48 protein-coding genes and 1 tRNA gene (1 of these 49 running past the window's edge) are annotated in these 57,671 nt (G+C 48.5%); 15 read left to right on the top strand and 34 right to left on the bottom strand.

The annotated features are described in order from the left end of the window. Window positions 1-2,417, bottom strand: partial view of a DUF1553 domain-containing protein gene (locus ACN0YN_RS08625; RefSeq protein WP_417384596.1) — the 5' portion only. 793 nt of this gene lie to the left of the window's left edge; 2,417 of the gene's 3,210 nt are visible here — the first part of the coding sequence; it begins with the start codon at window positions 2,415-2,417; the stop codon falls past the left edge of the window. A gap of 596 nt (window positions 2,418-3,013) precedes the next feature. On the opposite strand from ACN0YN_RS08625, the gene ACN0YN_RS08620 reads away from it, so the two are divergent. Together ACN0YN_RS08620 and smpB are read left to right on the top strand one after the other, a co-directional pair. Next, window positions 3,014-3,685 (top strand): hypothetical protein, encoded by a 672-nt coding sequence (locus ACN0YN_RS08620; protein ID WP_417384595.1) that lies wholly within the window; start codon window positions 3,014-3,016, stop codon window positions 3,683-3,685. 131 nt (window positions 3,686-3,816) lie between these two features. After that, on the top strand, window positions 3,817-4,311 hold the full coding sequence (smpB, locus tag ACN0YN_RS08615) for an SsrA-binding protein SmpB (RefSeq protein ID WP_417384594.1): 495 nt from the start codon (window positions 3,817-3,819) through the stop codon (window positions 4,309-4,311). 54 nt (window positions 4,312-4,365) lie between these two features. Here smpB and ACN0YN_RS08610 read toward each other — a convergent pair whose 3' ends face one another. From ACN0YN_RS08610 to ACN0YN_RS08565, 10 genes are all read right to left on the bottom strand, one after another. Beyond that, a complete protein-coding gene (locus ACN0YN_RS08610) occupies window positions 4,366-5,493 on the bottom strand; it encodes a hypothetical protein (RefSeq protein ID WP_417384593.1) in 1,128 nt (375 codons plus the stop codon). Between the two features lie 233 nt (window positions 5,494-5,726). Then, the gene (lptE, locus tag ACN0YN_RS08605) at window positions 5,727-6,248 is read right to left on the bottom strand and encodes an LPS assembly lipoprotein LptE (RefSeq protein WP_417384592.1); all 522 of its coding nucleotides are present in this window, start codon (window positions 6,246-6,248) and stop codon (window positions 5,727-5,729) included. A 139-nt stretch (window positions 6,249-6,387) separates the two neighbouring features. Then, on the bottom strand, window positions 6,388-7,638 hold the full coding sequence (gene bamD / locus ACN0YN_RS08600; RefSeq protein WP_417384591.1) for an outer membrane protein assembly factor BamD: 1,251 nt from the start codon (window positions 7,636-7,638) through the stop codon (window positions 6,388-6,390). A gap of 235 nt (window positions 7,639-7,873) precedes the next feature. Further along, window positions 7,874-8,620, bottom strand: a complete 747-nt coding sequence (gene recO / locus ACN0YN_RS08595) for a DNA repair protein RecO (RefSeq protein WP_417384590.1) — start codon at window positions 8,618-8,620, stop codon at window positions 7,874-7,876. A 336-nt stretch (window positions 8,621-8,956) separates the two neighbouring features. After that, window positions 8,957-9,262 (bottom strand): hypothetical protein, encoded by a 306-nt coding sequence (locus tag ACN0YN_RS08590; RefSeq protein WP_417384996.1) that lies wholly within the window; start codon window positions 9,260-9,262, stop codon window positions 8,957-8,959. A gap of 218 nt (window positions 9,263-9,480) precedes the next feature. Then, window positions 9,481-10,257 carry an alpha/beta hydrolase gene (locus ACN0YN_RS08585; protein WP_417384589.1) on the bottom strand — a complete coding sequence of 259 codons (777 nt, stop codon included), beginning with the start codon at window positions 10,255-10,257 and terminating at the stop codon, window positions 9,481-9,483. Window positions 10,258-10,319: 62 nt separating this feature from the next. Next, a complete protein-coding gene (locus ACN0YN_RS08580) occupies window positions 10,320-11,069 on the bottom strand; it encodes a peptidoglycan recognition family protein (protein ID WP_417384588.1) in 750 nt (249 codons plus the stop codon). 408 nt (window positions 11,070-11,477) lie between these two features. After that, window positions 11,478-12,368: a DNA-binding domain-containing protein gene (locus ACN0YN_RS08575; protein ID WP_417384587.1), complete on the bottom strand. Its 891-nt coding sequence runs from the start codon at window positions 12,366-12,368 to the stop codon at window positions 11,478-11,480. After that, on the bottom strand, window positions 12,365-13,294 hold the full coding sequence (locus ACN0YN_RS08570; protein ID WP_417384586.1) for a DUF692 domain-containing protein: 930 nt from the start codon (window positions 13,292-13,294) through the stop codon (window positions 12,365-12,367). The genes ACN0YN_RS08575 and ACN0YN_RS08570 overlap by 4 nt, the downstream gene beginning before the upstream one ends. Window positions 13,295-13,419: 125 nt before the next feature. Beyond that, window positions 13,420-13,944, bottom strand: a complete 525-nt coding sequence (locus ACN0YN_RS08565) for a hypothetical protein (protein WP_417384585.1) — start codon at window positions 13,942-13,944, stop codon at window positions 13,420-13,422. Window positions 13,945-14,904: 960 nt separating this feature from the next. On the opposite strand from ACN0YN_RS08565, the gene ACN0YN_RS08560 reads away from it, so the two are divergent. After that, window positions 14,905-15,717: a DUF255 domain-containing protein gene (locus ACN0YN_RS08560; protein WP_417384584.1), complete on the top strand. Its 813-nt coding sequence runs from the start codon at window positions 14,905-14,907 to the stop codon at window positions 15,715-15,717. A gap of 133 nt (window positions 15,718-15,850) precedes the next feature. On the opposite strand, the gene ACN0YN_RS08555 is transcribed toward ACN0YN_RS08560, so the two are convergent. After that, on the bottom strand, window positions 15,851-16,747 hold the full coding sequence (locus ACN0YN_RS08555; RefSeq protein ID WP_417384583.1) for a YHS domain-containing protein: 897 nt from the start codon (window positions 16,745-16,747) through the stop codon (window positions 15,851-15,853). Window positions 16,748-17,102: 355 nt separating this feature from the next. Here ACN0YN_RS08555 and ACN0YN_RS08550 point away from each other — a divergent pair, with 355 nt between their 5' ends. Next, complete coding sequence (locus ACN0YN_RS08550; protein ID WP_417384582.1) at window positions 17,103-17,939, top strand: hypothetical protein; 837 nt, start codon at window positions 17,103-17,105, stop codon at window positions 17,937-17,939. 31 nt (window positions 17,940-17,970) lie between these two features. On the opposite strand, the gene ACN0YN_RS08545 is transcribed toward ACN0YN_RS08550, so the two are convergent. Then, entirely contained in the window at window positions 17,971-18,576 is a 606-nt protein-coding gene (locus ACN0YN_RS08545; protein WP_417384581.1) for a methylated-DNA--[protein]-cysteine S-methyltransferase, read from the bottom strand. 186 nt (window positions 18,577-18,762) lie between these two features. Here ACN0YN_RS08545 and ACN0YN_RS08540 point away from each other — a divergent pair, with 186 nt between their 5' ends. From ACN0YN_RS08540 to ACN0YN_RS08530, 3 genes are all read left to right on the top strand, one after another. After that, entirely contained in the window at window positions 18,763-19,419 is a 657-nt protein-coding gene (locus ACN0YN_RS08540; RefSeq protein WP_417384580.1) for a hypothetical protein, read from the top strand. A gap of 149 nt (window positions 19,420-19,568) precedes the next feature. Beyond that, window positions 19,569-20,837 (top strand): pyridoxal phosphate-dependent aminotransferase, encoded by a 1,269-nt coding sequence (locus ACN0YN_RS08535; protein ID WP_417384579.1) that lies wholly within the window; start codon window positions 19,569-19,571, stop codon window positions 20,835-20,837. A gap of 53 nt (window positions 20,838-20,890) precedes the next feature. Further along, the gene (locus tag ACN0YN_RS08530) at window positions 20,891-21,301 is read left to right on the top strand and encodes a VanZ family protein (RefSeq protein WP_417384578.1); all 411 of its coding nucleotides are present in this window, start codon (window positions 20,891-20,893) and stop codon (window positions 21,299-21,301) included. Window positions 21,302-21,330: 29 nt separating this feature from the next. On the opposite strand, the gene zwf is transcribed toward ACN0YN_RS08530, so the two are convergent. After that, window positions 21,331-22,890 (bottom strand): glucose-6-phosphate dehydrogenase, encoded by a 1,560-nt coding sequence (zwf, locus tag ACN0YN_RS08525; protein ID WP_417384577.1) that lies wholly within the window; start codon window positions 22,888-22,890, stop codon window positions 21,331-21,333. Between the two features lie 68 nt (window positions 22,891-22,958). Then, window positions 22,959-24,104 carry a (E)-4-hydroxy-3-methylbut-2-enyl-diphosphate synthase gene (gene ispG, locus ACN0YN_RS08520; RefSeq protein ID WP_417384576.1) on the bottom strand — a complete coding sequence of 382 codons (1,146 nt, stop codon included), beginning with the start codon at window positions 24,102-24,104 and terminating at the stop codon, window positions 22,959-22,961. Between the two features lie 207 nt (window positions 24,105-24,311). Between ispG and ACN0YN_RS08515 the strand changes: the two genes are divergently transcribed. Continuing rightward, complete coding sequence (locus tag ACN0YN_RS08515) at window positions 24,312-25,769, top strand: tetratricopeptide repeat protein (protein WP_417384575.1); 1,458 nt, start codon at window positions 24,312-24,314, stop codon at window positions 25,767-25,769. A 167-nt stretch (window positions 25,770-25,936) separates the two neighbouring features. After that, on the top strand, window positions 25,937-26,332 hold the full coding sequence (locus ACN0YN_RS08510; protein ID WP_417384574.1) for a PQQ-binding-like beta-propeller repeat protein: 396 nt from the start codon (window positions 25,937-25,939) through the stop codon (window positions 26,330-26,332). A gap of 32 nt (window positions 26,333-26,364) precedes the next feature. Here ACN0YN_RS08510 and ACN0YN_RS08505 read toward each other — a convergent pair whose 3' ends face one another. The 8 genes from ACN0YN_RS08505 to ACN0YN_RS08470 all read right to left on the bottom strand — a co-directional run bounded on the left by ACN0YN_RS08505 (window position 26,365) and on the right by ACN0YN_RS08470 (window position 36,754). Then, on the bottom strand, window positions 26,365-27,426 hold the full coding sequence (locus ACN0YN_RS08505; protein ID WP_417384573.1) for a hypothetical protein: 1,062 nt from the start codon (window positions 27,424-27,426) through the stop codon (window positions 26,365-26,367). Between the two features lie 175 nt (window positions 27,427-27,601). Beyond that, window positions 27,602-28,015: a (deoxy)nucleoside triphosphate pyrophosphohydrolase gene (locus ACN0YN_RS08500; protein ID WP_417384572.1), complete on the bottom strand. Its 414-nt coding sequence runs from the start codon at window positions 28,013-28,015 to the stop codon at window positions 27,602-27,604. Between the two features lie 39 nt (window positions 28,016-28,054). Further along, complete coding sequence (locus tag ACN0YN_RS08495; protein ID WP_417384571.1) at window positions 28,055-29,068, bottom strand: PIN/TRAM domain-containing protein; 1,014 nt, start codon at window positions 29,066-29,068, stop codon at window positions 28,055-28,057. 732 nt (window positions 29,069-29,800) lie between these two features. Further along, entirely contained in the window at window positions 29,801-30,313 is a 513-nt protein-coding gene (locus ACN0YN_RS08490; protein ID WP_417384570.1) for an ExbD/TolR family protein, read from the bottom strand. A 58-nt stretch (window positions 30,314-30,371) separates the two neighbouring features. Further along, window positions 30,372-30,842, bottom strand: a complete 471-nt coding sequence (locus tag ACN0YN_RS08485; protein ID WP_417384569.1) for an ExbD/TolR family protein — start codon at window positions 30,840-30,842, stop codon at window positions 30,372-30,374. 72 nt (window positions 30,843-30,914) lie between these two features. Next, window positions 30,915-31,811 carry a MotA/TolQ/ExbB proton channel family protein gene (locus ACN0YN_RS08480; RefSeq protein WP_417384568.1) on the bottom strand — a complete coding sequence of 299 codons (897 nt, stop codon included), beginning with the start codon at window positions 31,809-31,811 and terminating at the stop codon, window positions 30,915-30,917. Between the two features lie 164 nt (window positions 31,812-31,975). Continuing rightward, window positions 31,976-33,022 (bottom strand): tetratricopeptide repeat protein, encoded by a 1,047-nt coding sequence (locus ACN0YN_RS08475; protein WP_417384567.1) that lies wholly within the window; start codon window positions 33,020-33,022, stop codon window positions 31,976-31,978. A 78-nt stretch (window positions 33,023-33,100) separates the two neighbouring features. Then, complete coding sequence (locus ACN0YN_RS08470; RefSeq protein ID WP_417384566.1) at window positions 33,101-36,754, bottom strand: hypothetical protein; 3,654 nt, start codon at window positions 36,752-36,754, stop codon at window positions 33,101-33,103. A 509-nt stretch (window positions 36,755-37,263) separates the two neighbouring features. On the opposite strand from ACN0YN_RS08470, the gene ACN0YN_RS08465 reads away from it, so the two are divergent. Both ACN0YN_RS08465 and ACN0YN_RS08460 read left to right on the top strand, forming a co-directional pair. Further along, window positions 37,264-37,348, top strand: a tRNA-Ser gene (locus ACN0YN_RS08465). A 287-nt stretch (window positions 37,349-37,635) separates the two neighbouring features. Then, window positions 37,636-38,922 (top strand): tyrosine-type recombinase/integrase, encoded by a 1,287-nt coding sequence (locus ACN0YN_RS08460; RefSeq protein ID WP_417384565.1) that lies wholly within the window; start codon window positions 37,636-37,638, stop codon window positions 38,920-38,922. Window positions 38,923-39,021: 99 nt separating this feature from the next. Here the strand turns inward: ACN0YN_RS08460 and ACN0YN_RS08455 are convergent, their stop codons facing one another. From ACN0YN_RS08455 to ACN0YN_RS08425, 7 genes are all read right to left on the bottom strand, one after another. Then, window positions 39,022-39,264, bottom strand: coding sequence for a hypothetical protein (locus ACN0YN_RS08455; protein ID WP_417384564.1), 243 nt, complete (start codon window positions 39,262-39,264; stop codon window positions 39,022-39,024). Next, window positions 39,261-40,088, bottom strand: coding sequence for a transposase (locus ACN0YN_RS08450; RefSeq protein WP_417384563.1), 828 nt, complete (start codon window positions 40,086-40,088; stop codon window positions 39,261-39,263). The genes ACN0YN_RS08455 and ACN0YN_RS08450 overlap by 4 nt, the downstream gene beginning before the upstream one ends. Window positions 40,089-40,133: 45 nt before the next feature. Continuing rightward, window positions 40,134-40,694, bottom strand: a complete 561-nt coding sequence (locus ACN0YN_RS08445) for a tyrosine-type recombinase/integrase (RefSeq protein ID WP_417384995.1) — start codon at window positions 40,692-40,694, stop codon at window positions 40,134-40,136. Window positions 40,695-41,151: 457 nt separating this feature from the next. Continuing rightward, the gene (locus tag ACN0YN_RS08440; RefSeq protein WP_417384562.1) at window positions 41,152-43,923 is read right to left on the bottom strand and encodes a class I SAM-dependent methyltransferase; all 2,772 of its coding nucleotides are present in this window, start codon (window positions 43,921-43,923) and stop codon (window positions 41,152-41,154) included. A 53-nt stretch (window positions 43,924-43,976) separates the two neighbouring features. Further along, entirely contained in the window at window positions 43,977-45,122 is a 1,146-nt protein-coding gene (locus ACN0YN_RS08435; RefSeq protein ID WP_194242519.1) for a class I SAM-dependent methyltransferase, read from the bottom strand. Between the two features lie 14 nt (window positions 45,123-45,136). Then, entirely contained in the window at window positions 45,137-46,186 is a 1,050-nt protein-coding gene (locus ACN0YN_RS08430) for a hypothetical protein (RefSeq protein WP_417384561.1), read from the bottom strand. A gap of 1,631 nt (window positions 46,187-47,817) precedes the next feature. After that, entirely contained in the window at window positions 47,818-48,087 is a 270-nt protein-coding gene (locus ACN0YN_RS08425) for a hypothetical protein (RefSeq protein WP_417384560.1), read from the bottom strand. A gap of 596 nt (window positions 48,088-48,683) precedes the next feature. Here ACN0YN_RS08425 and ACN0YN_RS08420 point away from each other — a divergent pair. From ACN0YN_RS08420 to ACN0YN_RS08405, 4 genes are all read left to right on the top strand, one after another. Beyond that, window positions 48,684-49,838: a hypothetical protein gene (locus ACN0YN_RS08420; protein ID WP_339688222.1), complete on the top strand. Its 1,155-nt coding sequence runs from the start codon at window positions 48,684-48,686 to the stop codon at window positions 49,836-49,838. Window positions 49,839-50,499: 661 nt separating this feature from the next. Further along, window positions 50,500-50,847 carry an IS66 family insertion sequence element accessory protein TnpA gene (gene tnpA / locus ACN0YN_RS08415; RefSeq protein WP_155366350.1) on the top strand — a complete coding sequence of 116 codons (348 nt, stop codon included), beginning with the start codon at window positions 50,500-50,502 and terminating at the stop codon, window positions 50,845-50,847. After that, window positions 50,841-51,431 (top strand): IS4 family transposase, encoded by a 591-nt coding sequence (locus tag ACN0YN_RS08410; protein ID WP_155366349.1) that lies wholly within the window; start codon window positions 50,841-50,843, stop codon window positions 51,429-51,431. Before tnpA ends, ACN0YN_RS08410 begins: the two co-directional genes overlap by 7 nt. Before the next feature lie 323 nt (window positions 51,432-51,754). Next, on the top strand, window positions 51,755-52,726 hold the full coding sequence (locus ACN0YN_RS08405) for a hypothetical protein (protein ID WP_339688221.1): 972 nt from the start codon (window positions 51,755-51,757) through the stop codon (window positions 52,724-52,726). Window positions 52,727-53,460: 734 nt separating this feature from the next. Here ACN0YN_RS08405 and ACN0YN_RS08400 read toward each other — a convergent pair. The 4 genes from ACN0YN_RS08400 to cas1c all read right to left on the bottom strand — a co-directional run bounded on the left by ACN0YN_RS08400 (window position 53,461) and on the right by cas1c (window position 57,498). After that, window positions 53,461-54,168: a group II intron maturase-specific domain-containing protein gene (locus ACN0YN_RS08400; protein ID WP_339688220.1), complete on the bottom strand. Its 708-nt coding sequence runs from the start codon at window positions 54,166-54,168 to the stop codon at window positions 53,461-53,463. Window positions 54,169-54,249: 81 nt separating this feature from the next. Next, window positions 54,250-54,891 carry a reverse transcriptase domain-containing protein gene (locus ACN0YN_RS08395; RefSeq protein ID WP_417384559.1) on the bottom strand — a complete coding sequence of 214 codons (642 nt, stop codon included), beginning with the start codon at window positions 54,889-54,891 and terminating at the stop codon, window positions 54,250-54,252. Between the two features lie 1,267 nt (window positions 54,892-56,158). Further along, window positions 56,159-56,449 carry a CRISPR-associated endonuclease Cas2 gene (cas2, locus tag ACN0YN_RS08390; RefSeq protein WP_155366345.1) on the bottom strand — a complete coding sequence of 97 codons (291 nt, stop codon included), beginning with the start codon at window positions 56,447-56,449 and terminating at the stop codon, window positions 56,159-56,161. 14 nt (window positions 56,450-56,463) lie between these two features. Then, complete coding sequence (gene cas1c, locus ACN0YN_RS08385; RefSeq protein WP_339688218.1) at window positions 56,464-57,498, bottom strand: type I-C CRISPR-associated endonuclease Cas1c; 1,035 nt, start codon at window positions 57,496-57,498, stop codon at window positions 56,464-56,466. Between the last annotated feature and the right edge of the window lie 173 nt (window positions 57,499-57,671).

Genomic DNA, 57,671 nt, shown 5'->3' with positions numbered 1-57,671 from the left:
GTTAACGGATTTTTCTGATTCGTGATCCAATGGGCCAGTGCCGATCGACGGCCGGTACTGGTCTGGGGATAGGGTTGCAGCCGAGTATCATCTTTTTCAGCGGGGCCTTCCAGAGCCTTAAGTGAAGCGCGAATCCGCGTGTATTTTTCACCCGGTTTACTGACAGCTTCTTTTGCAGCATCTACTTTTTTCTCAGCGGCTGCGATCTCATTGCTGAGTTTCTGTTTCGCATCTCCGCTGGCGGTTTCCAGTTTTTCTCTGGCTTGAGCCAGTTTCTCTTCCGCTACTGCCAGCTCATATTTTCGAGCCGCCAATGCTGCGGCCTGCGTTAATACGGTCAATTCATTTTCGGGTAAATTGTCCAGGCGGGCTTTTTCAGCGGCATAAGCTGTTCGCAAAGTTTCAGGGTACAGGTTTGCGACGTTCAATTTTGCCTGAGCAAGTCCCGTCTTCGCCTGCGCCAGTTCCAGTGACAGCTTTGCGGGCTGCTTACCTTCAATCATAGTCTCATCGGTCGCCAGAGTCTGAACAGTGATCTGCTCAAACTCTGCTGCCGCATCAAACGTCAGGAGTTCCAGCTTGCCGGTTTCACGCGGAATAGGGAGACGATACGAAAGGGTATGCTCTCCATTGATGGCGATATTCACCAGTTGATCGCGAACTTTCAGTTCCAGTTCGTAAGGCTGGTTCAGTTTGACGTCGCAGGCGTGACGCCCCTCAGCGGGATAAATGGATTTTCCGTTCTCTTTATAAGAGACCTGCAGTTTTGAGCCCGGCTGAACCGCACTCAGGTAGATCATCTTTTCCCGATCACCGGTCACATCAAATGCCAGGCCGACAGAACGCCACTTGTCCCCCCCTGTGGTTTTAAATTTGAAGCGGGCTTTGAAATTGTGGGGATGGTCCTGTTTCGAACGCAGGAAAGCGCGACCATAGCCGGTTTTGGTCTGAAGCAGACTGCCATCCAGATAAGACCATTCACCGGTTCCCGGCACCCAGATCGCGGGATTCTCTTTCTGAAAATCATCTTCTAGAAAAGTGACTGCCTGATCTGAGATATCGGCGGCCACTCTGTTCTGAGCCGCCTGCTCCAGCTGCGCCAGTTGTTTTGTCGCCTGATCTGAAGCTTTCCTCGCAGCCACAATTTTTTCATTGGCGGCTTTTAACTGATCTTTCAGCACAAACTCCTGCAAGGCCGGGTAGTGAGCTTTTGCCGGGAGATTCACTGGTGTGACTTTGAATTCGTCGAACGTGAAAAGTTCCGGAGTAGCCGGCTGTATCTCCTGACTCTTATCCGGATTTTTTTCATCGCCGCGAATATGTAGATAAGTTTTAGCGTCCGCATGCGCGTCAAAGATCCGTGGTAAGCCATCCTGCTCCAGATCAGTTTCTCCCGGCAGCGGATCCAGGCGAACCTGATACGGCTCGAAGATGGCCCGCATCGAATAGTAGTCTACATGGGTCAGCGGATCGTATTTATGATCATGACACTTGGCACAATTCATCGTCAGCCCGAGGAATGCTTTCGAGGTATGCTCCAGGGTGCTGTCCAGCCAGGTGGTACGGTTAAACAGATAATAGTGCCGCGCCAGAAAACCGGTGGCACGCAGGGCATCGTGGTCGGTTGGCTTCAGCTCATCCGCCGCGAGCATATCCTGAACCATTTCCGCATAGCTGCTGTCTTGATTCAGCGATTCAATGATCCAGTCGCGCCAGTGCCAGATATGCTTCTGACTGTAACGCAGTTGTTTTCCCAGGCCGTACCAGTCGGTGTACCGCCAGATATCCATCCAGTGGCGGCCCCAGCGTTCGCCGTATTGCGGGCTCGCCAGTAATTTTTGTACGACTTTCGTGTAGGCATCTTCATCAGGATCGTTTACAAACTGCTCGATCTCCTCCTGCGTCGGAGGCAGACCGATCAGATCCAGATAAACCCGTCGGATCAAAACGCGCCTTGAAGCGGGTGGAACCGTCACCAGCCCCTGCTGTTTACGTTTGACTTCCAGAAAGGCGTCGATCGGATTTTTGAACCCGACTGCGGGGATCTTCGCTTTCACTGGCGTCTGAAAGGCCCAGTGATCTTTGGGGCTGCCTGGTATTTCTTCTTTGGGTGTGACCGCCCCCTGTTTGAGCCAGGTTCTGATGAGGGCAATATCATGTTCAGAAAGGCGAGATCCTTCCTCAGGAGGCGGCATCTGCTCATCTCCTTTCGCCAGGATCCGCTCCAGTAAAATGCTCTCGTCAGGCTTTCCCGGATGGATGACGGCTCCCGAGTAACTTCCCTTCAGCATCAGCTCCCGCGTCTCAAGACGTAACTCAGCCTCCTCTTTCAGGGCGCTGTGGCAGGCGAAACATTTCTCTGCCAGGAGAGGCTTGATCTCTTTCAGGTAGTCTACCTTTTCAGCAGACTGGACCATCCCCGCAGATCCTGTCAGCAGGAACAGCAGTATGCAGAAAGAGGTGGAATAGATTTGGGGAGAATATCGTATGCTCATACATTAATATGTACCAAGGAACTCAAACCGTGATAAGAGCTTACTTTTGATTTTTATATATTATATATATTTTTCTTTGTATATTTTATACAAAGTAGAGCTGATTTCACACATAATCAGGATGATGCGAGGTTTGACTGGGCTTCCATGAGCACTTTGAGCCCCTGTCTCAAGAAATGCGACTTGACGCTTCTGATTTGATCAGCCTTGAAGTCGGAACATTTCGCGTCTACTATTGCTCCACGGAAAACAGGAAGTTCAAACGCGGTAAACTGAATTCACGTCCGTATTTCTGATGCAGGAAGTCGATTACTCATTTCCTGGAAAAGCAGAAAGTTGTCGTGGGTTTCATGATCCGAACCGGGCATCGAAACGTTTACTGCTACGAGAGATAACACAGAATCACATCCGCGTCATTCAACCAGCGATTACAGATAAGGGATTTGACAATGACTGACGATACTAATTTGAGCAAAGAGCCAGGGTCACACAACGAGTTTTCTCAGGATAGTATCTACTTGATTTCTTATCCCAAAATTGTGTTTCTGTACCCGACACTGCTGGTTTCGATAGCCGCAGCAATTTACATGACTTTTGCAGGAGAGTCTGCCCATATTGGCGGTAAAAGCGAGCATATGGCAGAGGTCATGGCATTGATCTTTCTCGGAGTCTTCGGTTTTAATCTGACTGTACTGGCATTTGATTTCCCGCGTACGACCTCGCTGACACTCTTCTTCCTGGGTGCCGCATTATTCATGGGGGCCTGGATGATCCTGCGATTTAATCCAGATATCATCCCCCCTCTGACCAACATGCTGAAGGGTTTACGTCCGTGGGCAAACTCGCAGATGTACTGGCTGTTTTCCGCGATATTGGGAATGATCTTTATCTGCGTGGCGATCTATGTCCGCTTTGATTATTGGGAAGTCAAAGGGAACGAACTCCTGCATCACCACGGATTCCTGAGCGATCTGGAACGTTTTTCCGCACCTAACCTGAAGATCGATAAAGAAATCAGCGATATCTTTGAGTATATCCTGCTGCGTTCCGGTCGCCTGGTACTGCATCCGCGTAATGAACCCCGGGCAATTGTACTGGACAATGTCCCCTTCATTTCCAGTAAGGAAAAACAGATCACACGTATGCTGGGGGCTCTACAGGTTCAGGTACGGACAGACAATAACTCCTGATCATACTGAACCTCTATCAACGGGCGCGTGTCGATCAGGAACGGGTTGAGCCCGATTCAAAGTAAGATTTAACATCAAGTAGTATTCTGTCGCTTCACCAGTCTGGTTGACGGCAGTCGGAGATTCTGGCAATGGGTAAACAAGGGAAAAAGAAAGCTTCGAAAGAAGACCCGAATTCACGTACCGTCTGCCAGAACCGTAAAGCCCGACACAACTACGAAATTCTGGATACGCTGGACTGTGGAATCGTGCTGGCAGGCAGTGAAGTGAAAAGTATTCGTGCGAACAAGGTCTCGATCGAAGAAGGCTTTGCGCGGATGCAGAACGGTGAAGTCTGGCTGTTCAATGTTGATATCGCTTTGTACCCACAAGCCAATACTATGAACCACCAGACCCGCAGGCCACGTAAACTGCTGATGAAGAAAGCCGAGATCCGTAAATTCGCCGAGCGATCGGAAAACTCCAGTCTGACGTTGATCCCGCTTACCATGTACTTCACTCGCGGACTGGTGAAGGTCAAGCTGGGAATCGCCAAAGGCCGCAAACTGCACGACAAGCGCGAAAAGCTCAAGAAAGACTCCGCCCGCATGGACATCCAGCGGGCGATGCGGTCCCGCAATAATTAAGGCCCTCTGAAAACTTCAAAGGGCCTTAACGATTCCGCGTACTCTGGTGTCTATTTAGTTCTTTGGTTTGCTGGGATCAGTATAGAGCTTCAAATGGATGATCCCTCCCTGCTGTATTACCTCGCCCGGAACTGGTTTCTGCAGATACACGTGATAGATCTGCTGTCCTGGTTCCTGAGCAGGATCACCCGGATAAATTTTTGATTCCAGTCCCATCTGCTTCAGCAGTTTCTGAGCTGTCTGGTAATCTCTGCCCACCATATTGGGAACTTTGAAAGTTGCCTGCTGGACAGGGGCGGCAGCTTGTTGAACAGGACGCTTTACGTTTTCTTCTCCAGCGACTGCGACTACTTTTCCTTCCAGGCGATAATCGTCCAGGTCGGGAGTGAAGGGATCCTTTCCAAAGATTCCTCCGAGGATTCCTCGGCTCTTATTAGCAACCACATTTTCAAAAATATAAACCGTTGACTGATTTCCACTGGGATGAATCAGCTGCACGGCTGCTGGTAAATAGGTCTTCGGATCGAGTTTAATTTTGGCTTCGCGGTAATTCTGTGAATCCAACCTACGACGCGGTTTAGCGGCAATGATGATCTGATCGGGAGTATTCACCAGCAGTTTCAGAAAGTAACGCTGCTTGGCGACATTGGCAGGCATACCAAACAGGAATGGCAGAGGGCCTTCCATGATGTTGGTACCACGACGCTCCAGGGGAATTGGATAGACTTCGTATTTCTTTTCGTTTTCATCGATCGAAAAGATTCGCTTGCCGTCGCAGATCCAACGTTCATCGTTGCCCGGCTTCAAGGCATAAAAACCACCCTTGTTGTTGGGTTTGTCACTTTTCGCACCCTCTGGAATTTTCTTTCCAGCGATGTCGATTCGCCCTTTATCAGGATGCTCGTAATAGAACTTTCCTTCTGACTGCTTTTCGACCTGAAAGACATCGTCGTACTCGCGGCGAATGTGGTTGCCTTCCAGCTTTTGGATTTTCGCAGACTCCCGTTCCCAGTTTTCCAGGATCTGTTCCAATGCAGCGGGCAGTTGCTGGACCTCGGGTGCCTGATTGGCGGCAGGTTGTTGACCCAGCGCTTGAGAAAGCTGATTACACAGCAGCAGGCCTGCGGAGGCACAACAGGTGACAACGAGAGCACTTTGAAGTAAGACGGGTTTCAATTTCATTGTTTATCCAAATCCTTCCCTGAATTGCAGGTCTGGCAGTTCTCTGTGCCAGTAAAACTGGCTGTAGTGGCCCGATATGATAATGCAATCCGTGCTTTTGAAGAAGACAGGTTCATCGAGTGAGGTGGGGAGTGAATTTCAGCTGTTTTGACGTGAGATATGGTTATCGGAGACAAGTGTTCGAATTTTAGCAGGTTCCGAAAATTGTGACTATCCAGATTTTGAGATCAAATTTACCAGGGTGTTTCCATTAATTGCACAATCTGGTTCGCCAGACTGTCCGTTGCGGTTTGAGTGGCCGTCGCCAGAGACTGCCCGACTTCAGGTGCAAATGCAGCCTGCGAAACCAGTTGAACGACATCCGCAGAGATCGGCACTTCCTGTTGTGACAGAATCTGCCCCGTCCGCATATCTTCCCAGGTCACCTCAACCACAAATTTCAAGTTCAGATTTCTCGGGTCGTTATTTTGTGTTGTTCCTAAAACGCTTTTATCGATTTGCTTGATCGTTCCCGTTAAACGAGTGTCCGCTTCGCCCCCTTTGGCCAGCCGGAAGGGAGTACGTGACTGAATTTTTCGCTGGACTGCTTCGGTCAGCTGATATTCATAACCGCGCCGAAACGTATTGTTTTCGAAGATCGGTACATAAACGGTCTGCACATCTGTCTGATAGGAATTACCGACGGTGTACCCGCAGCCTGTCATATCAAAAGACATTAGAACCAGTAACAACATTTTAACCACAAAACGTTCCATATATTTATTCAACAGATCACTTAGACTGTGTCCAGTTTTACTGTAGCGTCTCCAGGTCGATTGGGACCCGGTATATTAGATAAACAGACGCTATGGTTAAATGTGATGTGCTTTAAAATCTGACCTGCAGAGACAGCTGTTACAGTTTGACTCGAGCTGGCTCTGGCTCGTCTTCCAGGGGAATCTTTCTGATCGGTTCACCAAAACCATCCAGTTGCAAACGTGCCGGCGGATTCAGTTCGCGAGGTGCCGGAGCCGCGTTGGCAGGTGCCTTCACAGGAGCCGGTTCCGATTTTCCAAATCCAGGCAGACTCGGCAAAATTGATTTTGGTGGTTCAGCCTGTTCGGCAACCTGCTTTTTCGGTGTCGCATAATTCGCCCACAGATGGCTTGTATTCTCTTTCCCCAGTTCGGCCAGTAAATCACGAGCCTGATTCGCAAACGGCGAAGTGGGATAATGTTCAATCAGCAGATTACAATAAATGGCTGCCGACTTGGGCTTACCTCGACGCATCCAGTATTGCACCGTTTCCCATTCACGTTTGGCTTTCGCCTGTTCGATTTTTTTCAGTTCTTCCTTTAACCGGGCCTGCTGGGCATCCGGAAACAGCCTGAGTGTCGTCTCTTTTAATTCTCCCGCATCCTTCAGCACAGTAGCATCGTAGGCAGGTCCCTGATACGACATCAGTTTCACATGCGTCCCGAGCATGAAGGCATCTTTCAGATGCGGACTTTTAGGATATTCTTCTCGCAGCAGGCTGAAGGTCCGGTCGGCATCCATGTAACGACCTTTTCTCAGGTAGTGACTGGCAGTCAGCATCAGAGCATCATCTGCCAGCGGGCCGGTCGGATCGTGAAGCCAGATTGACTTGAGTGCTTCCAGTGCCCTGTTTTCGGTATCAAATACCGGACGGCTGCGGTCGAAGAGGTTCGGTACTAAAGCCCAGCGTGATTTTCGATCTTTACCGTCAGTGGGAATCTCAGGCGTTTCAGAACCAGGTTTTTCCAGGTTGACCTGCTCAATGTCATTGCCTTTGACCACGGATGGTTCCTGCAGCCAGTAACGAGCGATGGTAAACAGTCTTTTGGTTGTCTGATCAAGATGACGCGTCGAAGGGAAATCGATCAGCAACTGGTCATAACTGTCTTGCGCCCAGGAATATTTCTTTTGAGCAAATTGCGATTCTGCCACCATGAACTGGGCATCTTCTTTGATGGGATCGTTTTTAAACTTCTTGACGATCGCCTTGAACTCTTTTTCAGCCGTTTTGTACTCCTGCGCTTTGAACGTGGCATTGGCCTTCTGATATTCGGCGGCACCGACAGAAGGCTCTATGAAGTTGGCATCTTTCTTCTTTTCCCAGAGCGCAGTCTGCATGATGCGTTGCATCGGACCACGTATTCCATCGATTGAGGGGTCATCTGTTTCGCTCTTTTTGGACCATGGAGGTTTCATCGCAGAAAAGTCAGAAGTGCGATCACCAAACATGGCGCAACCCGAAACCAGACCGCATACTAACAGCGATAAACTGAGTAGCATGCATCGAAACAGGCTAGAAGATTGATATTGTAAGTCTGAAGTGGACATGGTCATCCCTGACTTCCACCTGGCGGAAATGATTTGTTTATAGTTGAAGGTAGGGCGCCATTTTGGGGCGGCGACCCAGGATATGAGACATGGTCGTTGACAGTAGCTGTCGAATTTCTCGTTGTTGCTGAAGGGACAGGTTTAATCGTTGGGAAAGTAATGTATTCTCGTCAGACAGCTTCTGCAAGATCGTTATCGTGCCACGGGAAACGCGTACGTTACCGTGTCGCTGCTGTTCACAATCCTGACAGTACAGCCCGCCATTACCGGCATCATACAGATACGATTCTGACGGCCCCAGTTCTTGACTGCATCCTGCACAGTATTCGAACTGAGGTAACTGACCAATTTCTTCTAAAATGGTTAACTCAAATTTTATCAACGATTTCTGGAAGTCATCATGTTCCTGCAGGTGTTGTAAGACTTCACAAGCCGCATCATAGAGCTCCGGATGAGGATCATACTCCTCAGTCAAAGCGTCCAGTAATTCGGCAATGTAATAGCCCACATACAGGTTGGATAAGCTTCCAGGATAAGGGCGAAAACGATTTACCAGTTGAGCTTCGGTTAAAATATCGAGCCCGCCGGAAGATTTTCGGATGAAGACTATCCGACATGTGGCTAACAAGTCAATAGCAGCCTCAAACGAGCTTTTCAGCCTTTTTGCACCCTTTGCCAATGCCGCAGTCTTCCCAAAATCCCGGGTAAACCAGGTGATCACTTTACTGGATTCGCTGAAATCAGCCAGTCGGATCACAATACCTTCGGTTTTTTCATTCGACATGGATTAAGCCGGAATACGCTGTAAGAGTACAAGCAGGTTCACCTGTCCCGGTAAGCAGAAACAGAAACCAGTAATTCTCAGGGAGTACGGATGAATGGATTTTAGGAAGTGACCTGTCGTTCTGAAAAGCAGAAATCAGAGTATTTCAGGATCCTGGCGGGGAAATAAAAAAAGCCTGCGAAAGATTTCGCAGGCTGAATTGTTGCACACTGGCAACCAGCACTCAATTGGAGACACACTTTTAAACCAAAAGCGTGTATTCATTCAGGAGGCCCGAAAGGATCCTATGCGAGATCCTTTATTTCAGGCAGGCCAGTACAAGCCTGCTGGTGATTCTTAAAAGACGTCCAGATAAAAGTGATTGCCTTTATGGTAGGGACGATCACTGGGATAGAAATTATGCCAGTCTTTGTTGTAGACAGGAATTCTCATGTTTTCGGGATAGCGGTAGTAAAGGTTATCGTAACTACCCTGTGGTCTCTGGAAGTTCTGGGGATAATACACATAGGGGTAGTGGTAGAAACGATTCCAGTCAGTTGGTTGTCCACGACCAGCCGCCATAGCATCGGAAGGCGAAAATGTAGACGTGGCCAACCCAACCACAAACAGGAACAACCCTGCGAGCATGAGACGCCGCACCATCATAGTTCTCTCCTTGCCAGTCAGTAGAATAAAGCGATCAGTCCAGCCTGGACTGTCTTTGGAATATCAACAGAGGGAATTCCTGAACCACAGGACTCCACTGTATTCATCGGCCTGGAGAGCGGCGTCACAACAGGAAACTTCTGCATAAACGGATTAATCGTCGTAATTCAACCTGATCACGTGTATCAGAACACGAATTCTCGTTGATTCAGTCGTTAAACCAGCCAGGCTGTGGAAATACCTTCCATAATCCAGCGGTCCAGAATTCGGAACAACTCAATATCCTGAGTGGCTTCCGGTTTCAGAGAGTTGACTGTTTGAATGTCTGCCCCCGTGGTTTCCCACATACGGCTCAACCACTGTGCAGAGTGCTTGCTGTCGGCATGATTTGAAGAACGACGGTCGAGCAAGACCCGATTTCCCTTCAGACTGGTGCCGGATGTTTTCTGGAAATCTTTGTCACTGAAACTCCCATTTAACAATGCAGCGCCCGCAAAAAGGCGAGGTGCTTTCAGTAACAGCTTTGTGGCAATCGAACAACCACTGCCCGTCCCTGCCAGATAGATCCGGTCCTCATGAATATTCAGCACTTTTCTCAGTTCGAGAATCGTTTTCTGAATACTTTCCATGAACTGAGCGGTAAACAGATGACTGTCGGGCCAGTGATACCCGTTTTCCGGTACTGCAGGATCGATCGCAGGCGCACGGAAGGAGAGCCCGAGATAATTTCGCAGGCTGATTTGTGGCATGATCTGATGCAGGTCGTGTTCGGAACCCCCATCCGCATGCAGCCAGATCACCAGGGGATAGGCATACCCCGGTTCATAATGCTCAGGTCGAAACAGTGAAATATGTTTGAGGGGCAGGTTTACCTGTAGTTCGGCATTCTCCTGCATTCCCAGGAACCGATTTTCAGCTGGTGAATGCAGATTCTCGGTTTGCTCTGCATTTAATACCTGTTCAATCCATTTAAGACGCTGCGTAAAATCCATTGTCAGTCTGCTTTCGAAGAGTAAATCAGGGGGTAGTCTTAAATGTGGGGGAAGTTATGGTTTTATTTCCGGGTGGCCAGTTCCATTTTTGAGGCAGGAGTCTTTCCGGCAGGTTCAGTTGCACCATAAACGGGAAGATCAATGGCTGAAGCCACTTCGTTCATCGGGAAGTATTTACCCGGACAGGCAGTCGCTTTGACATCGCGGTGTCCCTGTACGTGATCACTGTTAATGTTGTATTCCGCTTTGAGAACTCCCACCAGTTTCTTCACAGCTGCCAGCTGTGCGTCGGTAGGGGGTTCATTCTCGAAGTTCCCAACCAGACAGATTCCGATCCCGTGCTGATTATACTTGGTATTCCCGGCATGAGCACCATGCATCTGCTCGCGCCAGCGGAACGTGGATTCGATTGCGCCGTCGGGCATGCCGTTCCCGTTACCAATCACAAAATGATACCCAATTCCCAGCCAGGAGTTACCCGATTTGTCTTTTTTCTTACTGTGCAGCTCATGGATACTTTCCACACTTCCCGTTGAAGAGGCAGTATGGTGAATCACAATGTATTCCCAGTCGCGCACTTCCGCCTCGGGTTTCCAGGGATTCTGCGGTTCGATCTCCAGTGGTTGAACCGCAATCGTTGGAGGCGTCGTAAATAACGGGGCACCAGGCGCTGGTTTGGCGACCTGAGGTGAATACTGGGGAGCCGGTGTTGGAGAATTAATCGCCACGGGAGGTAAGGAGTTCCGTTGAGTGCATCCTGAGATTTCAAAGGCCGGCAACATCGCGACGCAACACATTATGATGCCCTTCATATTGCTGCCCTCCCTGACAGCCAACCTGCAGATCAACTCATATGAATAATAGAAACAGAATTATTTGATTCTGGATGATAGAAACTTTAAGTCGGGACTGTAATTCCGAGCCCTTTTTGTGTCAATGCGGGGAGTACTGGTGCTTTGAGTGGTGCTCAAACAGTGACCGGAAAACTTGAATTCAAGTAGTCAGAAATGAGAAAATACTCCTTATTTCTCCTAAACCCGGGACGCAGCCTCAACCCTGTTAATCCAGTTTATCTATTTTGCGCAACAGACACGATTTTGACCAAAAAATGAAGATCCGGGATTTCAACCTCAAACAGACCGCTTTCTCAGCCGACATGCAATGTGGTCGAAAGCAATTACCGCTGTAACTAACAGAGTAGCCTGACGTTACCGCTGCTTTCAGCGTTTGCTACGTATGACACCGATGAAATAGGCAGACTCGGTCCAGTGCTTGAACCAGACATGCAGTTGTCCTGCCAGTTGTTCCGGCTGCATGAGTCCTGCTTCCGCGAATTCGTTGATCGCATCCCCAACTTTTTGCCCCTGTTGCAGTCGGGAAAGCAGAAAATGCTCTGCCTCTGAAATCGAAGCACGACGCACGATATAATTGCGACGGGTGATTGCCAGGCGGGTAGTTTGGGCTGCGGGGATGTCTGGAATCTCTCCACGTTTTGTGCTGGAGATATATTCCTGTACTGGGAACTGAAATTCCATCAGCCGAAAACAGGGAGCCATCTGTAAGGCCAGATCGGGCCATTCTTCCGGAGAGATCGTGTTCAGAGTCTCCGTTATCAGTAGTTCCTGCTTTTCGATTCCTGGCCCATCGAATACTTCACTGTAGACGCGTTCCAGTGTCGCCAGTTCGATCAGAAAATCGGTCCAGTCAGGTGTGTCTGCATTCGTTTCCGGTTCGGGTCGACTCTCCTGCAGGAATCGGGGAAACCGGGCCCCCAGTTCCCCGAGTGTATAACTGGCAGGAGGATATTTTTGCAGATATTGCAGACTGAATGCGCCGAAGGCAGCGGTCCCCATCGCTGTCACCAGGGCCGCATATTCTTCACTGAGGCATTCCAGCAGACGCGCGTAGTAGGCGTTGGCATAAATGCCGATGCGCTCGTGACTCGTTTGCTGACTGGATCGGGTAATCACCGATTCCAGTTGATCGTTGCCCAGCGGGATCTCGCGTTGTGCCTCATCTGAAGCAATTCCCGCTTCGACGCCACCAGGATCGCTGATCACGGTCTGCATCCAGCGCTGAATCTGATCCAGTTTACGTTGCTTCGGGTTCATTCGAAGTCCGCCACGATGAACGAAGCGGGATGTGGAATGGCTCGCGAATCGACGTGAACAGTCTCTGCTTCTGTATCCACTTCGTTTGGCACAGGGAGATTTTCATCCATGTACTGACGGGCTTTCAACACTTCCTGATGCACGACAGGGAACGGTGGGATCTCTGCATCCCATTCCAGCAAAGTCGCGACTCCGCCAGTGCGCTGGTGCAGTAACCGGAACAGATTCCAGACCGGGTCAACCACATGCCCGTCATGCGTATCGATCAGATGCGTACCACAGTTGGTGTGCCCGGCCAGATGACATTGCACAACGCGTTCGGCTGGAATCGCCTCCACATAAGCGACGGGATCAAATTCATGATTCACACTGGAAACATAGACATTATTGACGTCCAGCAGTAGTCCACAGTCTGCTTCTTCCGCCATCCGACAGACGAATTCAGATTCACTCATTGTGGAATCTTGAAATTCGAGGTAGCTGCTGGGGTTCTCCAGGACCAGTGGTCGTTCGAGGATGTCTTGTACGATCCCGATCCGTTCGACCAGATGCGAAAGCGTCGCTTCATTATAAGGAATAGGCAGCAGATCGTGTGAATTACGGCCGGCCACACCGGTCCAGCAGACGTGGTCGGAAATCCAGCGTGCGTTAATCCCTTCTGCCAGCCGTTTCAGTTTTTGCAGATAGTCACGGTTCAGTGGGTCCGTACTGCCTATCGACAGTGAGACGCCATGCATGACGATCGGATAGCGTTCCGCAATCTGTTCGAGTACGGCACGCGGGCGACCGTTTGAATCCATGAAGTTTTCTGAAATGATCTCGAACCAGTCGACATCCGGCTGATGTTCCAGAATGTGAGAGAAGTGAACCGTTCGCAGCCCGACTCCCAAACCCAGATTCTCATGTCCCAGACGCGGTTTCCGCATTTGTCTCTACTTTCGTGCCTCGAGAGAAATTACAAAGCAGTGCATTTACCTCAGGTCATGATACGAAGCGGGCTCCTTGACAATCAATTGAAAAGGAGCCCGACTTCCATGTCTGAGAAATGACCCTAATTTTTCTTGGGTTCCGGGGCAGGTCCGACTTTCTTACCCGCTTTCTCCATTGCTTTTTCAAATTCTGCTCGTGCGAGCTTCCAGGCATCCGGCATCAGAGGAATGTGGCATCCCCCTTTACCTTTACATGAATTCATGCCAGGATTGCTGCCGCAACCTCCCTGGCCTTTGCATTCGTTTTCGCCAGAACAACTGTGTTCTGCTACAGAAGCACAGGCCCCCAGACCGGCACATTCATTTTCAATTCCCGCATGTTTCCCTTTGCAGGTATTCAATCCACGACAGACATGAGGTTCCGTCATCAACAGGCTGACATCTTTATCGCCAGTTTCAGCTCCTCCTTCAGCAGCATGATCATGACCGTCATGACCATCGGCAGTTGTGCTGCCCGCTTCAGGATCAGTGGCCGGAGCAGGCGGAGTCGCAGGCTGACAGCCTGTCATGGAACCAGCAACCACTCCACCAAATGCAGCAATGGTCAGTCGATTAAAATCGCGTCGATTCATTTCTGGACGTTTCATGTATTACCTCGAAGTTTCTATATGGCAAAAAGATGTGATATCAAACCGAATGCTCAGACTAAACCGAGTTCTACACCCGTTCTGTGAGTTATCTCACATTTGAACTCAGAATTAAACTGAGGAACCTGGTTTTCAATCATTTTTTGAACTTCTTTTACACAACGGAATCATGGATTTTTGACTATATTTCCGCTGCGTTTCCTGAATGAGGTCAGATTAATTCAAGACTCTTTCAGGCTCATGTAATCCATCTCACAATTTCAATTTCCGAAACGTTCGATACCTGTTTCAGGTAAACAGAACTTCTGATTCTCACTAAGAACAACGAGATCTTCGTATTTCTGATTTCACGTTTCAGAAGTAATGGTATCAAATGGAAACTGCAATTTTTTGAACGATGTGGAGACAGTGTGCCTTCATGAAAACTCTTTGAACCGGTCCTGTTTCCGAATGAAAAAAGACATAAAAAGCCAATTAAATCAGAATAATTGACGTATAAAGTATAAGCCCTGAGTCTGGCGTTTTATCTGAGCCAGACTGGTTCTAATAAACTCAAACAATATAAGCACTTACACCAACCCATAATCGAACTGGTCTGCTCTCAAATACAAGTTCAGACTATTCACGAATTCATTCCCTGTTAATCCCGCATCGTGTTTCTCCACCAGAGAAAGCGACAAATTTTGCTTAAGTTTCGGGGCTCTTATGGAGCATCCTTTTCAACTCTGACTGTAGGTCAAGACAGTGTTTGACAGCAATCGACTCCCCTTCTCTGTCAACTCAGAGAAGTTAGACAGACTGCAAAACATCCAAGCTCTAACGGAAATCAGAAATCGTCATAAACCCTAAATCAATTACAAAAATCTGAACCAGAATAATCCTGCAAACTGATTAGACCATCAAATATTACCGATATGTAAAGCGTGTAGGACTTCTGGATATTTATCATAAGGAACCATTATGCGTGCCGGGCACTTAATTTTATTTTCGCTTAGTTTAGTCACTCTTCCTTTATTTTCTGTCACCACACATGCAGAAGAGATCAAATGGCAAACCAATCTGAAGCAGGCCGCACAACAGGCCCGTGCTGAAGACAAAGCCATGTTGATCCAAATTGGTGCTTCATGGTGTGGATTCTGCCATAAAATGGATCGGGAAACATACAAAGACCCGAAAGTCATCAAACACGTAAACTCCTGCTTTGTTCCCATTCGTGTGGATGCAGACGAAAACTCTGAGCTGGTTGAAGCGATTGGCGTTGCCGGGCTGCCTACGACAGTCATCATTACTCCAGAACTGAAAATTGTGAAAAAGATTTCCGGTTATGTCGCTGCTCCGGAAATGCAGGGACATCTCAGCAAAATTTGCCTGGTAAATCACGAACAGGCAGCGCCTGCCCGGAAACAGCAGGCGATTCAGAAAATGAGTCAGAAACAGGTCGCCCCTGAATTCGCCTTCAAGGGTATCTGTCTGGTAAGCATGCTGGATGATCAGGAACTGTCTGAAGGAAAACCCGAATTTACATCGAACTATCGAAACCAGACAGTCTGCTTCGCTTCGCAAGAGCACAAGCAGAAATTTGATGCAGCTCCTGAGCACTACTGGCCTGCCTTCGAAGGCAAGTGTCGCGTCTCACAACTGGAACGCAATCAGTCTGTAGAAGGAGATCCCTACGCGGGAGGCGTGTATCGTGAACGGCTGGTATTCTTCACCTCAGAATCAGAACGCGATAAATTTACTGCCAATCCAGGTTACTACCTGATCAAGAAATAAAGAAAACCACCTGACAGCCATCCTCAACTCTGGTTGGAAGGGAGAGGAACAGAATCGCTGCCAGGTGTCGTATCAAATTTCATCAACAGCCTGTTATCGCTTGCGGTAACAGGCTGTTTTACTTCAATTCTGGTTACTTCACGTTTTCAATCGACTGGGGTTCCAGCCAGACAAACTTTCCTTTGTGAGCAATCTGTTTGCCTTTCACGCTGACCTTTAAGCTCTGAAACCGGGATTTGTATAAATCCGGATGGGAAGCATGTGCTCCTTCAATGACATAAATTTTTCCGTCATCGCTTTTGACAGCCAGACCTAATTCATCCGGATTCTGTTTGGGATGCACGCCAAATTCACAGGCGGCACAACCGGTGGTCCCGCTGATGGAAACCAGCTCAGATGCAGCAGGCGAACTGCTGACAGCAGCCTGCTTCGCAGTTAAGCCGGCGACATATTCAGCAGGAGCTTTCTGGAATTTCTGCATGACAGCCTCGCTGGGGAACTGATATCGCAGTCCCTGGTAGATGGCCGTAAACTCCGGTTTTCCAGGTACGTCCTTCCCGCCATCAACTTTACAGACGATACATTTTCCGTCGCAGGCCAGATCGACGTCAGCATATTCTGCGGGTGATTTATCAAAAACGGCTTTGATACTCTCATTCGGAAACAGAAAAACGCGTCCTTCATAAAAACTGATATGATCAATCTTGCCCGGGTTCCGCAATCCATCATGATGAGCAAAGCAGACGGTACAGTCTCCTTTCAATGCGGGAACATATTTTTCCGGAGCCTCTTCAAATTTCTGTTTTACTGCTTCTGATGGAAACAGATAGGTCTGACCATCATAGACGACGGCAAACTCCGGCTTTCCAGCAACTACTTTCTTTCCATTCACCAGACAGACCGCACATTTTCCATCAAGGGCTAAAGGGGCCTGTTTTTTCTGACCGCTTTCTGCAGCATTCACAGCACCACTGAGACAGACTACGGATACCAGTACCGCTGCTGTCATGACAAAACGAAATAAATTCATCTGCATCTCCTGAAACATTGACTCTCTATTTTCCTGAAGGGAATTCGTGCTGCGAACATTCAGTCCGTCAACCTCGATCAGATTCCCTGACGCACACTGATCCATATCCATGGCTGATGAATCAGAACAGTCACAGTATTGCGACGACCTGGGGTACATTCTGTGGTGTACTTCACAGTCACGAATTATTTTCGTGATTCTACAAGCGTGCCTGCGAAGCAAACTCTGGCGCATAAAGCGGTATTGCATCAAATGGCCAAGTATTGATAATCAGGGCCTCTCTCCAATTCAAAATCAGATCCAGACATTTCTCAAGTCCTCTCTAATTCTTAAGTTATAACAAACCAGGTGCCTTATGTGGTGCACAAGTTGCCAGTCCGATGTGGCTGCAGAAGTTTCGTCCGACTCCAAACGAGTACAATGTGCTACGTGCGGGAGCGATCTTGGAACAACGGCTGCGGCACGCATCAGTGATAAAACCAAAGAAGCGCGCGAACTTCTGGCTCGTTGGTCGAATCGTGAAATCCTGGACCCATACGGTCCTATTACCCGATCCGAATCTCGCGCGCAAAGTTCCGCTTCCCTGTTTCAACAACCTGAACCACAGCGTACGGAACCCCTGCCACAACCAGTTCAGAAATCAACCACGGAACCAGCGCATGCTCTGCAGAGAAGCAATCCAAATTTTGATTCAGATACTGCAGTGGAAGAGACTTATGCTTATGAAGCGCCAGAACCGGAATATGAAGACGACTTCGAAGAAACAATCGTCCCCCGATTACATTCCGAGTATCGTGATATTCAGGATCTGATTGAAGAAGATGATCAGAAACCCAACTGGCTGGGACTGGTGGGACAATTGATGGCCTATGGTGGTGTTGCCGTTTTAACGATTGGTACAACGCTGGTCTTGTGGGGCTATTATGGCGGACCTGCTAACTATGCTTCCACAGGCTGGCTCATCAGTACGGCTGGGCAGATGCTGCTGTTCCTGGGAGTCATCACACTCGTATCTGCAGGCATGGAACAGACAACCATTTCTGTCAGCCGCCGGATTGATCGCCTGGGGAAACGCATTTTTCTGTTTGAACAGGCGATGCTGGAACAACAGCAGTCTCAACAACGCAAACGACGTACTCCATCAACACCACCTCCCAGGACAGCAGATCCGGTGTCACGTAAGTCGGCATAAAGAGCCTGACTCAATTCTGACAGGAGTCTGATCAGAACTGCGCCCGTGATTCCAGCATCAGCAGATGTTCTTTAAGCGAAGTTCCCTGTGGTGCTGAGAAGCCACCCAGCTTTCCTCCGGATGCGATCACGCGATGGCAGGGAATCAGAATCGGAATTCGATTCGAAGCCATCACGGTACCCACCGCTCGCGCTGCACGCGGCGATCCTGCCTGCTCCGCAAGTTCGCCGTAAGTAATCTGACCGCCATAGCCAATCTGCTGCAGCGCGTGAATGACGCGAGCTTGAAATGGCGTCATCTTTGTCAATTTCAGTTTGACATCCCGAAATTCTACCTGGGCTCCCTGGAAATAATCCTGCAGCCGTTCCTGCAGTTCCGGATACCAGTTTGTCTCGATAATCTGATTCGCAGAAACGGGTCCCTCCACAGCTGCCTCGGACTCAATTAGATGCAGCAGATCAGAGCGACGAGGCAATCCCATCAGGAAGCGTTCTACAGTCTCATCCCTCCCCTGCAGACCACACCAGCCGATTTCCGTCTGAAACAGCGACCAGCAGGAGGCCATTTCGGAAGAAGAAGTGGTTAAATGTTCTGTTTCCGGAACAACGCTCTTTCGAGAAACAGTTCTTTGACCCATCTTAAATTCTCCGATAGAATAAGTTTCACAAACGAATCTCGACTGACTCCTTCTTGCCCGAGTCGTCAGTCTCAATTATATGATGATCGAGAGAATATGCATCCTTACAGCATGCTGTCAGATGATTATTTCATCAACTTAAACCTGTGCACAGAAATGACACTGCCTTCCTCCCGGGAAACAGTTTTGAATTTTTTTGAACGGGTCCAGAAATCGTTTCCCAGCATGCGGAATTTCTACAATCGCGGCGAAGGCGGATTCATCCTTGAAGAAGATAAGGAAGAAGTCGGTCAGCAGCGCTGGATGTCCCTGGAGTCTCAGCGAATCTGCAGCGGTTATCTGAATCCTAAAGATCCGGAAGACTGCCTGGAACAGAACCGGCTGATGCTGGAACTGGTTCCTTACATGCTCTCTGTCAGCCCACTGGACTGCGAAGCCCTGGATTATATCGTCGGTTTCGATTTTTCTTATCGAGGCAATCACGATGCGCTGGTCGCCGAAGTGCTCGGCGCAAATCATGCGGTTGACAGCCTGCTGCAGATTCCCGGTTCTCAGGCACTCAACTACGAACCTTCGATTACTCTGAGCCTGGATGATTCCTGTCGCTGCCAGGCACGACTGCTGATCGAAACCCGCACCAACGCTTACCAGGTGAAACGCGATGAATATCCCGACGAACAGATTACCGTTTTCTTTACACTCAGACAGTACGGGAGTCAGTCCGCAGACACCAGACTCGAAGACACGATGCTCGATCTGAAAGCGAAATCGGACCGCCTGCTGAACGAGTATGTGATCGATCAGGTGCTGCGTCCGCTGGCCCAGGCCATTTCAACGAAATGAACTGAGTTTTACAGAATCGGGGCTGGTCCAGTTTCAAAAACCGGTTTCCCGCTATAGAGTAATAGTGGTCGATCAATCCAGTCTGAAAAGATAATAATGCATATTGAGAATGCTTCTGGACTAATTTCAAACTTAAAGGGGATACCTTCGTGGCGCTAACATTAAGTGATTTCGCTCAGTCTCTTACCGTGGAAACCGCATTCAGTGTACTGGCCGTCGCCAAACAGCTTAAGGCAGAAGGTAAAGATGTCGTCGAACTCGAAGTCGGCGACAGTCCGTTTGACAGTACTGCCTCTGCCAAATCCTCCGGGATTGAAGCCATCCAGAACAATCAGTCACACTATTGTGCCTCACCGGGAATTCCCGAGTTCCGCAAAGCTGCAGCCGAATTCGTCTCCCGGGAATTCAATGTCGACGCAAAACCGGAAAACATCGTAGTCGGCCCCGGCGCTAAAGTGTTTGAGCAGTTCTTCTGCGAGGCATTCCTGAACCCCGGTGATGGTGTGCTGGTTTTCAGCCCGTATTTCCCCACGTATCTGCCTAACATCGAGCGACGCGGTGCCCGCATGGTGCTGTCTGATCTGAAACAGGCGAAAGAATTCCGACCCGATATCGCGGACATCGAAAAATTCCTAGCAGAAGATCCTTCCCCCAAAGCAATCTTCCTCAACTCTCCCCACAATCCTACTGGTGGCGTCATTCAGGAAGAGGATCTGAAAGCGATCGCCGATCTGATTCGCGGCAAAAACATTGCCGTGTTCAGCGATGAACCTTATTGCCATATGGTCTGGCAGGGTAAACATCACTCCATCCTTGCACAACCGGGGATGATGGATCAATGTGTCTCCGCATACACTTTCAGTAAATCATACAGCATGAGTGGCTGGCGTCTGGGTTTCTGTGTGGCTTCTGAAGCGGTCGCAACATCCATCGGCAAAATGGTAAATACTACCCTCTCCTGCACGCCTCCCATTGTTCAGTTAGCAGGTGCTGCTGCACTCAACTGTGATTCCGTCGAACGGGACGAAGTCATGCTGAAATTCCGTGAGAAAGTGGTCCTGTTAACCAACAAGCTCAATGCGATCGAAAATTTTCATGCGCTTGATCCCCATGCTACGTTTTACGTTTTTGTGAATGTTGCTCCGGTCTGCAATCAACTTGGGATTACCAGTCATGGGCTGGCCCTGTATCTGCTTGAAGGGGCTGACGATGACTTCGGTATTGCCTGCCTGGGGGGAGAGTGTTTCGGAGAAGCCGGACATGGGTTTTTGCGGTTCAGCTGTGCCGAGCCGAATGATCGTCTGGAACAGGCGATTGATTTCATCCCCGAAGCGCTCTCGCGAACAGACCGCATTGCCAGCTACCTGGAATCACATCCAGGCGCACGGTTGAAAGCACCATACCCGGCTCCGGAATAAATCGAGACCGTAATACTCGACTACCGCAAGTCAGACCAGTTTACAGGGATGTTATGAACCGTTATCAATTACTGATACGCAGCGGATTGATTCTTTACTGGATTCTTCTGTTCACGGCGACTCATATTCCATTGAAGAAGGGAACCATCCCCCAGGGGACCGATGTGCCTCTGCATTTCATTGCTTATGCCGGGTTGGCCTTTCTACTGACCTGGTGGCTGTCACTGAAGTGGGACAGGCTGACACCCAAGCGTCTATTACTGATATTTGCTGGCGTCAGCCTGTTTGGTGTCATTGACGAACTGCTGCAGGGCATTCCCGTCCTGCAACGTGAACCGAGCATCAAGGACTGGATCGCCGATACGACCGGCGCGCTGCTTGGAATTATTCTGTTTCTGCTGGTAAGCAAGTCGCTGAATTCCATCAGCAGCCGCTTCCAGCAGAAACCAGATCAATCGGATTAAACAGTGCAGTTACTGTTTCGCCGATTCCATTACAGCTTCTTGCTCGTGGAGGGAGTCCGCCAGCGTCGCTTTGATTTCTCTAAGAGCTGGATCGCTCCTGCGGGTCCCCAGGTACCAGCGTAATACGGTTCGGGCGTATGCTCGGGTCGCTCCCATTGTTCCAGTACAGGCGTTACAAATTTCCAGGCTGCTTCGAGTTCATCACTACGGGTAAACAAAGTGGAATCGCCGCGCAGAACATCCATCAGCAGTCGTTCGTAAGCTTCAGGCAGACTCGTGTGATACGCGTCTTCAAACGCGAAGTCCATCGTGACCGGCTGAATCTGATACTGCATACCAGGTCGCTTCGTCGAAAATTTCATCGAGATTGACTCTTTCGGCTGTATGCGGAAGATCAACTCGTTCGGCTTGCGTTCCACCAGCGAACAGATATCGCCATCACATTCTACTGTTGTAAACAGATTCATCGGGGGATGCTTGAACTGAATTGCAATTTCACTCACACGCTCAGGCAGACGTTTTCCGGTTCGCAGATAAAAGGGAACTCCTTCCCAGCGCCAGTTTTCCACCAGGACTTCCATCGCCACAAATGTTTCTCGATGGGAATCAGCGGGTACGCGTTCTTCTTCCCGATAACCGGGAACTGCCTGATCCTGTGACTGCCCTGCAGTATACTGACCGGCGACAGCCCATTCCGAAATGGGTCCTTTTGATCCGGGAGTCAGAGTTTTGAGAACCTTGAGTTTTTCATCACGAATTTCTTCGCCACTGAAGAGTGCCGGCGGTTCCATGGCGATCAGACACAGCAACTGCAGCACATGGTTCTGCAGAACATCCCGCAAGGCACCGGAACGGTCATAGTAACCGCCACGCCCATGTTCGATCCCCTGTGATTCCGCCACAGTGATCTGGACATGATCCACGTGATTGCGATTCAGCAGTGGTTCAAAAATAGAGTTACTCAACCGGAACAATAAAATATTCTGGACAGTCTCTTTGCCAAGATAATGATCGATGCGGTAAATCTGGTCTTCGGATAAGAGTTCGCTCAATTCCTGACTCAGTTTCTGTGCCGACTCCAGATCGTGGCCAAACGGTTTTTCGATCACCACCCGCAACCATTGATCATCGGTATTCCGGGGAATCATCTCTGCGCGAGACAGCGCCTGCACGGCTGGGTAAAACAGCGAAGGGGCTGTTGCCAGATAAGCGACCCGTTTGGAAATCACATCTCCCACCGTCTCGCGTTCGACAGTTTCGATCGTGGATTTCAGCGCGGCATGATCGCTTTCGTCCGTGATATCGACCTCACGATAATAGAGGCGTTTGGAAAAAGTGGCCCACTTCTCATCGGTGACCGTTCCCGTACGGGTAAACTGCGCCACCGATTCACGCTGTTCATCGCGAAACTGTTCGTCGGTTTTAGAACGACGTGCCAGCCCGATGATCGGCAGATCTTCACAGAGAAAGCCTTCACTCCAGAGATCATATAATGCAGGGATCAGTTTTCGCGCTGTCAGGTCACCTGAAGCACCAAAAATCAGAATGGTTGCTGTGGTCAGGTCGCCTGAAGAACTTGAATTGGCCATGAGTTACATCCATGCCTTTGATTGAGAAATGAGTTTCGGTAAATAGGAGGCGCGCTACAAACTGTGAATTAAATCTTTGCCGACTGCTGTTCAATCAGCGCGTCCAGTTCGCCTTTGAGTCGAGGCAGTATGTCATCATAAGAATAGCGTCCCAGAGATTCACTCCCCTTTTTCAGATTGACGTAATTGGGCCCGCACCAGAGCCCCAGGTCGGCGTCGTCTGTTTCGCCCGGGCCATTCACGCGGCAGCCCATCACTGCAATTGTGATTTTGTGATCTTTGGCATACGCGGTCATCTGTTTGACATCGGCCGCCAGATCAACAAAGACTTCGTTCTCGACACGGGAACAGCTGGGACAACTGATGATATTCAATCCTTTCTGGTCAAAATCGACAACAGATCGAACGCGGCCGGCAGCAATATCATTCAGAATGGAATGCCCGGCTTCAATCTCTTCGCCTTTACGGTCATTGGGAACAGTCAGGGAGACGCGAATCGTATCCCCGATGCCTTTGCTGACCAGTTGCTCGAATGCAATTCGGGTTTTAATGACCCCATCCGGAGGCATCCCCGCTTCCGTGACCCCCAGATGCAACGGGATGTCAGGTCGTTTTGCAGCAAACCGGGTGTTGACTTCAATCACTTTCGCAGGATCAGAATCTTTCAGCGAAACGCAGAACCGCGTGAAGTCAATCGATTCCAGAAATTCACAATGATCCAGTGCGCTCTCCAGCATGGGTGAGATGGAATCATGCGGATCATACTTTTCCAGCTTGGCCGGATCGACAGATCCACAATTCACCCCTACGCGGATCGCACAGTCATTGTCTTTCGCGACTTCGGCGATGAAACGGACTTTTTCCTGCCAGGCTTTTTCCGGCTCATGGTGATACAGATGCCCGGGGTTGTATCGCAGCTTGTTGACATACGGTGCAATCACTTCCGCCAGACGGTAATTTTCCTGCAGATCGACCGTCAGTGGCACGGTGGTCTGCTTACGGATTTCGATCAATGCAGCTGCTTCCCGCTTATTATCGACGGCAATTCTCACGATATCCGCCCCCGCCTGTTCGAGCGAGTGAATCTGGGCAACGGTCGCGTCGATGTTGCTGGTCTTGGTAGCAGTCATACTTTGAACGGCGATTGGATGCGCGTTTCCAATCGTAACTGTACCAATTCTCACCTCTCTGGTTGGGTTACGTGGTAATTGCAAGTTGTTTATTCCTTATAAGATAAAACCGCTGATTGACCTTTGAATGGGCTCCCGGATTGTAAAAGATCCCGGGCTCAACGTCCATTGATGAAAAAAGCGAAAAATCAATTGGGATTGACAGATTTTGGATGTCGATTTACAAGCCTTCGGTCAATTAATTGCATTTTATGCAAAAAGTGCGGATACACAAAGTAGGTGATATAAAAAATGAATCGTCAGATTGCAGGGATGCTAGTCGGTTTATCGCTTTTCAGTGGTTGTGGTACTGAGTCGCAACCAGCTTCACAGCAAGCAGTTAAGCCTGGGAATACTGCCCAGACAACAGCTCAGACTGCAGCGGTCGCGAAACCAGAACCCGCGAAACCGGAATCGAAGGAGCAGCAAAAGCCGACCACAGCAGCAACTTCCCCTTCGCAGCTCACCCTCGATGCTGCAGCAATTCAGAAGGCGGAAGAATTTTACCTGCGCGGGATACAATTCCAGAAACAGGGCAAGCTGGCTGAATCGATCCAGGAACTGACCATGGCGATCAAACTGAATCCCCAGGTTTCCAAGTACTATTTTCATCGGGGCAGTGCCTGGGCCGATCTAAAACAGGACGCCAATGCCATCGTCGATCTGACCAAGGCAATTGAGATGAGCCCCCAGAACGCACAATACTATTACACACGCGCCCTGTTTTTCATGACACGCGGTGGTGCTGAACTTGCAGTAAAAGATTTCACCAAAGCCATCGAGTACAAACCTGACAGCCATTCAGCGTTAAACAATCGCGGGCTCCTGTTTGCGACAACCGGTAAACTGAAGGAAGCCCGTGCCGATTTCGAACGGGTTCTGGAAATCAAACCAGACAGTATCGATGCGATGAACAACCTTGGATTCGCTTTAATGAATCTGAATGAAACGGATAAAGCATTAGAAGTTCTGGACAAAGTACTTAAGCGGAACCCTGAATATTTGAACGCTTACGATAACCGGGGCCTGGTCTGGAAGAAACGTAAAGAGTACGACAAAGCCATCGCTGATTTTTCCAAAGCCATCGAACTCAGCCCGAACAGTCTGAAATTTTATCGGCAGCGAATGGCCGTCTATCAGCTGGCAAAACAGCCTGAGAAAGAGAAAGCGGATGCCGAAAAAATCGTCTGGCTGCAGAAGCTGGCTGGATTGAACGAACGACTTGCCAAAGCACCCGAAGATACTGAGTTGATCCTGGAACGTGCTCAGTTTTATCTGGCGTCGGAGATGCGTGAGCAGGCAATGAAGGATTATGCGAAAATCGTCGAGCTCACACAGGATACAGGCCGCGGTTATTATATTCGCGGGGCGCTCTATTTAGAGGAAAACAAGCTGGATCGCTGCATCCAGGAATGTTCCCGGGCGATCAAAATTCAGCCTCAACCCGAAGCATATTCCATTCGAGGCGACGCCTTTATGAAACAGGGAGATGTGGAACACGCACTGCGCGATTTCGAACGCGCCAAGCGGATCGATGAAATCGTCGCCAAAGCCTACCTGATGCGGTCGAAATCATACAAAGAGCGTGGCGAACATGAAAAAGCAGCGGAAGATTACGAACGCGCCGTTGCCATCGACCCCTCGCTCGGACCGGGAAAACTGGACAAAGAAAAAACAGCCGGCAAACCTGTAATTCGTCCTATCCAATAAGGCATTTGCTCCAGGCCTTCGATTTCTAGAGCGCATCACATTTAACTATAGCGTCTCTCAATCTAATATACTCGGTCCAAATGGATCTGGAGACGCTACAGTAAAACTGGACACAGTCTAATCAGGTCGATTTTTATCCACAATTGTTCAACACCAGGCAGATCTATATGAGCGGTGGTTTTCTGGATGACAATGAGTATGCAGCGCATCCTGCTCAACCCGCAAACGAACTGGAGATCAACGATCTGCTGTTCGTCAGTTTCAATTCACGGGTGGTCGCTTTGAACCGGGATACGGGGACTCTGCTCTGGTCCTGGAAATCCCCCAAAGGACGTTCCAATTATCTGGCGATCCTGGTGGATGATGAACAACTCTTCGTCTCAATCGATGGTTACACCTACTGCCTGGATCCCTACTCCGGACGCGAAATCTGGTTCAATCCCCTTAAAGGGTATGGATACGGAATTCCCAGTCTTGCAACCGCGAATTTCAATACCGGATCGTCAGCGGCAGCAGAGTTAATCGCCCGGGAACAGAATCGGCAACAGCGTGGTGCGCAGTAACTGAATCAGAAAACTGCAAAACCAGGGCCAGTTCAGGAAAGCAGTTCTGCATTGGTCAGATGCCAGCGATTGGGATCCAGCAAAGGCTCGAGAGAGAAGTCCGGGTAAGCCGGATTGGCATACACAAACACGTTCGTCTGTGAATGCCTCTGGAAAAAACCAAAGCGGGACAGCAGTTTCGAAACTTCTTCTCGCCCGAAGTAGCTGATCACAATGGTTTCCATCCCAATCTGACGGCAGTAACCACTGAAAGCGGTCATCATCAGTCGGAATGATTTCAGATCACGATAGAAAAAATCCTGAATGCCCGCAGCATAATCCCCACCGCGTCCCGTTTCTCCCAGCACAAACACCATATATCCCAGCAGGCGCTGATTGCGGTCTTCCAGAGTCATGATCTGGAAACGGGTACTGGGTTCCTGTCGAAAACGCCATTCCAGAAACTCACGCGTCCGCTCAACCATCACCAGGCCGTCAGAATGCTCTCGAAACAGAGCTTCGAAACGTTCATCAATCGGGGCATCAAAATTGATTTTGTTCTGATGCGGCAAAAATGTCCGTGTCTCCTGGGAATAAAGACGTAAGCCCAGATCGGACAGACAGGAAACTCCTTTTCTGAGTAATGGTGAGGAGATTCTATCTTTGAATTTGTATTCCGTCCGAATCGGTTTCACCCAGTGCCGAAACGTTCCCACCTGTTGATAACGGCAACGCTTGAATACAGCAGTTGCAGTATCAGTCATGCCATACACAAATTTGAAATCCGTCTCGGGCAGGTTTGCGATCAGAGCCCGTTGTAATTTCAAAGCAGCCTGGGCAGAGCGGTGTTCTACATCGATATTGATCGATTCTGCCTGGCCAACGGCGAATGGTTTGCCGTCATAACACATGCGACGTGCCAGCAAACCGGTTGAGCCAATCAGCTTTCCCGCTGATTCTTCATGCGCGAGCCAGCAATAGTTCTCACCGAATGGATTTTGACGGTGAGACCAGTTAAACCACAGGGAGTTGGTTTTATTAAAATTCCGATTAATCAGGGAAATTAATTCTTCCTGATCGTCACTCGGGGTCGCCTGAGTGATTGAATAGCCCATGCCCTGAAAACCTGTCAATGCATTCTGATGAGAAGTGAAACTGTCGCGCGATATATTTGGTGAAGTCTAGGTCACGCGTGACGAAAGTCAAATCAGATCAATATCGATTGATATCTTTTCCAGCCTGACTGCTGCTGCGTTTTCTCTCTGGAATGAATTGATTTCAGCCGCGAAATTATTCAGCAGCAAACTGTTTTACCAGCAGTTCCACGATCTCTGAATTCGCTGCCGGAAAACTTAAATCAGGCAGTTCTTCAGCAGGTATCCAGTGAAACCCATGCAGGGTCTGTTTGAATAATTCATCTGAGGCATCTGCAGGCCGACAGAGCCAGAAATCCAGATCCAGTTCGGCATGGTCGTAGTTGTGGTGAACCGACAGCAGTTCATGGACCGGAATGACATCCAGGCCGGTCTCTTCCCTGCACTCTCTGACTGCACAGGCTGATGATGGTTCCCCGGTATGGCATTTCCCGCCTGGAAACTCATGATAGCCTGCCAGAGGCGAATCCCCATTTCGAATTCCAACGAGGAATCGCCGCTGATATTCCACAACGGCAATTCCTATATGACTTACTTTCCGGTTACTCATGATCGCGCTCCATTTTCCGCCGGAAGAGAGATACCTGTCTCAACGACTTTCGGTCACTCGACCGAAAATCATGCGACCTGCACTACTCTGTAGAACACTGGTAACAACAGCATCAACATCTCGTCCGACAAGATGATTGGCTTGTTCACAAACCACCATTGTACCATCATCCAGATATCCTACACCCTGGGCTTGTGATTCTCCTTCTTTAATGATTTTTAACTGAATGTGTTCGCCAGGCAGGTAGCGTGGTTTTAGTGAATTGGCAACATCATTCAGGTTGATCACATCGACTCCCTGTACGCTGGCTACCTTATTCAGATTGAAATCGTTGGTGACGACTTTTCCACCCAGTTTTTTCGCGGCAACCACCAGCCGCTGATCGACGGTGAGCCCTTTTTCCTTGTCGGTTTCCTTGGCTTCGTACATCGAAATATCAACGGTTGGGTTATTCTGCAGAGTCGATAGAATGTCCAGCCCACGTCGGCCTCGCACACGACGGACCTTATCGCTGCTGTCGGCGATATCCTGAACTTCTTTAAGAATAAAATCGGGAACCACCATTTCGGAATCCAGAATTTTCGTTTCGACGACATCCGCAATTCGTCCGTCAATCAAAGCACTGCTGTCCAGCACTAGGGGACGGCCCCCTTTCAGTTCTCGAGAGAACTCAACGTAAGGAACAATAAAACGAAAGTCATCTTTGGTTTGCAGCAGAAACGAAATACACAGATAAGGCAGGGTGAGTGTCGTAATCATGACCACTCCCTCACCCCACGGTGTCTTGGATATCACCGGATCTAAAGCCAGTTTCAGTAAGAAACTCAGCAACACACCGACCAGCAGGCCGAAATAGATGGCCGAGACCAGTTCGATCCGTTTACGTCCAATGAGCAGATCCAGGCAGGTCACTGCCTGTGTCAGAATCATCAGCAGAACAAACGCGAGCAGTGGCGACTGATCGACGGGGCTGGGCGGGTTAGAACTGACAAAGGTGGCGATGGCTCCTGCGCATACAAATGCGTAGAGCACACGAATACTGATTAACAACATTACAAATGAATCACTTTAAGTCTAAGGCAAGATACTAGTTACTTGTCCCCATTGATTCTCGCATGTTGAAACTCATTGTAAAAACAGGTGATTCAAGCTAATAGATTTGCTTGAATCTGATCCAGTAACATCCCTGTTCTCCGGAAATAAGTCTCAGACATCCAAGAGATTGGGAATGATTTTGATTTTGCTCAAACAGGCAATTCGCAAACCGGGACATGCATACGCTGTACTCAGCCTTATGAACGATCCAGGTCGGAAATTTCCAGACAGCACTTCGTTCGCTCTATGATAATTCTGAATTGTGACAGTCAGTCAGGTTTCGATTCAGGACCTCGTCTGTTCCTTCACTGAAACTTCATCTTAATAACCGACTTTCACTCCTCCTGATCTTCAAAGAGAACGAGGTTACAAAATCATTGTGTGATCTCCCAAACACACAACAAACATCAGCTGTTATATTCAGGTCTGTTAAACCATTAAACACAAAGCTGTTATTAAAAACCTTGATACCCGTTTCGGGCAAAGGATAATCGTACACTATAGCCAAACAAAATGGCGGTTGCTACTGAAAAGGAAATCAGAACCATTGATTCTAACATGAATTTCGCAAACATTCCGCGTGTGTCTGCCCTGAAGAACTGTCTCTATTTCCATCATTTTGACAAAACGAAAACAGCTCACAGACAAGCGTGTCTGTGAGCTGTTCAAAGATTTATTCCCATGAATCGATTAGCCGCCTTCAGTTGGACGGCCCACGGGTGGTGCAAATTTGATTTTTTCGATGTAACGGACAATATGTTTCCCGGAAGGATCCAGGCGACCGGTACAGGCACTCACCGCTTTCAGGGTATATTCGTAATGCAGGTTGTAATCGGCTTCCAGCTCGACTTCCATATCTTTAGAAATCGCGCTCCCTGGTTTAATGATATACAACAGAATCTCATTATTCAGGCCGGCAAATACATTGGGACCGTTACCCAGATTGTTTTGTCCTACTCGAATGTTGTTGAGAGAACCATCTTCATTCGCAATCAGCCTGACTTTAATATCAGTCTGCAGCAGTGGTTCATCTGAAGCTTCCGAACTGTTAGTAATCGGCATGTTGACATTAAAGTCGCCTTCCGGCTCCACGATATTCAGCGTCAACATAAAGAAAATCAGAAGCTGAAAAACCACATCGATCATCGGCGCCATCTGTGGCTCGATCTTTTCCGCTTCTCGACCTGAATTGCGTAACTTCATAGGAATTGATCCTGACAAATAAAAAACGATTCCGTCAACAGTAGCCTGTTAAGGGTCGTTATTCGATTTTTTGAGTTGCTTTGAAGGCAAATTTGGTAAAGCCGTTTTCCTGCGCCAATTTAATCAGATCCTGAACCAGACCTGTTTTCACCAGTGCATCGGCTCTCAGAATCACAGGTACGTCTTTCGGATCCTGATTTTTCTGCTTGTAAATACGCGCTTCCTGTTCGAATTTTGGTCCGAATTTCAGCACGGGAATCTGCTCACCATTATAAAAAATATAGGCTTCGGGATCGGTAATTTCCCCTGCAGCGTTCCGGTCAAAACCGATATTCAGCACCAGTTCATCCGCAGCTTTCACTTCGGGTGGTTTTGCCAGAGAATCCGAAGGCAGTTTCACACGTTCATCCGCCTGAATCTGTTCGAAGTTGGTAATCACCATGAAAAACGCGATCAGCTGGAATACGATGTCGATCATCGGCGTCATATCCACGTCAGCTACTGCCGGCTTTTTTCCTTTAATTTTCATTGAATCACTCTCTGCTCAATCAGGGTTTGACAGGATGCAAAGTGCATCCTGTCTGTTTGATCGATGACATTTTTATTTGCTGCTGGAAGAGAAGCGATTCATCAGGCTTTCGCTGATCATGCCGACTTCCAGTGAAAAACGGGCGACCCGGTTTCGCAGCAGACTGTAGAAAATCATCGCGGGAATCGCGACGGTCAAACCTTCCAGAGTCGTAAACAACGCTGTGGAAATACCGTCTGCCAGCTCGGAGGGCTTAGGCGAAGTCGCAGAGTTGGCAATCGTCTGGAAACTCAAAATCATACCATAAACAGTACCCATCAGTCCGATCATCGGAGCAATCGCACCGATCAGAGCCAGGTAGCTCAGCTTGTGCTCCATGGCCATGTTTTCGTCTTCGCCCACTTCCTGCATGCCCTCGACTGCTTCGGAGTAGCCCTGATTGAGTTTACTCAATCCGGCAGCCAATACCCGGGCAACAAAAGAATCGTCACTTTTTGCCAGTTCGTAGGCTCCCTGGTAATCCTTGTTATTGATTTTCTCTTCAAAAGCACCAATCAGATCGGGAGGCATCAGGTTGTCGCGACGGATGGAAAGGACATTCGCCATGATCAACGCCACCATCAGAAAAGAGAGCAGCAACAGGATCAGACCGAAAAATCCGGAAGCACGAATCATCCACGCCAGGAAACTTTCCTGTGCTGCAGGTGGTGCATTCCCGGCAGGAGCAGCTGCAGGGGCTTCACCACCGCCGGCAGCAGGAGCTTCGCCCGCTGCTGGTTCAGCAGCCGGAGCGGCAGCTTCATTCGCAGCCGGTGCATCACTTGCAGCAGGTGCCGCTTCGTCCTGATAGGCCCAACTGTTCGCTGTCAGACCAAAGGGTGTCAGTACGACAGCCAGAAGTAATAATATGCTCAGGCTACGAAAAGCCAGTGAAGTCTGATTCCGTTCCAAGGAATTCCCCATCATCATCGTTGTGGTCTCCGGTCTACTGAAAGGAGTGTTAATCGTGGATATCTTGCTGTAGGACTCAAAGTGTCTTAAATACGAGTGTGCTATTATTTATAGGCCGAAATTGCATTGTAAAGGGTAGACCTGACGAATCTTGCCAGCAATCTGACTTTCACGTCAATTTATCAGCCTTTAGCGGCTTTTTGCGCCCATTCACTGTCGGGATACTGCTGCTGCAATACTGCTCGTGCCTCTGCTCCCCGCTCTTTATTCTGAACTTTTCCCCAAAGTGTTGACAGGTGATATAAAGCCTCTGCATGCACAGCGGGATCCGAAGGAAAGAGAACGTCAACGTGCAGATAGGCAATCAGCGCTTCCTTCGATTCACCTAAAGCCTGGTAACAGTCCCCTTTTTTCAGATAGACTTCTGCCAGCAGACTACTCTGCGTGGAGCTGACATTTTTGATAATTTCATCCAGGACTTTGATGGCATCCTGAGGTTTGCCTTCTTTTTCCAGACAGATGGCACTTCCCAGCTGCGCGGCATGCTTACTGGCCAGCTCACCTGGTGTCTTGCCATCCATTTTGGCGACCGTTTCGAATGCGGCCAAAGCCCCTTTTGTATTTCCCTGAGCCAGCAGCACCCGTGCTTTCATATTCTTGGCGTACATCTGGTAATCTTTCCAGGGGGAACGCTCAACGGTTCCAAATGCGGAATTGGCAGCCGCATAATCTTTCTTTGCCAGATAGGATTCTCCCAGGAGTTTCATCGCAGGATAATAACTGAAGTGATCAGCGTTGGCTTTGACAAAATCATCCAGCATTTTAATGCCATTATCCAATTGAGCGGGATTTGCTTTAGCACTGCTGGCAGTCGCCCGGGCAATCATGTACTGCAGGCTCTTTTTCAGATTCGGACTCGCAGAACCTTCTGCTTTCTTATACTCTTCCAAAGCTGCTGCAAAATTTCCGTTCTGCTCCTGATTGCGGGCAATATTCAACTGTGGTGGCTCACCGTCCCAGCGCACGCGTTCAATCTCGTTCGCTGGAATTTTGACATTGGTAGCACCGCGTTTTAAAGTCAGTTCCGTCTTTGTATAGCCACTGACATCTCCCAGCAGCGGACTGTTGCTGTCATATTGATAAATCGTATCTGCAGCAGTAGCTTTTGACGCGGTCAGAACCGAAAGCCCTGCCAGCAGAATCAAACTTGACCAGATCGGACGTTTCATGAGTTAATTGCTCCTCAACGATAATTGGTATCTCATCTCGAGTGGATTTCTAAATTCAGAGTCATACCAGCTGAATCATCAGCTGTCCTGGGATTCACTTTCGGGACGAGGACGTGACTGTTTCTGTTGTTTTGCCTGAGCTGCTTTTTTCTTGGCAATCGCGGCTTTGCGTGCTGCGATTTCTTCCGGCGACATTTGCGCCAGTTTTGCTTTGCGAGCAGCAATCTGTTCCGGGGTCAGCTTGCGTTTTTCGTTACCCGAATCACTTTTACCGGAATCTGATTTCTCAGTCGGCTGTTTGCTTTTGGTTTTCGCAGGTTCTGCTTTACTGCGAGGCTTCTCTATAGAGAAATCAGGCACGGATGACTTTGACGGTTCCGCGCGACTCGGTTTAGGACTCGAAGGCGCTGGTGCCGGAATCTCGGAAGGCATAATGACATTCGTCGCCAGCTGATAAGAGGGACGCGGTGCTTTCTTCCCAGGTTTCAATCCAAAGAAGTAGAAAGCAACGGCTCCACCAACTCCAACCAGCAGAACCAGTACGATGATCATCGTACTGGATCCCCCTGCTGCCTGTTCTGTCGGCTGCTGTGCCACTTTCTGCCGGGTATCCGCTGGAGTCTGTGTTTTCAGTGATGAGGTCGCATCATTGGCTGCGACCGTTTCGCTGGCACTAAAGCGTCGTGCCAGATCCTGTGGATCTTCACCCATATCGGTCTGGACTTGACGATACAGCTCGTTGAACCGCTTCCAGACATCATCAGGAAGATCAACGTTAGTCTGACCAAAGACATTGATTTCAGATTTCGTGCGATCCAGACTACCCGCATCATTGACGGCAATCGCATATTTTCTGAGTGAATCCACCTTATTGTACTGAGCATCATAGTACATCTTCCGATACATCTTCTTCAGATCTTCACTACTCGCGTTTTCCATAGAATTTTGTAATAACCGCGCCAGATAATTCCAGCCACGAATCACTGCACCGTTTTCCAGTTCCTTCCCGTTAATGGCTTCCAGATATTTTGCATTGTTATCACCTTGACCGCTTCCAGCCCACGCCTGCAAAAGACTGGCGGCTTCAAACTGCACTTCAGGCGAAGTACTCTTTTCCTTCACAATCGGGGCAAGCAGTTTCATTGCTGCTTCATACTCACCCTGTTCCCGCTTGCAGTTTACCAGACGCAGTGTAATCCCGACTTGAAACTTACCTGGCATGAAATCACTGGTTGCTTCCTGACGTTTCAGAATTTCTTCGAACGCTGCAGCGGCTTTGTCGTAATAGCCACGGGCCACCGTCGGGTTTTCACTGGCTCCCTGTCCCATGCCATAATAGGTTTCACCAATCCAGACCAGTGACCCATAGGTCTGGTCTTTGCGTTTGAAGATATCAGTCAGGAATGTTTCCAGTGATTTTCGCACATCATCAATTCGTTTGGTGTCTCCAGTGGCTTTCAGGCGCTCAATCTCTTCTGTAATTTTCTCACCCAGCTGACGATACATCTCGGTAATCGATTCCCCTCCAGAGCCTGAGGCGGATTCTTCCAGCTCCTTCATCGCTTTTCGCGCCAGGTCGATTTGCTGCAGACCAATATATCCACGCAGTTGCAACTGGTAGACAAGATTTGCAAACTCGCTGCTCTGTACCCCCCTGGCAGGCCTTTTAGTTCCTTTTGCGACATGAATGGCTTTGAGAACGGAATGCGGGTCTTTGGTCAGGATGTCAATTGCTTCCTGATACTTACCGTTATTCAAGGCAATTTGTGCCAGTGATGTCTTTGCAGCAGTTAAATCTTCTGGAGTCTTTGCATTGGGAGCGAGAGACTTCAAAGTTGCTGCGATACCGATGCGAAGATGCTTGTCTGCTAATGCAGACCATTCTTTCGCACTTTCCGGAGTTGCCTCGGAACGACGTGACATGGCTGTCAGATAGCTGTTCCAGTAAGCCTGGCCGGCTCTAATCTGCGCGTCAGTATATTGAGGTGCAGTCGGTGGAACCTGAGAAAACCATTTTGCTGCTTCGGCTGGTCGTTCAGTGGAACTGTAGATATTACCCAGCTGAATCCGGGCATCATTGGCACGTCCGCTTTCAGGCCATCGACTGGTAATCTGGTTACAGATCGCCTCCATGTGCTGATTGTCAACGTAACGCAAATTCTTCGGAGAATCATTATACGCCTGCAGATAGCCAGCCAAAGCCAGGTAAGCCGCATCCAATGACATGCCACCATTGACTTTATCATCGCTCTTCGAAATGAACTCTGCCAGAATCGCACATTCATAACTGCGTCTGAGATTATAATAAGTATAACTCAGCAGAAAACGGGCATGATCCAGTTCCTTGGGATCCGTTTTACTATCTGCCAGTTTCAAGGCGATTCGCAGAATGCGGGCAGTCTCTTCCATGTATTGTGTCAGTTCGACCTGCGCCTTCTTTTTGTCCGCTGCAGACTTGGCTGCTGCCAGTTTATCTTTCAACGTCTGAGTCTGCTTGTGGCGATCCTGTCCCAGCCCGTACGCAGTTGCAAAATCCTGCGGATCTCCGCCTGAATTTTTCTGTAATTTGGCATTGATTCGGCCCATCATCAGCCGGGAAACATCTCGATATTTCCCCCGAAAGGCATTCACGAAACGGGCATTTACCAGAGCCTGTCTGAGAATCCGTTCCTGATCTGCCTTGTCTGTTCCTTCCTTATTAGCCAATGCTTCCTGAGCACGTGCCAGCTCCCAGGTAATCCCCTGCCCGATAGCTGTGCGGCTGCGAGAACGATTTTGCTTCAGCCACTGTTCCGCTTCATTGATCACCAGTTGATAGTCTTTTTTCTTTTCGTCATTCATGCAGATTAACCGAAACTGCAGACAGTTATCTTTCAAGCTTTTGATAGCCGGTGAATTACCGGGGTGTCCCAGCAGCTCATTGTAGACTCCCAGAGCCTGTCCCAGTTCACCCTGCTCTTCAAAACACTTTCCCTGCCACATACGGGCATATAATCCACCAACCTGACTGCGATAACGTTCGTGAATTTTGGCATACTCTTCAGCAGCCTTTTTCAGAAGCCGATTAAAATCAGCACTGCCGGGATCGTAGGTTTGTGCTTCAGCATAAGTACATTGTGCCAGATCCAGTTGGGCACTCATGAATTGAATTTCCGCTTTGGCCCGGGCTTCATATTTTTCCGGTTCTTTTTGCTTGTCAATGAAAGTTGCGGGAAATGATTTCCAGGTCTTTTCGTGCAGATTATAGGCTTTCTGAAATATGTCCCTGGCCTGGGCAACCAGTTTTCGAGCCTCTGCCTGATGTGCTTTTTTATTATTCTGTTCTGCAGGAGACTGTGCTTTGCGGCCTTCTACTTCCGCTTTTTCCAGTATAATTTTACCGCGTTCTGTATTCGCAGTCCCTGCCATCGGATGATTGGGAGACTGTTTCGTGAATAACGACAGCTGTGCCAGAGCCTGATTGAGTGTTTCTTCCTGCTCATCCGGCTGAGTTTGAGTCCGCGAGAACATCAACAGTGTCATCGCACGCTCGAAGGGAATTAACTCCTGAATCTCTTTAGGCGTCGACTTGTCGGCTGCAATTTTATCGAGATACAGCAATGCCGTGTCGTGATAGTTTTTATCCCGTAACCCCTGAAGAAATTCGAGATACTGCTCCTCTGCGGAGACAGAAGAGACGGTTGTCAAAATCGTAAACAGACTTACGATCGAAACAAAATGGAATAGACGCATATTATAAATTCCATCGCTAATGAACGGATGAACCGAGGTCGTGAAAGAGAGGACGCTAGACCTGTGAAATCACGAGTTTAAAGGCTGCCACACAGAACATGGACATACCCCGGCTCTCATTATACCTACTTCATCTACTAAATGTTCGCTGTCAGATAGCGATTTTCTGTACCTGTTGATTTTCCAAAGTTGATGGTGAACCAATCTTTACAGAAAATATCTATAAATAACAGCATATCCCGACGACAGAGAGTCTGCAAGAAAGATGCAGGGAAACGTTTATATTTCCAGTCCTTCAACAGAATCTGACTGTATAACGGGATTTCGAGACGAAGACACACTGATATTCTTACGACAAAACAGCAGAGGTAGTTGGCAGTGAAGCCCGGCGGTGCCAGTACAATCGATATGAAGTTCGACCTGTTCGAATTTGACGCTGCACAGTGATCTGACTATGCTGTCTGTTCATTCGAGAGAACAGAATGAAATAAATACGAGAACATCCAACCGGAGAGGTGACAGAGTGGCCGAATGTGCCGGTCTCGAAAACCGGTGTGCCGCAAGGTACCGGGGGTTCGAATCCCCCTCTCTCCGCTTATTTGATTGCCGTTGAGTTGTAACCCTATAACTCAGCGGCATTTGCTTTATCTGGACCGCTCCAGAGCTTCCCATTTGTGGCACATTTTGTGGCGTTTTGTGGCACGGGGGTTCTCTGAAAGGCTCTGTTGATGAAGCAATCATCAAATCAAAACCGTAAGGCAACGTTCCGGATCGGCAAAGTTCGTGGCGATCTCCGCGGGAAAATCTGGTACCTCACCTACCACGAAAATGGCAAGCGTTTGCGACCCAAAATTGGTCCGGACAAAGAACAGGCCCGGCAGATGGCCGCGCGTATCAATTCCCAGTTAGAGTCTCACACTCATTCTGTATTCAATTTTGAACCCGTTCAAATCGATGATTTGCAAACCAGATGGCTCAACCATCACGAACAGGTATTGCGATCTTCATTACAGACCATCCGCCGCTACCGTGCTGCGACAACCCACCTGATTAACTTCATCGCGCATAAAGGTGTGGCTTCAAAAACATCACTATTCCAGGTCGGACACGCAGAAGAGTTTGTACATTATCTACGCACAATCAAAGTCGCTCCCAATGGTCATGAGAATTCGCAGAAACGCCACCTGCTCGACAAAGGCATCAAATACATCCTGCAATGCTGCCGAAGTATGTTTGGCTACGCGATAAAACGACGGCACCTTTCTCCGTATGCCGAAAACCCATTCTCCAGTCTCGATCTGGACCGCATCCCAATCGAAAACGCTAAAGTTATTTCCATTTTCAGCCCCGATCAGGAAAAGAAATTCCTGGAAACCTGCGACGACTGGCAGTTTCCTATCTTTCTCACGCTCATGCTGACGGGGCTCCGGCCAGGAGAGCTCACGCACTTGTTGTTACCAGAAGATCTCGATCTGAATGTGGGTATGCTCTACGTCAGAAATAAACCTCATTTAGGCTGGCAGGTTAAGACACGCAATGAACGTGAAATCCCATTGATCGATGAACTCAGAGATGTTCTGACAATCTCAGTTGGTGATCGAGTCACAGGCCCAGTCTTTTTGCAACGTCGTTATTCATCAGGCTCCGTTCGACCTGAGATAAATGACCATTCGGAAAAGCAACTCGAAGACTTACTCCAGCAACGACTGGCTCAAGAAGAGACCGCCTCCGGCAAGGCTATCAATAGAAACCAGTGGCTGAATATCTCACGAACAATCTGGCGCGATAGTGGTGCGTTGAAAACCGATCGGATACGAACAGAATTCATCAGGCTGACAAAGCAGATAGATCTACCTCAGTTTACCGCCCCCAAATCACTGCGACATCTCTTTGCCACATGTTTACAGGATGGAAACGTGGATCCATTGATCCGCAGTGAATTAATGGGACATTCTACTTCAGCAACAAATGGGGCAAGCCATGGCCTGGGGATGACTGCCACTTATACACATTCACGTCCCGAAACGAAAAGAAAACAACTTGCCAATGCGCTATTGATTCGACTGGCCGTGCAAATAGCTAAAACATGGTATATTCGATACTCAACTAAATTTAACAACTTAGACGATCAAACTAAATTCAAAGGAAATATGTGGCATATTAAATAGGATTATATGCAGCGTGTTAGCATTCAGGTGGAGCGGTTTTTCGGGGTACTCAACACGCGGCATATGATCTATTGGACTGAACCGCAGGGGCGATTTCGACTATGGGGATTGAATGCCCGCAGGGTGAAAACAGCGTTCTGTTTTCGCTGTGATTGCGGGCATAATTCTACGACGGGATCGTTCGCTCAAGTGTCGAGGCAGGCCGCTGTGGCGGGTTGTAATTGCCAGGACGGTTGTGCGGGGCGTCCCGGAGACGGTATCCGTCACCGGCGCAGACCCCGACCGAAACACCCCGCGATGGGAGATCGAAACGACGAACAGATTCTCTTCCTGAGAGCTCATGAGGTGTCACAGACCTCCCAGAGTTCGGAAGCCGACAGCGAAGCACGAACCAAACATGGAGCAGGAAGTCGCTCCCAGCGGGAGGGCAATTCCTGCGACCTCTGGAGCGCGGCCTGGCCACAGGATGGACAGATTGCAGGCAACTCCCCCGCCACCGGGGAATCTTCAAGGGAATGATTTTCGTTCAGAGACGCCGATCCTTCCAGCAGTTCGCGGCACAGCGCGGTCTTCTCTGCCCGATAGCGGTTGGCCAGAAAGCCATAATGCCGAATCCGCATCAGTCCGTCCGGAAGCACGTGCTGCAGGAACCGGCGGAGAAACTCTGTGGCGGCGAGCGTCATGGTCCGCTTCCGACTGCCTTGGGCATAGTCTTTATAGCGAAACGTGACCTGGCCGTCTGCGACGTTCAACAGCCGGCTGTTCGAGATCGCCACGCGGTGCGTGTAGCGTGCCAGGTATTTCAGTACCGACTCGGGGCCGCCGAACGGCGGCCGGGCATACACGACCCATTCGGTCTGCACGGACCGGTTGAGAAGACGCTTGAAGTCCGCAGAATTGACGGTGGAAGCCAGCTGCCCGGGGAATTTCAGTTTCCCTGCGACATACGCCTGTCTGAGCAGGTCCAGAAACTTGCCACGAAACAACCGGCTGAGTACGCGCACGGGCAGGAAGAAATCGGCCCCTCCCGCGACCCAGCGTGTGCGGTCGCCAGTCCGCCGGAAGGGACCACGCAATGCAGGAGCGAAACTATGGCGGAGCATGTGCGGCGTGACGGCTTTGTCCAGGCCGGCTTCGTTGCGTGCGTCCCGGCAGACCTGTTGCACCGTTCCTACGGCGATCGGCTTGACCCGTGAAGGACCGAGAAACAGTCAGTCGTCCGGACGGGCGGCCCACCAGTAGTGCCGCAGCATTTGCAGCAACAGTGGTGAGAGCAGCGTATAGCGATCTTTGTTTCCCTTACTCTGTACGACATGGATCACCATTCGCTGGCTGTCGATGTCACAGACCCGTAGACGGACGGCTTCGGAAATCCGCAGCCCTGCCGCGTAGGCCGTCATCAGGATGGTGCGGTGCTTGAACGAGTGCACTGCCTGAAAGAAACGGCGCACCTCGTCAAAACTCAGCACCTCGGGTAAATGCCGCTCGGGCCGGGGGCAGCGAATGTCGTGCACGATCTCGCCGCGTTGGAGCGTGTTCCGATACAGGAACCGTAGCGAGGCCAGCACCTGCTTATAGGTTCCCCAGGCGACTTGCCGGTCCTGGACCAGATACAGCAGGTAAGTCCGGATGGCCTCCGGTCCCAGGACTTCCGGGCTTTTGCCGAAGTGCCGGGCAAAGCGGGAGACGTTGTCGATGTAAAGCTTGATTGTTTTCGGGGACAGGTTCCGTAGTTCCATGTCTTCGATCATGCGCTGCCGCAGTGGAGTCATCACTGGACCTTTCGTGAAACAGAGATTTCAGAGACCGGGAAGGTACTGAAATATGCCTCACAAATGGCGGAAGCGCAAATCGGAATATTCGGAACAGACCGTACAGACGGACCGGGGTACCTACGCGTGCTTTGCAGTCCGGGGTCGTAAACCGCCAGCGGAGCGAGCGGTGTCATTCCAAAACTTGCGACGGTGTGTACAGATTCGGAGCACTTTTGTAGGTCGAAGTCAGTGTCTTCGAGGTAGATTGGAGATGAATATAAAACCTCGCTGTTCGATATTGTTGAGGTCTTCGCCGGTTGCCTCGAAGACCTCAACCTGCTGACAGACGATGCGGCGATCGTCCATTTAATCCTCGAGCCGTACAAAATCGCGTGGTGAATCCGGTTAGATGTGACGTGCCCCCAAGTATGCCACCAGTCACAAACCTTCGTTTTTATTCAGCGACCAATCTGCCTCACGATCTACATGACGTTTCAATGGAATTTGCCTTGCCGTATTCGATAAGTTGTGGCTTACTCTTCATTGCACGCACGATTGCTGGGTCAACCATAAATTTTTGGCCATTCCAGTTCGTCCAGAAAGGAAATGGCTTTCCGTCTGGCAACTTATTTCGGTAATTCCCACGATCTACAGCCCAGACATCATTCACATGCTTGTCTTTGATTTGATGTCCTTCGGGGTTCGTTAACTTAGTCATTGCAAAAGCAAATGCTAGTTCATCAGCAATTTGTTCGATTCCTTTCTTATTCTTAACAGCATGAAATCCTTCCCAACAAGCATCATATACTTTTTTCCATTCATCTCGCTTGATGACAAAGAACCCGCCATTCAAATTGTAAACGCTTTTTTCTTCCATGCCCCGTTCAGCCCAGATGTCAACAATGTCTTGAAGTGTGATACCCCGCCACTGCCAGCTCTGGGTTTGTGCGTTTGAGAATGCTTCATCATTGATTTTAGATTCCACTGATAAGTGGAGTGGGTCAGCTAGTTGCAATAGCGTGTGAATAGATTCATCTGACGGCTTCCGCGTGAAGTAGTTATCCGGGTCTAAAAATACATAGTAATCATACTCGTATTTATTCAGGTTTTTCAGAACCTCTACCTTGAACATATTTCTTAGCGAAGGATTGCAAGGCCGATCAATTTCATGTATCTCACTTCCCGGAATTGTGATGCCATGATCGGTCCAAATATGAAAGTCTTCTTCTACACCAACGGACCGAGCAGACTGGACAAGGCTACAAAGCATAGCATGATGATCTACGCTTCCAAATCCAATTGACCAATAGCAAAAACTGGGCGTACGAGGCATGCCTTGCTTAAGCATCAACCAACTCGAATAATTCTCAGGAGTTGTTGCAAAAAAACGAACATTATGATTCCGGACGAATTCGTCAACTGCTTCAATCACACCGTACTTTACGTGCTTCGAGTCCTTAGCGATATAATCGTGACCGGCGAGAATTCCACCAGTTCGCACTTTAGGATACCAGTCTTCAAGATCTCGTTTAACTGCTTCGTAGCTATGGTCTGCATCAATATAAATGTAATCGAAGTAGCCATCCGGAAACTGACTGCACACCTCAAAAGAGTAACCTCGAATAATCCTCCCGCGTTCACCATACTTTGCAAATTTATTGCGCACTTGAGATTCTAACTGATCTTGTTTCACTTGAGAGAATCCAACATCATTTTGGCTGGAGATTTCGCCAGAATCCCAAGAATCGATTCCAACGAACTCGCTCGGTTTACTCCCTTGAACGATTTGATCCAGATTCTGTCCCGCGCGAACTCCGATTTCGCAAACGTGATGGTTCAACCCCGCGCGGCGCAGCATGCTAGGAATGTTGTTACGGTGCCCCAACGCTTTCATTTGATCAAAAAGATGTTCATTGTTGTTATATTCCTGCCAATTAGCAATCGACAGTCCTCTCCGAATGATTTGGCTGATGACCATAGAACTCCTTAGCACAGAATCTATCGGCAGCTGCTTAAACCATACAGGAAACATAGCATTATAAAGGTACGCAACCAATGTATCTTGACGAATGTCGCAATCTGCAGCACTCAGTTCGTCAAGACTGCGATGATCGAAATACGCTCGAAATCTGCTTGGATGAATTGGAATACAAATCCGAAAATCATATTGAAAATAAGAATAGTTTTTTGTCAAAGGCCAGAGCAAGTTATACCCTAACTCGGTCCATTTAAATCGTAAATTGTTATTACGAGATTGAATTAACGCATCCATGGATTCAATATATTTCCCAAGCAGGATCGATCCTGCTTTGCCACCAAAGAACCCATTTGAGGGTCGATTTCCGGGACGTCCACATCCGATAAAATCTGAGCCGGACTCATGAAGACGGTCCATTACCGGAGAAAGATTGCTCAACGCAATCATGTCACTATCTAACCACAGTCCTCCATAACGGTGAACTAGAACTGCTCTTAAATAATCGGCTTTATGTGCAAGACATTGTATACCATGCCACTCAGGAATGATGTCGGGGACATATTGTTGAATATTTTCTGGAGAAACGCGAACAATTTCAAAATCATCACCACATTGATGATGCCAAGTTTCTTCACAAAGATCGAGATATTTTGGGCGAGTATGATTTTTCATCGTCTCCCAATATGTCCATATCGTATGTTTGCGATCGCGGTGTTTTTGCAGGTTAACCAGCAGAAGCGTGGTATCCCTATACTCAGCTAATTTTTCACATTCGTAACCTGCAAAGGTCTGCATGAGTGACTCGTGAAAATGGATAACTTTACTCTTGGTTATCTCTGGAGTTGCTTGGGTATACCCCGATACGAGAATCGATTTCACCGCGAATCGTTTGAGACGTTCAGTAAATCGGCGATAATCAATCGGGTCATCAAGATGTATTAGAACATCAAGACAAACAACCAGATCGAACGTGCGATTGAAGTCGAACTCAAAGAAGTCTTCACAAAAGACATTAAGCTGGCCTGATTGTGCTTTTAGTTGGTCGATTGCAAATTGCGAGGAGTCGATACCAACATAGTCAACACCTGTGAGATCCACATGTTTGATAACAAATTGATCTCCACAACCCACATCCAAAATAGATTTTGGTTGATTGATTGCGATTGCATGCTCAATAGCAGTAACCTTTTTTTTTGCACATGCCCCTCTAGATCCGTGTCCACTATACATACCTCGCGACTCATAGATTTTATCCCAATTAAGAATCATTTAAATCCTCTGCGAATTAAAAAACACGCTATTCTTGGACCATCAATATTTGGTCATCCACCCAATCGTTTCAACAAGTATTGTAATTGTTTCTCATATGAGTCCAGCGAAAGTGACGAGCGTCGAGTTTGCACCTGAATGAGATCTTCCAATGTATGTTCGACTGGGAATAAGGATTCCAAGTCAATGACTTTTAACTTTCCATCAGAGAAAAGGAAGGAATCTGTAGTAAGATCCAGCATAAAAAGATTGCTCTCTGCAAGATAAGCATAGAAAAGGGAGAGTTCGTCGGCTGAAAAACAGCCATCTTCTTTGACGTATTCCAGCTCAATCCACTGAAAACCCTTCTCTGTACCACTATCCAATAACTGGGGGAAAAACCGAACCCCTTTGAGCTTTCTATACATTTCTCTTTCGTGCGACAGGTCGGTTTGGATCCAAGTGTGAGTGCCGCCAGTATTTAATTCTCGCTTCACTACTGACGTTGTCCCGTCACGCTTCACTCTAAACACACCACGCGAGTTGACCAAATTATTTTCTTTTATGTTCCGATACACATTCCCATTGCAACGATTCGAGCCATACCATGTTTTTCGGGTTCGATGACCGCTGCCATAACGATCATTTGTTTCCAAGACCTCTTCGAGCTGCCAGTAAAATGCAAATAAAAGATTAAAACCGTACCCAGCCCCATCCATTTCAACATAGGCATGAGGATATGTTTCTGCCATCTTCTTCAACGTCTCAACCTTTTGTTTACCTAAGTGGTGAAGAACGGAAAAGCAAAGAACAAGATCATAGTCGTGATAATTGGAGAGTGTCTCTACTGACAACTTATCATGAAAGAACTGAGGCGTTTCTGGAAAGTCATTTGTCCTCGCCAAATAACGGCATAATTCGACATTCTCTCGGTTGCTGTCAATCCCTGTCACTTGGTGACCCAGCTTTGCTAGCTCAAAGCAAAAGAAACCAAGATTGCACCCCCAATCGATGATCTTCAAACGCTTATCACCGAACTCCGCTTGTAAATGCGCAGCAATCGCCTCGCTTCGATCAAAACAATTCCTACCACAGTTTGACAGAGTTTCCCCATAACCCGGCAAGTTGATTGGCTGATAGTTAAACCATGTGTAGGGACGTCCGCGTTGTGCCTCTTGGCGATAGCGAGTCAAAATGATCTCTTGAGTCCAATTACTCATCTTTCTCCTCAATACTAAGCAGGAAATGCCGTTAATGAATTCTTCTTTGTCAATGTTTCCCATTGTTCAAAGACTTGAGACCAAGAGTCCATGGCAGGCTGCAGCCCCCATTCGTTTTGAAGTTTATTTAGTGCGGCGAGTCGCATTTGGTTGCGCTCTTCAAATTCGAAGGCACAGCGAGAGGCCTTGTAGACGAATTCACGCCCGTCATTACAGAGCCAACCTGTCACACCATCTTCGACCTCAAGTTTCCAGCCTCCTCGATTGTCAACAATCAAAATCGACCCTGAGGCCATTGCTTCAAAACCAATGCGGGGAAGATTTTCGAAAGTGTCTGTTGTCATAATAATTGCTTCACATTGAGTATAAAATGCCCGCTGCGTTAATGCCCCCTCGGGAAGTGCCTGAATATACTCCGCTGGTCTTGTGCCAAACTTACGCTCTGTATTAGCCCCCCACCCTAGAATGAGGCCTTCTTTTGTAACAGGGGCCGTCATTGTTTCGTAAATCCATAACTGCTCTCTACCAAATTTTTCGCTATCATTTCGCGAAATGCGGCCAAATCGGAATTTGTCCATCGGCCGATTATCGATATAGGGGAACTCATCAGCATGAAAATATGGTTTGAAAAACAAAGGCCGATAGATATCATGCTCTTTTAATTTTTTGCTAACCTGTTCGTACGAATGCTCTGTTTGATACAAATGAAAATCAATCAACCCTTGCTTTTGATGTTCAATCTCCAGTTCAAAATTCCACGACATGCAGTTAACAAATGATGTGGTACGCGAATATTTTATTATCTCTGGTAGAGATTTCAGGAATTCTTCGTTGCAAAATGAAATGCAGTGCATCCCTTCGAGAGACGCCCAATCACAATGCTCGTGATACACACAACCCAACTGCTCAAATCCCATCGCTTTCTGACTACTATCCAAGGGAGAAGTAGGGCATAAATGCACTTTAATCCCCATTGCCAACCAACAACGTATTTGATGATCCAGCTCTGTATCTGCCCCACCCAATCGACTTGGATGGCCAATCACACACAAACTTTCAATCATGTTGCTCTCCCAAATATTTGCAGTGTACGTCAAGACGCACTTATCATTATTAGCGTTAACTATACAAAAGTAATGGAAAGTGAAACGGTATTTGAGCTCAACCAAAGATTCCAGAGTGTTTAGGGGCTACTCATGAGCCAACACAAACCAACAATAGAATTAATGTGCAAAAAGCTATCTGCAAACTCAATATGACGATAACTTAATACAATAGAATCTTTATGGTTCACCGGACTGAATGATTGGAGAAGATATAGATAAGACATATAGATTGGTTACTCTTAAAAAATTGAACAGGTGAATGCATCATACTACGGACATGCTTAAGAAAATTTATTTCTGAAAACGCTTTCAGGATATAAACGATGACAGTCAATCGAATATTGATATTGCTTACTGAGTTGAAAACCAGATTTTCAAAGAAAATTGTTGGCGTCGAAAAAATGATCGTTAAACTTTTGAAAATTAGATGTGTTTAGTTTTTAGGTTTGAGCTTAGTAAGTGGAAGCTACATTCAATTACACTAGAGATATTAAACTACTAATGTATATTTAAAAAAAACACTTAACTACATTAAAACAGAAATATTTAGAACAAAAAAACACTATTCATCCTTTGTACTCGGGCCAGAATGTGGTATATAAGTTTTCATACTTCTCTTACCTCAACGCATGTAAAGCAAACAAAGTTAAAAAATACCGAGTGACTGATTAACCAGTCACTATGAGGAAATCGACTGATGGCTGAGATCACAGGATCAATCACCACGTTCAAACCAGACGATGGATCAACATTCGCTTCAGGTACCACAGTGGAAGTCTATGCCCAAGGAAGTGGTACTATCCCGGCAGCACAAGGAGGTGTGCAAAATACGTACAGGGTAACTGTCAAACTTAGCATCTATAATGGAACAAACTGCACAGCAGTGGGCGGATCTAGCTATCGCGACATACAGCAAGCATTCGTCCAAAATCCATATACGACAACGAAGACATCTCAGAACGTCACTGCCGATGGCTACTACCTAGTGACAGCGGAGATGTACTCACAAAAGAAACCGCCCGGTGGTGTATTTGGTACGGCAACTCTATTAGATCGGAAAACTTGGCAATTCAAAATAGGAAGTCCAAACGACTTACAACCGATTGGATTCTTCTGTACGGGAGAAAATACACCAGTAACAGTTTGCGAGGGGCCGACTCCACCCGATGGTGAGGAATCTCCCCCCGGGCTCGTCGGGATTGATGGACATTACAAAGTGGTTGGATCAGCTTCAAGCACCAAAAAATATAAATTCACCATGGAATTTATTGCAACAGGGCCTGAGCCTCTAAGGGTGATATCATATAGGGATACTCCTGGAGGTCCTGTTCCTATAACTCGCTTTACCCTCTTCACTGCGGTCACTATGGAAGGAGACTACGATGCGTTCGCAACTATACATGTTCAACGAACTGATAAGGGTTCGACTGACCCTAACTGCTTTAAGAAACACCTCCTAGCTGAAACAAGCTGGCAGTTTAGTATCAAGAAAAAATCTTCATCGTCGTCCTCCAGTTCATCGTCCTCCAGTTCATCGTCCTCCAGTTCATCGTCCTCCAGTTCATCGTCCTCCAGTTCATCGTCACCATCTAGTTCGTCGCCACCGTCCAGTTCGTCGCCACCGTCCAGTTCGTCGCCACCGTCCAGTTCGTCGCCACCGTCCAGTTCGTCGCCACCGTCCAGTTCGTCTCCACCGTCCAGTTCGTCGCCACCGTCCAGTTCGTCCCCACCATCCAGTTCGTCGCCACCATCCAGTTCGTCGCCACCATCCAGTTCGTCGCCACCATCCAGTTCGTCGTCATCATCCAGTTCGTCGTCATCATCCAGTTCGTCGTCATCATCCAGTTCGTCGTCATCATCCCATCCAGTTCGTCGTCATCATCCAGTTCGTCGTCATCATCCAGTTCGTCGTCATCATCCAGTTCGTCGTCATCATCCAGTTCGTCGCCACCATCTAGTTCGTCGTCATCATCCAGTTCGTCGCCACCATCTAGTTCGTCGCCACCATCTAGTTCATCGCCACCATCTAGTTCGTCGCCACCATCTAGTTCGTCGCCACCATCTAGTTCGTCGTCATCATCTATTTCGTCGTCATCATCTAGTTCGTCGCCACCATCTAGTTCATCGCCACCATCTAGTTCATCGCCACCATCTAGTTCATCGCCACCATCTAGTTCGTCGCCACCATCTAGTTCGTCGCCACCATCTAGTTCGTCGCCACCATCTAGTTCGTCGCCACCATCTAGTTCGTCGCCACCATCTAGTTCGTCGTCATCATCCAGTTCGTCGCCACCACCTAGTTCGTCGTCATCATCCAGTTCGTCGCCACCACCTAGTTCGTCGTCCCCTTAGAAATCAAGGCTATTTATCACTTTTTAGTTTCTCGATTGACAATTGCCCTTCAGAAAGTAGAGAATTTGCCTTCATGATTAATTTAATTTCAAAGGAGTGATCAGTGATCCAACGGAATCTTCTATCGTTTTGGTTTTATCAATTTGCAACTGTTTTGTTTTTGAGCATTCTAGCCTTCAGTGTCGTTGCTGAAGAAAATCCGAAACAGAAGCGAACTGAGATCAGTAAATGTGATCTACAATCATATCAAATGCTGGCGCGTGTCGCATATCAAATTGGAAAAGAGGATCTCTCCTTACCCGAGGATGGTATGACGGACACTCTGATGACCTACAATGGTCCTTTAGAAGCCTCAATAAACAAACTGACTCCAATTGCGGGTTCTAACATTAAGTCGTCTGAAGCACAAGAAATCTCCTGTAACGCAATTTTTGATTGTCCCGAGTTTCCAATCGCGAAAGCAGACACGTCGATTCCCGTAATCATGGTTCTCTCTTGTGAAGATTCAGCAACGGGACATGTCTGGACTGACTTTAACCGGCCTCTGCTGAGGATCTCAAAAGGTCAACCGACGTCGAAAGAATTGTCTATGGGGCGTTCTAGCTCTATGAATCCCGGTAAGTATATATTAACTGCCATGTTGTTTGTTAAGCTTTCACCTGAAAAATCCCTGGCGCTATTAGATCTCAAGCGGACACAGTTTACAGTCGAACCAGTAAAATCAAATCAGAAACAAATGAAAACCAGTGAAAGAGATCTGCAAACATATCAAATACTTACAAGAGTCGCATACCAAATCGGAAAAGATGATTTCACTTTACCCAAGGATAGTAGATTAGCTGCTCTGATGACCGAAAATGGTCCAATAGAAGCCTCGATACACAAACTGACGCCCGTTGCAGGTACTTCTACTATGGCGTCAGAAAGTCAAGTAATCTCCTGTAACACAAAGTATAATTGGCCCGAGTTTCCAATTTCGAAGGCAGATTTGTTGATCCCCACCTTTCTGATTTTCTCTTGTGAAGACTCGAAGTCGAGGCATGTCTGGACGCAATATAGTCGGCCTGAGTTGAGGATCCAAAAAGGGAACCTGGCTGTGGCAGGAGCGTCTCTTAGTCGCAGCAGCTTTATGAACCCTGGAAAATATATGTTAACAGCCATGATGTTTCTTAAGCTTTCGCCTGAGAGCCCCCTTACTCTATTAGATTTCAAGCGGACACAATTTACAGTCGAAGCAGAAAAGAAGAAGACACAATAAAAACAGAAAAGTGATGGCTTAAAAGAAAAAAGTAAGAAGTAGAAATCCTTGCTGTAACGAGTCTCAAATATGGCCAGAGATTTTATCAATGACTGATAGTACATCGGGGAAATCCTGGATGAAGTTGAGGAGCCGGACAAAAACGATACAAACTTTGCCGGAGTAACGGTCACAACGAACCGTAGGAGCGTTGTTCGTTATAGTAGTCCTCTTTCCAGGCCCCTGTCTGCCTTCGGGCTGCTTTCAGCTTTCAAATTCCCTCTGTCAGAAATTCATAGCTGGAACGACTGCTGAAGCTTTCCGTATATCCATTCTCCCAGGGTGCCCCCGTTCGATATACAACGACCTGATCTTCAGCGGCAGCAGTCAGCGTTGGTCCACCTGATCTAGCCCCCGTAGGGTAAAAAAACTCAGCCGACCCGTATTTGCATGGATATTCGGCACTTGGGTCTCGTTTGATTTACTCATCTCAGACGTCTACAGCTCCACAATCTCAAACGTACTCCAATACGTACCTTAATACCATTGTTTTCGCTTACGCAGCATTGCAATTCGTTTTGAAACTGACCCCAGGCAGGTGGTAACCGGCCCACAAAATACACCTTGACGTGTGCAGTATTCTGAATGTGCTTCAACCCCAACATATTCAGGAGCGAATTCGATGCCCGCATCCCAGCCAACACAACGTGCCGACCAGCGGCGGAACCCGGACCGTGAAGTGTTCTGGCGAACAACGATTTCAGACCGGCTGCAATCAGAGCTTTCGATCCGTGCCTTCTGCCAGCGTGAGGGACTGAGCGAACCAGCTTACCATTACTGGCGACGCGAATTGAAAAAACGGGATGCCGAGAACACCGCTGCAGCTTCCTTCCTGCCCGTTGAAATTCAACTCCCTGCTACGCCGATTGAAATCGTGTTCTCGCACGGCACGACTGTTCGCGTCGGAAGCGGCTGTGATCGGACCACGCTCGAAACCGTGCTCGCCGCGCTGGAGCAGCGCGCATGCTGAATCTGCCGACCCGCATTTATTTCTGCACGGTCCCCACAGATATGCGTAATTATGCGGTCATCCATGCTTATGAACGCGGAACTCCCTCCGACAGAAGCCCGATCGAGTGGAAACTGTTGACCAACCTGCCTGTAGACGACCTTTTGTCGGCCATCGAGAAACTGGATTGGTATGCGCAGCGGTGGAAAATTGAGACGTTTCATAAAGTGTTGAAGTCAGGATGTAAAGCTGAAGAATCCAAACTTCGTACAGCCGAGCGATTGACCAACCAGTTAGCCGTGTTCTGTATTATCGCCTGGAGAGTGTTCTGGTTAACGATGGTCAATCGGACTGAACCTAATCTGTCGGTCGAGGTTGCCTTTACCAAATCCGAAATTCAAATACTGAATCACCTTGCAAAAAGCACAAAGCCATCATTCCCAGCAACGGTTAGTGATTACATCACAGAAGTTGCCAAGCTGGGAGGTTATCTGGCGCGCGGGAAAGACCCACCCGCGGGTAATATGGTGCTCTGGCGCGGCTTATCACGACTTACTGATATCCAAATAGGATTCGAACTAAGAAGGGGAGTTGTGGGTAATTGAAAGTTTCGTGAGACGGTTACGGCAGGTGTTCCACTCAATTCTGTCCGCGAAACTCGTCATTTACGGTACGTGTTAAAATTCGACCGTTTTCGCTTGCACCCTACGTGTACGCGGTATTCGCACGTTTTTGTGTGGACTCAAGCTCGATAAGACAATTTCCTTCTGGTAGGTCTTCAGCATGCACGTTTTAATCAACGTTTTCTGACACGAGTGGCTGGCTCTACCATAGGCGTTTAATCCGCTCTGGTCTTTCAGCTGAAAATGTTCTATATTGGGCTCGATCGACGAAATGGACTTTGTCACTCGAACAGAAAGGCCCCGGCATGAATCGCTGTCTTCCACTCCTTATTCTGACCCAAATCGTTTTCAGTATAGCTGCTAGTTCCACTGCTGAAGCTGCAGATACACAGCCTCTTACAATTAAAGAGATCAACAAGACCTGGCAACAGCGCCGCGATCGTCTGCAGGCAATACGGGTCGAGCTGTCTCTAGAAATAGCGACCAGTAAGCTGCTTCTATTTTCTGAAGAAGAAGAACCCGTCAATCCCCCCAGTACCTATTCTCCTCTGACTAAAGCAGATATGAAGCGTCTCAAAAAAGAACTGGTGATCTATCATGCCAGGTATTCAATACTGCTTGATTCCCCCAGGATTCGTTACCGCCAATGGGGACGTGTTCCTTCTGACCGCATGAAAGAGACCGTCTCATTTGATAATTCCTGCTTCAGCAATGGGCTGACAGTGACCAGACTGATGCAGTCACAAGGGACACCCTCGATCGATATATTCCAAAAAACTGAGACAAGTGATGTGTTTTCTGCCCTGTCAGAACTTCCGCTCCGCTGGGCACTCCTGGCAGGAGATCACGACCTTGGAGAAACCCTGGAGAGTTTTACAGTCCGAAGCAAAACGGAACCCATTTTGGATCTCGACTGTACCGTTTTGGAACGAACAGATTCAGAGGGTACAGCTTGTCTCTGGGTCGCTCCCAAATCACACGAATGTACGGTGCTGAAATATGAGTATCATAATGCAGATAAGTTATTGGTCTCGAGTCAAATTCAATACAAAATTGATAAAGACTGGGGGCAGGTCCCCACGACTTGCGATCTGAAATCTTTTTACGGAAATGAAGATTTACTGCGAAACAGCTACAAATATTTTTTCGATGTCCTACATGCCAAAGCAAGCATTCCAGCAGAAGAGTTCCAGGTAAAGTTTCCCCAGGGAGCACGTGTCTGGGATTCCCGTAAACGGGACGCCGACGGCAAGGTCATCCCTTATACGGTGAAATAAATTACCATTCCTTGATAAAAATGGGACACTCGCCATGCACACTCGCGCCGCCGTGTTGTATGAAATGGAGAAACCGACTCCCTATGCCGAATCGAAACCGCTGGTGATTGAAGAGCTGCAACTGGACGATCCCGGTTAAGAGACAATCATTAAATATAGTGACCGGGTAAATGATGTTAATCCTACTCGATCTTCCAGGCATAGTGCATCACTCGCAACTTATTTCGCATCTGGTCAAGGAGTTTGGGCGATTGGTAAACGGCAGTGGTCATGTTACATGATCCTGATAGAGAGAAGAGGATCAACATCCGCTGTCATGTTGGTCTTCCCTGAATAATCCTAAAAATGGACGTAAGTTCACATTGCGACAATTAATAATAGACAGAAATCCTGATAAATTTAGACAGAATCAAATTCTGTCTATCAATAATTCTGTCGCCAAGGCCCACCGATGCAATACACTTTGATCGCCGCCGCTGGTCTCGCAGAAGCAGCTTGGATGATGGCCATGATGCTAATGGGCGGAGGCATGCTAGTCATCTGCTTCGTCGCTTTTCTGACCTTAGAAACTGCCTCACGAAAACTCGCGGTTACTTCTGTCGTGTTGCTTATCGCATTCACATTGTTTTTCTAACCTTGGTATTGTTTTGTTCCGTTCGAGGCTGATGCGTATGATGATCCGGATGTCGTTTCAGCTGCGGACGATTTCCGAATCGTCGGAATTGCGTGGGTCCTCACATCACTTTTTGTACTCGTATCTTCAACAATTGCACGGCTAAAGAAACGGTGGCCATCTTCAATGGATACAGCTCAAACCACATTGTAGAATCATGGACTGACATTAATGTCTGTTCAGTTGGCGTACGGCGCATCGGCGCGGCAGAAATCGGGTATGGGCCGCCATCGCTGACGACCCTCCCCACACCACCTGACATGCGGGTCCGCATCAGGCGATTCCTCGAAGCGGAGCAAGGTCGCACCAGAGTTGTTTGAGCGAAAGAAGTCCTAACTGTTCGTGCAGCCATCTGTTGGGCATTGCAAATCGCATTGCTGGTGTCCGCGAGAGACGCCAGTAGCTTTTGCGACTGATCGCGTGTTTGATCGCAAAGTCGAGGCTCACCCCCCAGACGCACAAGGTTCTTCACCTTCGTGCGTGGACGACGCCACTGTTTCCAGAAGCACATCCGAATCCGGCGGCGAACCCACCCATCCAGTTTGTCGAATAAATCAAACTGTTGAGCCAGTCCGAAGTAACCGATCCAGCCTCGCACATAACGGTTGAGGTCGGTCAAGCGACGCTGCATCGAAACGCCACTGCTACAACCGCTGAGTTCTTTGACGCGTCGTTTAAAGGATTTCAGCTTCTTAGGTGCGACAGAAATCGTCACACGCTTACTCGTAAATGCAAACCCGAGATATTCGCAGTCTCGGGATAATCTCACGCTGCTCTTTTCCTCGTTCACAACGAGTTTCAGAACCTGCGTCAGATATCGCTGCACCGACGAGAACACACGCAGAGCACTTCATTCGCTGCGAACGAAGATGACAAAGTCATCCGCGTAACGCACGAACTTTAGCTTGCGGCGTTCCAGTTCCTTGTCGAGATCATCCAGCAGGATGTTACTCAACAAAGGTGACAGAGGTCCGCCTTGCGGAGAGCCTTCGTCCGTCGGTTGAACCACGCCCTCGACCATTACGCCCGCTCGCAGGAAGCAGCCGATCAGTCGCAGCACACGCACGTCGTGAACCTTGCGGCTCACACGAGACATTAACACGTCATGTTGGACTCGGTCAAAGAATTTTGAGAGATCCACATCGATGCAATGTTCGTGACGTTGCCGGATGATCTGCTGAACCCGCTTCGCGGCTCCATGAGCGGATCGGCCGGGGCGAAAACCGAAACTCGATTCCGAAAACTCCGGATCGAAGATCGGTGTCAAAACCTGAGCGATGGCTTGTTGAATGAGACGATCGAGCACGTTTGGAGTACCGAGCGATCTCTCGCCGCCACTGTCTTTCGGGATGGTTTTCCGACGCACCGGAGCGGGTCGGTAAGTGCCATCCAGAAGCTGCTGTTGAATCGCGGGCCAGTGTTCAGGACACCAGCTCTCGAACTCGCGGATCGTCATGCCATCAGGACCGGGAGCTCCTCGGTTCTTCTTCATACTTCGCCACGCACGTTCAAGATTTCCCGAATCAACAACTTTTTCTAACAAGTCTGCGTCTGGTGAGACGCTCAGGGACGGCGTGTCAACGAATACCGGATCGGTCACCTCCGGGCGGAGGAATTTCGCGGACAGTGTTGGTTCGTCTTCGTTCCCGAAGTCGAACGTTCGCTACGTGGCACCTCGATCCAAATTCGTCGGTCGCTCCTCTCTGTTCTTCATGGTTCGGTCCTTCCTGTCGTCGCTGGAATGCGACGATGCAGTACAATGACCTCGGCTGACTTCCGCCACACACCAACATCGTTATCCGAAGCACCTCGGTAGCATCCGAATGCTGAAGCACTTCATCAAAGAAGTTGTCGATGTCCCGTCGCTGGAGTGCTTTAGTCTTTTGAAAGAACTGCGCACTCTTAGTTGTGTGAATGTCGTCAGACATCGGACCTGGCCTCGAACATAATGTAGACGTGTCAGCCCACTCCTTTGCTTTTTTGTTAGACCGATCCATCGACAGTGGAGAATCTCCTCGACCGAGCACCAGTGTAATGCACAAAGTTACTCATCATCACACTTATGTACGGTTTTCATCGCATCATTCGCCCCGTACCTTCCTCAGCGACGGCAGCCGACAGTTGGTAGCCAATCGCAACTATGGCACAAGGAGACACGAAATGCCAACACAAATCAGCTTTCAGAATGGCAAAAGCAAGGCTGCTGGCTTTAATCCGCGCCCCTGTGTGAGGGGCGATTCATTTCGCCCACGCCGCAACCGGGGCAACTGCTGTTTCAATCCGCGCCCCTGCGTGAGGGGCGATTCTGAGTCTGAGGAGTGACATTAACAGAACTTAGTTTCAATCCGCGCCCCTGCGTGAGGAGCGATCTTATCAGCAGGTATTAGAGCAGCTTCGCAACTTGGTTTCAATCCGGGCCTCTGCGTGAGGGACGATATTTTCTTATGTTGTTACCAATAAAGAGGAAATCGAGTTTCAATCCGCGCCCCTACGTGAGGGGCGATGTTCCATGCTTTCCCCCCCCCTTCAATCATAGGGATTACGTGAGGGGCGATGGCGCGATGTTGTAAATCGTTAGCTGGAATGCGGCCAAATTGATTGATCCGCGAAACAACCGTTTTTTTGAATTGATTTACTTGTTCGCTATAATTCAAAATATCTAAACCTTTATTTAGAATCAAGTTAATAGAATTGCGAACCTATAGGCTTCAATGAGCGCGCATCAGGTTCGCAATCAGAAACACTGATGTCGGGAACGTTTACATAATCAAGGGACCATCAATATTATAGGATGCTTTTGTCCCATGATGTTCTACTCTGCGTTCCCAGTTATTTCCCAGATTATAAAAGCGGAGACTGTCCTGGGAAAGGTCAGCAATATCTAAAAGCATTGCTTTATAAATAGTCCACTGGCCGGCATCGGCCTTGATTTCGAAAACCGAATTTTGGACGCGCTGACCGATATTCTCGCAAGCCTTGGCGATTCGACGCAGTCGTTTCTGGCCTTTTGGATCTGATGTGGAAATATCATAGGTGACAAGGACATACACGAGAATAGTGTCCTTTATTTCCAGAGAAAAGGAGGGTAGAGATCCAGATCACCTCTGAGATGACGGGCGAGCAGACGTGCCTGGATGAGTGGCAGGATTCCGATCGTGATCTTTTCATTGATAAAAGGATGGAAGATATCTTCACTTTTTCGCTGTTGCCAGGATGTGAGAATTGTGCGTCTGGCTTCTGGGGAGATGAGCACAGCACCGTTTTCCAGTGTCTGAAAAGCAGAAGCAGTGAGTTGCTGCCGATTGATTAAAGAGAATACTAAACGGTCTGCGAGCCAGGGACGAAATTCTTCCATCAGGTCGAGAGCCAGACCAGGCCTGCCGGGACGATCACGGTGCAGATATCCGACGGCGGCATCTAAACCAGTGGCTTCACACGCAGATCGTATATCATGTGTGAGCAGCGTATACACAAAAGACATTAGTGAATTGATTGGATCAAGGGGAGGTCGTTTAGATCGCTTTTGGAATGCGAAGCGTTCCTGAAACTGGGTTTGTAGAGAGTTAAAAGCAGAGAAGTACTGTGCGGCTGCTTCTCCTTCGATTCCGCGTAGTTCACTAATGTCTGAGGAAGTCGTAGCTGCTTCGATGGCAATTTTCATCCGAGTGGCTGACTTATCGATTGTCTGGACACGCGGTTCTAATTCGTTGGCATCTCGAATGGCTCTGCGTAAAACAGTCCGACAGTTGGCAAGTTTTCCCAAAACAAAAGCACGTGCCAGTTCAAACGTCCGATTTTCGCTATCCGCGGCCCGATACTGTTCCCTGCGAAGCAATACATTACCAGATGTAAATCCCTGGATCAAAGCTCGAAAACGTCCCCGTTCGTCAAGGAGTGAAATCGAAATGCCAGACTGGCTGGCAGCCTGCATTAATTGCGGACTTAACCCGATCCGTCCAATGCAAATGATACTATCGAGATTATGAAAGGGAAGACGTGCCTGAGTTTTGTGATCCAGGCGAATTGAAACGGTATCTCCCTCCTTGGCTAAGTAAGATCCTTCCGTTGTGACAAAGAGCGTATTTAAATGGGTTTTCATAATCAACTCACTGTCATTTAAAAGAATGATTGACCTGCTGGCTCAGCCACTGACTGGCTGAGTTTTGTTGGAACGATTGTGGTAAACATAGATCGTAAAGTGAGCAACTTTGGCACTTCGGACCAAATTCAGCTTGTGGTGTGCGGCCGGATGTAATCAGATCATGCATTTGC

It is taken from the genome of Gimesia sp. (assembly GCF_048260065.1).
GTDB lineage: Bacteria > Planctomycetota > Planctomycetia > Planctomycetales > Planctomycetaceae > Gimesia.
Note: the sequence above shows the minus strand (reverse complement) of the source record. Positions and strands in the feature narration are given on the sequence as shown.

What these genes read in the sequence shown, in the direction of transcription:
- lptE (WP_417384592.1), bottom strand. Translation starts at nt 6,248, where the DNA reads ATGGAACGTTTTGTGGTTAAAATGTTGTTACTGGTTCTAATGTCTTTT.
- ACN0YN_RS08455 (WP_417384564.1), bottom strand. Translation starts at nt 39,264, where the DNA reads ATGAGCTCTCAGGAAGAGAATCTGTTCGTCGTTTCGATCTCCCATCGC.
- ACN0YN_RS08610 (WP_417384593.1), bottom strand. Translation starts at nt 5,493, where the DNA reads ATGAAATTGAAACCCGTCTTACTTCAAAGTGCTCTCGTTGTCACCTGT.
- ACN0YN_RS08575 (WP_417384587.1), bottom strand. Translation starts at nt 12,368, where the DNA reads ATGAACCCGAAGCAACGTAAACTGGATCAGATTCAGCGCTGGATGCAG.
- ACN0YN_RS08590 (WP_417384996.1), bottom strand. Translation starts at nt 9,262, where the DNA reads ATGGTGCGGCGTCTCATGCTCGCAGGGTTGTTCCTGTTTGTGGTTGGG.
- ACN0YN_RS08470 (WP_417384566.1), bottom strand. Translation starts at nt 36,754, where the DNA reads ATGCGTCTATTCCATTTTGTTTCGATCGTAAGTCTGTTTACGATTTTG.
- cas1c (WP_339688218.1), bottom strand. Translation starts at nt 57,498, where the DNA reads ATGAAAACCCATTTAAATACGCTCTTTGTCACAACGGAAGGATCTTAC.
- ACN0YN_RS08475 (WP_417384567.1), bottom strand. Translation starts at nt 33,022, where the DNA reads ATGAAACGTCCGATCTGGTCAAGTTTGATTCTGCTGGCAGGGCTTTCG.
- ACN0YN_RS08490 (WP_417384570.1), bottom strand. Translation starts at nt 30,313, where the DNA reads ATGAAGTTACGCAATTCAGGTCGAGAAGCGGAAAAGATCGAGCCACAG.
- ACN0YN_RS08550 (WP_417384582.1), top strand. Translation starts at nt 17,103, where the DNA reads ATGTGGTGCACAAGTTGCCAGTCCGATGTGGCTGCAGAAGTTTCGTCC.
- smpB (WP_417384594.1), top strand. Translation starts at nt 3,817, where the DNA reads ATGGGTAAACAAGGGAAAAAGAAAGCTTCGAAAGAAGACCCGAATTCA.
- ACN0YN_RS08485 (WP_417384569.1), bottom strand. Translation starts at nt 30,842, where the DNA reads ATGAAAATTAAAGGAAAAAAGCCGGCAGTAGCTGACGTGGATATGACG.
- ACN0YN_RS08565 (WP_417384585.1), bottom strand. Translation starts at nt 13,944, where the DNA reads ATGAAACGTCCAGAAATGAATCGACGCGATTTTAATCGACTGACCATT.
- ACN0YN_RS08435 (WP_194242519.1), bottom strand. Translation starts at nt 45,122, where the DNA reads ATGAGTAATTGGACTCAAGAGATCATTTTGACTCGCTATCGCCAAGAG.
- ACN0YN_RS08530 (WP_417384578.1), top strand. Translation starts at nt 20,891, where the DNA reads ATGAACCGTTATCAATTACTGATACGCAGCGGATTGATTCTTTACTGG.
- ACN0YN_RS08515 (WP_417384575.1), top strand. Translation starts at nt 24,312, where the DNA reads ATGAATCGTCAGATTGCAGGGATGCTAGTCGGTTTATCGCTTTTCAGT.
- recO (WP_417384590.1), bottom strand. Translation starts at nt 8,620, where the DNA reads ATGTCGAATGAAAAAACCGAAGGTATTGTGATCCGACTGGCTGATTTC.
- bamD (WP_417384591.1), bottom strand. Translation starts at nt 7,638, where the DNA reads ATGCAACGCATCATGCAGACTGCGCTCTGGGAAAAGAAGAAAGATGCC.
- ACN0YN_RS08395 (WP_417384559.1), bottom strand. Translation starts at nt 54,891, where the DNA reads ATGAAGAAGAACCGAGGAGCTCCCGGTCCTGATGGCATGACGATCCGC.
- ACN0YN_RS08580 (WP_417384588.1), bottom strand. Translation starts at nt 11,069, where the DNA reads ATGAAGGGCATCATAATGTGTTGCGTCGCGATGTTGCCGGCCTTTGAA.
- ACN0YN_RS08570 (WP_417384586.1), bottom strand. Translation starts at nt 13,294, where the DNA reads ATGCGGAAACCGCGTCTGGGACATGAGAATCTGGGTTTGGGAGTCGGG.
- ACN0YN_RS08545 (WP_417384581.1), bottom strand. Translation starts at nt 18,576, where the DNA reads ATGGGTCAAAGAACTGTTTCTCGAAAGAGCGTTGTTCCGGAAACAGAA.
- ACN0YN_RS08480 (WP_417384568.1), bottom strand. Translation starts at nt 31,811, where the DNA reads ATGATGATGGGGAATTCCTTGGAACGGAATCAGACTTCACTGGCTTTT.
- ACN0YN_RS08405 (WP_339688221.1), top strand. Translation starts at nt 51,755, where the DNA reads ATGAATCGCTGTCTTCCACTCCTTATTCTGACCCAAATCGTTTTCAGT.
- ACN0YN_RS08560 (WP_417384584.1), top strand. Translation starts at nt 14,905, where the DNA reads ATGCGTGCCGGGCACTTAATTTTATTTTCGCTTAGTTTAGTCACTCTT.
- ACN0YN_RS08555 (WP_417384583.1), bottom strand. Translation starts at nt 16,747, where the DNA reads ATGAATTTATTTCGTTTTGTCATGACAGCAGCGGTACTGGTATCCGTA.
- ACN0YN_RS08430 (WP_417384561.1), bottom strand. Translation starts at nt 46,186, where the DNA reads ATGATTGAAAGTTTGTGTGTGATTGGCCATCCAAGTCGATTGGGTGGG.
- ACN0YN_RS08505 (WP_417384573.1), bottom strand. Translation starts at nt 27,426, where the DNA reads ATGGGCTATTCAATCACTCAGGCGACCCCGAGTGACGATCAGGAAGAA.
- ACN0YN_RS08410 (WP_155366349.1), top strand. Translation starts at nt 50,841, where the DNA reads ATGCTGAATCTGCCGACCCGCATTTATTTCTGCACGGTCCCCACAGAT.
- ACN0YN_RS08425 (WP_417384560.1), bottom strand. Translation starts at nt 48,087, where the DNA reads ATGATGACGACGAACTGGATGATGACGACGAACTGGATGATGACGACG.
- tnpA (WP_155366350.1), top strand. Translation starts at nt 50,500, where the DNA reads ATGCCCGCATCCCAGCCAACACAACGTGCCGACCAGCGGCGGAACCCG.
- ACN0YN_RS08445 (WP_417384995.1), bottom strand. Translation starts at nt 40,694, where the DNA reads ATGACTCCACTGCGGCAGCGCATGATCGAAGACATGGAACTACGGAAC.
- ACN0YN_RS08585 (WP_417384589.1), bottom strand. Translation starts at nt 10,257, where the DNA reads ATGGATTTTACGCAGCGTCTTAAATGGATTGAACAGGTATTAAATGCA.
- ACN0YN_RS08460 (WP_417384565.1), top strand. Translation starts at nt 37,636, where the DNA reads ATGGCCGCGCGTATCAATTCCCAGTTAGAGTCTCACACTCATTCTGTA.
- zwf (WP_417384577.1), bottom strand. Translation starts at nt 22,890, where the DNA reads ATGGCCAATTCAAGTTCTTCAGGCGACCTGACCACAGCAACCATTCTG.
- ACN0YN_RS08495 (WP_417384571.1), bottom strand. Translation starts at nt 29,068, where the DNA reads ATGTTGTTAATCAGTATTCGTGTGCTCTACGCATTTGTATGCGCAGGA.
- ACN0YN_RS08440 (WP_417384562.1), bottom strand. Translation starts at nt 43,923, where the DNA reads ATGATTCTTAATTGGGATAAAATCTATGAGTCGCGAGGTATGTATAGT.
- ACN0YN_RS08510 (WP_417384574.1), top strand. Translation starts at nt 25,937, where the DNA reads ATGAGCGGTGGTTTTCTGGATGACAATGAGTATGCAGCGCATCCTGCT.
- ACN0YN_RS08500 (WP_417384572.1), bottom strand. Translation starts at nt 28,015, where the DNA reads ATGAGTAACCGGAAAGTAAGTCATATAGGAATTGCCGTTGTGGAATAT.